Here is a 56321-nt window from a genome sequence, read left to right as displayed (position 1 = left end):
GCGATGGCCCGGGTCGCCGAGGAGGTCAAGGAGCGGTTCGGCAAGGTCGACATCGTCGTCGCCAACGCCGGTGTGGCCAACGGCGGTCCGTTCGCCGACTCCGACCCCGTGGCCTGGCGCCGGGTGATCGAGGTCAACCTCATCGGCTCGGCGGTGACGGCCCGCGCCTTCCTGCCCGCCCTGACGGAGAGCCGCGGCTATCTGCTGCAGATCGCCTCGCTCGCCGCGATCACCCCGGCCCCCATGATGAGCGCGTACTGCGCCTCCAAGTCCGGGGTGGAGGCGTACGCGCACAGTCTGCGCGCCGAGGTCGCGCACCAGGGCGTGGGCGTGGGCGTCGGCTACCTGTCGTGGACCGACACCGACATGGTGCGCGGCGCCGACCAGGACGACGTCATGCGGGAGTTGCGCGCGCGGCTGCCGTGGCCGTCCAACAAGACCTATCCGCTGGGCCCGGCCGTCGACCGGCTGGTGACGGGCATCGAGCACCGGTCCGCCCACGTGTACGCGCAGTGGTGGCTGCGCGGCATGCAGGGCATCCGCGGCTACCTCCCCGGGGTCATCGCGACCGTCGGCAAGCGCGAGGTCAAGCGGTTCGAACCGCGGCTGCGGAGCGTCGCCAAGGGGCTCGTGGGAGCGGGCGGCGCGGCCGACGAACAGGAGCGCCGAGCGGCCCGTCACGGTGGGTAAGTGATCGACATGCGTGCGTAATCGGCCCGTGCGACTCTGGTCGAGGCCCGATCCCCTCACCCACAACGGGAGTGAACATCATGGGCATGAAGGACCAGTTCCAGGACAAGGCCGAGCGCATGCAGCAGCAGGCCAAGCGCAAGTCCGGACAGATGGGGGAGGAGCGCGAGCGCACCTCCCCGATGCGTGATCAGGAGCAGTCCCAGCGCGGCCGCCAGGGCCGCGAGCGCGGCAGGGAGGGCACCGAGCCCCTCCAGGACGAGCAGGACCGCATCGACCAGGACTACGACGTGTGACCACGCCACCTGAGCGACACCAGGGGCGCCCCCCGGCGGGGGGCGCCCCTGGTGCTTGTCGGTATCCAGCCCTCCGTCGACGTGCCTTCCAGCCCCTCCGGCGCTTGAGGAGCGGGGTCCGGGGCGGAGCCCCGGGGGCCCGTCAACCCCCCTGTCGGGGAGGCAGCTTCGGCCGCGTCCGGTCCGGCACGTCCGAGTGGTCCGGCGGCACCGCGGCCGGATGCGTCTCCAGCAGCTCCAGCGCCACCCGCACCGCGTCGTCCAGCTGCGCGTACCGTCCCTCCGCCCAGTCCAGCGGCGTCCGCAGCGCCTCCAGGTCGGGCGTGACCCCCCGGTTCTCCACGGACCATCCGTACGCGTCGAACCACGCCGCGTTCATCGGCACCGTGATCACGGTCCCGTCCCCGAGCCGGTGCCGGCCGGTCATCCCCACGACACCGCCCCACGTCCGCTGGCCGACCACCGGCCCCAGGCCGAGCAGCTTGAACGCCGCGGTGATCATGTCGCCGTCGGAGGCCGTCGCCTCGTCCGCGAGCGCGACCACCGGCCCGCGCGGGGCGTTCGAGGCGTACGAGACCGGCTGCGCGTCGCGTGTCAGGTCCCAGCCCAGGATCGTGCGGGTGAGCTTCTCCACGACCAGCTCGCTGATGTGGCCGCCCGCGTTGCCGCGCACGTCGACGATGAGCGCGGGCCGGGAGACCTCCATCCGCAGGTCGCGGTTGAACTGGGCCCAGCCCGAGCCGCCCATGTCCGGGATGTGCAGGTAGCCGCAGCGTCCGCCGCTCAGCTCCCGTACGACGTCCCGGCGTTTGGCCACCCAGTCCTGGTAGCGCAGCGGGCGTTCGTCGACCAGCGGGACCACCGCCACCCGCCGTGACCTGCCGCCGCCCTCCGCCCGGGTGAACGTCAGCTCCACCGTCGTACCGCCCGCGCCCGCCAGCAGCGGGAACGGACCGGTGACCGGGTCCACGGGCCGCCCGTCCACATGGGTGAGCACGGCGCCCTCGCGGATGCCGGTGCCGGCCAGTGGCGAACGCGCCTTGGAGTCGGAGGAGTCGCCGGGCAGGATCCGCGAGACCGCCCAGCCGGCGTCGCGCCGCACGAGGTTGGCGCCGAGCAGGCCCTGCCGGCGCTGGTAGTGCGGGGGTCCCTCGTTGCGGCGGGCCGGGGAGACGTAGGCGTGCGAGGTGCCGAGTTCGCCGAGGACCTCGCGGAGCAGGTCGGCGAAGTCGTCGGGGGAGGCGACGCGTTCGACGAGGGGGCGGTACTGGTCGAGCACCGCGTCCCAGTCGATGCCGCACATGTCCGGTTCCCAGAAGTAGGCGCGGATGATGCGGCCCGCCTCCGCGTACGCCTGCCGCCACTCGGCGCCCGGGTCCACATCGTGCAGGATGCGGCGCGCGTCGATCCAGACGGTGGTGTCACTGTCACCGGACTCGGTGGAGGGGACGGCGCGCAGGTCGCCCTCGTCGACCACGACCAGCCGGGTGCCGTCCCCGCTGGGCGCGAACCAGTCGAGGTGGGAGACCAGTTCGGACTTCTTGGCCTTGCCGAGGTTGAAGTACTCCAGCGTCGGCCGGCCGGACGTGTCGGCGGGGTTGGCGAAGGTCTCGCCGAGGGCCCCGGAGATCGGCCAGCGCAGCCAGACCAGTCCGCCGCCGGTGACCGGGCAGAGCGCCGAGTACTTGGAGGCCGTGACCGGGAACGGGGTCACGCGGTTCTCCAGCCCCTCGACCTCGACGGTCACCGGGCCGCTGCCGGGCTCGAAACCGTTCCCGGGACCGAACGCCATCCTCGACCCGCCGCCCGTGGGCACCTCCAGGTCCTCCTCGGCGGCCGGGTCGAGGCCGCCCGCGGCGGGGCGGCCCTCCGGGGTCAGCGCGAACGGTGACGGGGTCGCCGACGACAGCGGTACGAGGTAGGGGCGGCAGCCCAGCGGGAAGGACAGGTCGCCGGTGTGCACGTCGTACACCGGGTCGAAGCCGCGCCAGGACAGGAAGGCGAGGTACCGCCCGTCGCTGGTGAAGACGGGGTTCTCGTCCTCGAAGCGGCCGTTGGTGACGTCGACGACCAGGGGTGCGCCGGGACCCTGGATCCGGGCCATCTTGATCTGGCGCAGGGAGCGGCCGATGCCGGGGTGGGACCAGGTGAGCCAGCTGCCGTCGGGGGAGAAGGCGAGGTCGCGCACGGGCCCGTTGACGGACCGGATCAGTTCGCTGACCCGCTCGTCGCCGTCCCCGTCCCCGTCCCTGTCCCCATCCCCGGCCCTGTCCCTGTCCCCGCCCCCGTCCTGGCCGGAACCGGAGACCGCTCCGTCCTGCCTCGGCGTCCCGCCGTCGCCGCCCTCCGCTTCCTCCGCACCCTCCCGGCCCGGTGCGTCCTCCGCGCCCTCGGAGCCCTCCCCGCCCACCGCCGCCGCGAGGAGGTCCGCCTCCTGGGTCTCCTCCGCGACGTCGAGCAGCAGCAGGCGGCCGTCGTGGGACGCGATCGCCAGCCGTTCTCCCCGCGGGTCCGCCACCATCTCCTGTACGTGGCCCAGCTCGCCGGAGGCCAGCCGGCGCGGCGCCCGCTCCCCGCTGGCGCGCGGGAGGTAGGCGATCTCGACGGCGTCCGCCCCGTCCGCGTCGGTGACGTAGGCGACCTGCCCGCCGGAGCCGAGCATCTCGGGGAGGCGGACCCGTACGCCCCGGGTGTCGGCGATGGTGCGGGCGGGCCCGTCCCGGTGGGTGAGCCAGTGCAGGCTGCCCCGGACGACGACGGCGCTGGCCCGGCCCGTCTCGTCCACGGAGATGCCGTCGACGTGCAGGGAGGCCGGTACCTGGTAGACGCGGCGCCCGGCGCGCGGGCCGCCGAGCCGGACGTCGAGGCGGCGCGGCACCGAGTCCGGGGACAGGTCGTCGACGGCCCACAGGTCACCGGCGCACTGGTAGACGACTCGGGTCCCGTCGCTGGAGGCGTGCCGGGCGTAGAAGGCGTCGTGGTCGGTGTGCCTGCGCAGGCCGGAACCGTCGTAGGCGCACGAGTACAGGTTGCCGACGCCCTCGTGGTCGGAGAGGAAGGCGATCCGGCCGCCGACGAACATCGGTGTGGCGAGGTGGCCTTCGAGACCGTCGAGGAGCCGCTTCCCGTGCAGCCACAGGCGTCCCATCGCGCCGCCGCGGTAGCGCTTCCAGGCCGCGGGCTCGTGCGGCGGGGTGCCGGTGAGCAGCAGTGTCCGGTGCGCGCCGTCGATGTCGGCGACGGCGATCTCGGACACAGGGCCCCAGGGGAGCTTGCCGCCGGGGGAACCGTCGGTGGGCACGCTGTAGGCGAAGGTGAAGTACGAGAAGGGCTCGCCGTGCGAGGCGACGGCCAGGATGTCGCCGTCCGGGGACCAGCCGCACACCGCGGTGTCCGGGCTCGCCCAGTGGGTGAGCCGCCTGCCGGGACCGCCGTCGACCGGGACCAGATGGATCTCGGGGACGACGGCGCGCCAGCTGGTGTACGCGATCTGGCGGCCGTCGGGCGAGAAGCGGGGCCTGACCACCTTGGTGCGGTCCACGGTGAGGCGCCAGGCGCGGTCCCGTCCGTCGAGGGGGGCCACCCAGAGGTCGTCCTCGGCGACGAAGCAGAGCAGGTCGTCGTGGAGGTGCGGGAAGCGGAGGTAGCCGGGGGCAGCGGGTGCGTTCTCGTCCTTTTCGCTCACCTTTTCCATGCTTTGCCGCTGAACGGACCCCGGCAACTCGTGCGAAGCGGGGAGGCGTGACCCAGGCCACGTACGAAACGGTTTCGTTTCGACAACTCGCGGAGGTAGGGTGGAGGAGATACGAAACGGTGTCGTACACGTCGTCCTTCCGGCGGCGTCGTGCGACGGGCGGAAGGGAAGGTGAGCGGCATGGCCCAGGCGGCGACCGGAGCGGAGACCTCACCGGCGCGACGCAGCCGGCTCACGCCCGAGCGCGAGGCGGAGCTGTACGCGGCCGTGCTCGACCTGCTCCGCGAGGTCGGTTACGACGCGCTGACCATGGACGCCGTGGCCGCCCGCACCAGATCCAGCAAGGCCACGCTCTACCGCCAGTGGGGCGGCAAGGCCGAACTGGTCGTACGGGCGATGCGGCACCACAAGCCGGTCGACGTCTCCGACATCGACACCGGATCCCTGCGCGGTGACATCCACGCCCTGGTGCTGCGCGAGGACGACTGCCACATGGAGCAGAACTCCGCACTGATGCGGGCGCTGGCCATGGCGGTGCACCAGGACCCCGATCTGCTGCGCGCGTTCCGCGAGCTGCTGATCGAACCCGAACTGGCGGAGCTGCGGCGGCTGCTGGCGCGCGCCGTGGACCGGGGTGAGATCCGCGAGGACAACCCCGCTCTGCGGTACGTGGTGCACATGTTGGTCGGCGGCTTCGCGGCCCGGACCATGATCGACGAGCTTCCGCCCACGCAGGAGTTCCTCACCTCGTACATCGACGCCGTGATCCTCCCCGCCCTCGGCGCCTGACCACCACCCCTCACCTCCCCTCAGCCCCGAAGTCCCCGAACGCGCAACCGCGCACCACGCGAACCGACGCGCGACCGCTCACGTCGTCGGGCTGATCACCCCTGCCCCCTTCCCCGTGGGGCGATCACCCCTGCCCTGTTCCTCCACGACCTGACCGGGAGTACGCCCTCGTGGCCACGTTCCTCTACAGACTCGGCCGGCTCGCCTTCCGGCGCCGGCACCTCGTCGCCCTCATATGGGTCGCCCTGCTGACGCTCGCGGGCGTCGGCGCGGCGACCGCCCCGACCGCGGGCGCCAGTTCCTTCTCCATCCCCGGCACGGAGGCGCAGAAGGCCTTCGACCTGCTGGAGGAGCGGTTCCCCGGCGCCAGCGCCGACGGGGCCACCGCCCGCGTCGTCTTCAAGGCCCCCGCCGGCGAGAAGATGGCCGACGCAGAGAACAAGGCGGTCGTCGAGGACGCCGTCAAGGAACTCGGCGACGGCTCCGAGGTCTCCTCCGTCACCGACCCCTTCAAGGCGAAGGCCGTCTCCGAGGACGGGACGATCGCCTACGCGAAGGTGGCCTACGAGGTCTCCGGCATGGAGCTGGAGGACTCCTCGAAGGACGCCCTGGAGAAGGCCGCACAGGACGCGCGGGACGAGGGGCTGACCGTCGAGATCGGCGGTGACGCCCTCCAGGCGGTGCCCGAGACCGGGTCCACCGAGGTCATCGGCATCGCGATCGCCGCGGTCGTCCTCGTCATCACGTTCGGTTCGCTGATCGCGGCCGGGCTGCCCCTGCTGACCGCGCTGGTCGGCGTCGGCATCGGCGTCTCGACGATCACGGCCCTGGCCAGTGTGCTGGACCTCGGCTCCACCACCTCCACGCTCGCCATGATGATCGGCCTCGCGGTCGGCATCGACTACGCCCTGTTCATCGTCTCCCGCTTCCGGGCCGAGCTCGCCGAGGGCCGGGAGCGCGAGGAGGCGGCCGGACGGGCCGTGGGCACGGCCGGCTCCGCCGTCGTCTTCGCCGGCCTCACGGTCGTGATCGCCCTGGTCGGCCTCGCCGTCGTCAACATCCCGATGCTCACCAAGATGGGCGTCGCGGCCGCCGGCACGGTCGCCATCGCCGTCCTCATCGCGCTCACCATGATCCCGGCGCTCCTCGGATACGCGGGCCGCAAGGTGCGCCCCGCCGGCGAGAAGAGCAGGCTGCTGGGCGGCAACCGGAAGAAGACCGCCGCCCAGGGGGCCGGGACCGGCGCCGAGCCCAAGCCCAACATGGGCACCCGCTGGGCCCGCTTCGTCGTCCGCAGGCCGCTCGCCGTCCTGCTCCTGGGAGTCGTCGGCCTCGGCGCGGCCGCCCTGCCGGCCACCTCGCTGGAGCTCGGCCTGCCCGACGACGGTTCGCAGCCGACGTCGACCACGCAGCGCCGCGCCTACGACCTGCTGTCCGACGGCTTCGGCCCCGGGTTCAACGGCCCGCTGATGATCGTCGTGGACGCCAAGTCCAGCGACGCCCCGAAGGCCGCCGTCACCCAGGTCTCCGACACCATCAAGGACCTGAAGAACGTCGCCACGGTCACCCCGGCCACGTACAACAAGCCGGGCGACACCGCGATGATCACGGTCGTCCCCGACTCGAAGCCCAGCGGCACCGAGACCGAGGACCTGGTGCACGCCATCCGTGACGCGGGCGGCGACATCAAGGCGGACACCGACGCGAGCGTGCTGGTCACCGGCTCGACCGCGATGAACATCGACGTCTCGCAGAAGCTGAACGACGCGCTGCTCCCGTACCTGGCGCTCGTCGTGGGCCTCGCCTTCCTGCTGCTGATCGTCGTCTTCCGCTCGGTCCTCGTCCCCCTCAAGGCGGCCCTGGGCTTCCTGCTCTCCGTCATGGCCGCGCTCGGCGCCGTCGTCGCGGTCTTCCAGTGGGGCTGGCTGTCGGGCCTGCTGGGCGTGGAGGAGACCGGACCCGTCATGTCGATGATGCCGATCTTCATGGTCGGCGTGGTCTTCGGCCTCGCGATGGACTACGAGGTGTTCCTCGTGACCCGGATGCGGGAGGCCCACGTCCACGGTGAACGCCCAGGCCAGGCGATCGTGACCGGCTTCCGGCACGGCGCCCGCGTCGTCACCGCGGCCGCGGTCATCATGATCGCCGTGTTCTCCGGCTTCATCGGCTCCAGCGAGTCGATGATCAAGATGATCGGCTTCGGCCTCGCGATCGCCGTCTTCTTCGACGCGTTCGTGGTCCGCATGGCCATCGTCCCGGCCGTCCTCGCCCTCCTCGGCAAGCACGCCTGGTGGCTCCCGAAGTGGCTGGACCGACTCCTCCCGAACGTCGACGTCGAGGGCGAGGCCCTGACCCGCCTCGACAAGACCGGAGACGACCGCGACGAGAACCGCGAACTCGCCCACGTCTGACCCCGTCCCGCCCCGCCGCCCCGGGCGTCCCGGCACACCGCCGGGGCGCCCGGGGCGCTCTCAGTGAGGCACCGGCGTGCTGACCGCCATGTACGTGCGGCGCAGGAAGCGGACCAGGGGCTTGGTCTCGAACTGGACGACGGCGACGCCGGTCGGGGAGTGGAACTCCAGGACCGTCTGGACGCGGCCGCACGGCCAGACGCGGACGTCGCCCCGGGTGGCCGGGATGCGCAGGCCCTCTTCCATGAGGTCGCGGTCGAGGACCCACTCGTGCGGGCCGGGCAGGACGATGTGGACGCGGCGGGGATCCGCCTCGGGGTCGTAGCGGAGCGCCACCGGGACGGACCGGCGTTCGTCGTCGGCCGAGTCCGCGGTGTCGGTGACGATGTGGGCGCGTGCGTACTGTTCGACGGCTGGCATGAACCGACTCCTCACGCTCCGTAACCGGTGCGGAATCGAGAATTCCGCGCCACCTCTCCAATGTGCCACATCTCACGGAAACCGCTTCCGGGCTATTCAGGCCGACGCGCTCTTGCAACTCGTTCGCAACAAGGCACTATCATCGAACGGTGCATGTGCCTGACGGATTCATCAACGCCCCCGTCTCCGCCGTCACCGGAGTGGTCGCCGCCGGTGCCGTCGCCGTGAGCCTGAAGGGAGCCCGCAGAGAACTGGACGAGCGGACTGCGCCGCTCGCCGGCCTGGTCGCCGCGTTCATCTTCGCCGTACAGATGCTGAACTTCCCGGTCGCGGCCGGGACCAGCGGACATCTGCTCGGAGGCGCGCTCGCCGCGATCCTCGTCGGCCCCTTCACCGGGGTCCTCTGCGTGTCCGTGGTGCTGCTGATGCAGGGCATCCTCTTCGCCGACGGCGGGCTCACCGCGCTCGGCGTCAACATCACCGACATGGCGATCGTCACGACCGTCGTGGCGTACGCGGTCTTCCGCGGCCTGGTGAAGGTGCTGCCGAGGACACGGCGCTCCGTCACCGTCGCCTCGTTCCTCGCCGCCCTGCTCTCCGTGCCCGCCGCGGCCGTCGCCTTCACCCTCCTCTACGCGGCCGGCGGCACCACCGACGTCTCGATCGGCAAGGTCGCCACCGCCATGGTCGGCGTGCACGTCCTGATCGGCATCGGCGAGGCCGTGATCACCGCGCTCACCGTCGGCGCCGTCATCGCCGTGCGGCCCGACCTCGTGTACGGGGCGCGCGGGCTCACCCAGAAGCTCAGGCTGCGGGTGGGCGGCGAACTCGTCGACGTGCCCGGGGCCGCGCCGGTCCCGGCCGCGGCCCGCTCCCACCGCACGGTGTGGGCCGCCGGCCTCCTCACCTCGCTCGTCCTCGCCGGATTCGTCAGCTTCTACGCCTCCGCCGACCCCGACGGCCTGGAGAAGGTCGCCACCGACCAGGGCATCGACAAGAAGGCCGAGGAGCACGCCGCCGCGGACTCCCCGCTCGCGGACTACGGCGTCGAGGACGTCTCCGACGCCCGGATCTCCGGCGGCCTCGCGGGCGCCATCGGCGTCGGCGTGACCGTCGTCGCGGGCTCCAGCGTGTTCTGGGTGGTCCGCAGGCGCCGTACGGACGACGACACCTCGCCGACGTCCACGACCACGTCGCTCACCGAGGGGGTCTGAGGGGTGGGGGCGGATGGGGGTACCTCCCGCTCGAGCGCAGCCGAGAGCGGGGGAGCGCACAAGCTGTACCGGCACGGGCACTCGCCCGTGCACGCCCTGCCGCCGCACACCAAGCTCGCCGCCGTCTTCGCCTTCGTCGTCGTGGTGGTCTCCACGCCCCGCGAGGCGATGTGGGCGTTCGCGCTGTACGCGGTCCTGCTCGGCGCGGTCGCGTACGCGGCCCGGGTCCCCGCGGGCTTCCTGCTCAAGCGGCTGCTGATCGAGGTCCCCTTCGTGGCGTTCGCGGTGCTCATGCCGTTCGTCGCGGAGGGCGAGCGGGTCGGCGTCCTCGGCCTCTCCCTCAGCGTGAACGGCCTCTGGGGCGCCTGGAACGTGCTCGCCAAGGGCACCCTCGGCGTCGCCGCCTCCGTCCTGCTCGCCTCCACCACGGAACTGCGCGAACTGCTCCTGGGCCTCCAGCGGCTGAGGCTCCCCCCGCTGCTCGTGCAGATCGCGTCCTTCATGATCCGCTACGGGGACGTCATCACCGGCGAGATGCGGCGGATGCGGATCGCCCGGGAGTCGCGCGGCTTCGAGGCGAGCGGCGTCCGGCACTGGGGCGTCCTCGCCAAGTCGGCGGGCGCGCTGTTCATCCGCTCCTACGAACGCGGCGAGCGGGTGCACCTCGCCATGGTCAGCCGGGGCTACGCCGGTTCCATGCCGGTCATCGACGACGTGACCGCGTCCCGGGCGCAGTGGTCGTCCGCCCTGGCCCTCCCGTGCGCCGCCCTCGTCGTATGTCTGCTGGGATGGACTCTGTGACAGCTTCCCTCGAGGTCTCCGGCCTCGCCTTCGCCTACCCCGACGGACACCAGGCCCTCTTCGGCGTCGACTTCCGTGTCGACCGGGGCGAACGCGTCGCGCTGCTCGGCCCGAACGGCGCCGGCAAGACCACCCTCGTCCTCCACCTCAACGGCATCCTCGGCGGCGGCGCCGGCACCGTGGCGGTCGCCGGACTGCCGGTCGGCAAGCGGCACATGGCGGAGATCCGGCGCAAGGTCGGCATCGTCTTCCAGGACCCCGACGACCAGCTCTTCATGCCGACCGTGCGCGAGGACGTCGCGTTCGGGCCGGCCGCCGCGGGCGTCAGGGGGCCGGAGCTGGAGGCCCGGGTCGACAAGGCCCTCGCCCAGGTCGGCATGGCCGAGTTCAGGGACCGGCCCCCGCACCACCTCTCCTTCGGGCAGCGGCGCCGGGTCGCGGTCGCCACCGTCCTCGCCATGGAGCCGGAGATCCTCGTCCTCGACGAGCCGTCCTCCAACCTCGACCCCGCCTCCCGCCGGGAACTCGCCGACATCCTGCGCGCCCTGGACGTCACCGTGCTGATGGTCACGCACGACCTGCCGTACGCCCTCGAACTCTGCCCGCGCGCCCTGATCCTCAGCGACGGCGTGATCGCCGCCGACGGCAGGACGGGCGAGCTGCTCTCCGACGACGACCTCATGCGTACCCATCGCCTCGAACTGCCCTTCGGCTTCGACCCGCGCTCGGTGACGACGGGGGCCTGAGCTCCTTCGGGTCCCGGACGGGCCCGCCCAGGAATCGACGGCCGTACGGGTGCGTTGCACCCACTGTCGAAGGCGAGTCGTCCTTCGTTGGTCAGTCGTGCGCCGAGGAGTGCGCCGTCAGGAACGTCGGGGAAGAGGAGTGCGGGCGTGGGTGTGGTCGTGAACGGCACAGTGGCCGAGGGCTTCGAGCCGGTCAGGGACGCGTTCCTACGCAACTTCACGGCGCTCGGCGACCGGGGCGCCGCCGTGTCCGTCTACCGCCACGGGCGCGAGGTCGTCGGCCTCTGGGGCGGCACCCGCGACGTGGACGGCGGCGGCGAGCCGTGGCAGCGGGACACCGCGCAGATCGTGCGCTCCGCGACCAAGGGCGTCGCCGCCTCCGTACCGCTGCTGCTCGCCCAGCGCGGGCAGCTGGACCTGGACGCCCCCGTCGGCGCGTACTGGCCCGAGTTCAAGGCGCGCGGCAAGGAGCGGGCGACGGTCCGCGACCTGCTCGCCCACCGGGCCGGGGTGCCCGCCCTCGACCGTCCGCTGACCCCGGCCGAGGCGGCGGACCCGGAGCTTGGCGCGGCGGCGGTCGCGGCGCAGCCGCCCGCCTGGGAGCCCGGTACCGATCACGGATACCACGCGCAGACGTACAGCTGGCTCACCGGCGAACTCGTCCGCCGCGTCACGGGGCGTTCGATCGGCACCTGGATCGCGGACGAGATAGCCGGGCCGCTGGGACTCGACCTGTGGGTCGGACTGCCCGGCGCGCGGGCGCACCGGGTGGGGCGGGTCGGCGGGATCGAGGCCCCCGAGGCGGGCGGCGCGCTGCGGGCCCGCCCGAAGCGGTCGGTCACGGAGGCATACGCCGACCCGGCCTCCCTCACCCGCCGCGCGTTCGCCGCGATCACCCCGCTCCCCGACGAGAACGACGCCGCGTACCGGGCCGCCGAGCTGCCCGCGTCCAACGGCATCGCCACGGCCGAGGGGCTGGCCCGCTTCTACGCCGCCCTCACCGGCGAGGTGGACGGCGTACGGCTCTTCGGCCCGGCGACCCTGGAGTCGGCCCGGACGGAACACTCGGCCGGCCCGGACCGCGTCCTGGTCGTGAACACCCGCTTCGGCCTCGGCTACATGCTGCACGGCTCCACCTCGCCGCTGCTCTCCCCGGGCTCCTTCGGCCACCCCGGCCGCGGCGGCGCCCTCGGCTTCGCCGACCCCGAGTCCGGCATCGCCTTCGGCTACGTCACCAACGGCTTCCGTACGAGTGTGACGGCGGACGCCCGCGCCCAGGCACTGATCCGGGCGGTACGGGCGAGCCTCGGCGGCTGAGCGGGCGGTGCGGGCGTCCCCGCGCGGCCGGACGTGAGGGCCGCGGGCCCTGGAACCGGCTGCCCGGCACGGCCGGCGGGCGCCCGCGTGCGCCGGGGAGACGGAGCTCGGGAGCCGCGGGGAGAGCGGCGGTCGGCTGCCCGTCCGCAGCGCCGCCGCGCGGGAAGCGTCGGTCAGCCGCCCGCCCGCAGCAGCGCCGCGACGATCGGGCCCGCCGTGTCGCCGCCGTGCCCGCCCTGCTGGACGACGCCCGCGGCGGCGAGGTCGCCCTTCCAGGCGGTGAACCAGCCGTTGGGCTTCTTCTGGTTGTCGACCTCCGCCGAACCCGTCTTGGCGCCGAAGTCGGGGCCGAGCCCGGACATCGCCTCGGCGGCGGTGCCGGCGGCGGCCGTGTAGCGCAGGAGCTCGCGCAGCTGCGCGCGGGTGTCCGGGGACAGCGGGCGGCCGGCCTTGGCGAGCGTGCGGTGGTCGACGGACGGGGGGACCAGGTAGGGCTGCCGGAAGGTGCCGGTCTTCGCGGTGGCCACGACCGACGCCATGTTCAGCGGGTTCATCCGGACCCCGCCCTGGCCGATCAGAGACGCCGCCATCGACGCGTCGCTCTGCACGGGCACCGCCCCGTCGAAGGACGGGACGCCGATCGACCAGTTGTCGCGGCCGAGTCCGAAGACCTGCTGGGCCTGCCGGGTCAGGTCGTCGTCGTCCAGTTTCTTCGCCTGGCTGATGAAGGCCGTGTTGCAGGAGCGGGCGAAGCTCGCCTTGAACGTGCCGTTCTCGATCTTGAACTTGTCGTCGTTCTGGAACTTCCAGCCCCCGTACGTCACGTACTTCGGGCACGGGTGCCGCTTCTCCGCGGACGCCAGGCCCTTGTCGATGAGCAGCGACGACGTGATGATCTTCATGGTGGAACCCGGGGCGAGGGAGCCCTGGAAGGCGGTGTTGAAGCCGTGCCCGGAGTTGGCGACGGCGAGGATCTCGCCGGTGGACGGGCGCAGCACCACGACGGACGCCTTGTCGCGCGTGGCCACCTGCCGCTCGGCCGCCGCCTGGAGGCCGGGGCTGAGCGTCGTCCGCAGCGTCCCGGGGGTGCCCTTGCTCAGCGCCACCAGCGTCTTGTCCGGAACGTCGTCGGCCTTGTCCTCGCCCTTCCCGGCGGTCTTGCGCACCACGCGCAGCTCGATGCCCGCCGTGCCGCCGGCCGTCTTGCCGTACTTCTCGCGCAGCCCGTCCAGCACCGTGCCCAGGGACGGGTACGCGGCGGTCGTCAGCTCGCCGCCGTCCCGGTCCAGCGCCTTGACCGGGGGGTCGCCGGCCGCACCGGTGACCAGCCGGTCGCCGTCCCGCAGGTCCGGGTGGACGACGGAGGGCTTCCAGCCGACCAGCGGCGAACCGTCCTCGGCCCCGCGGACGACGGTCAGATCCGACGCGTACGAGAGCGGTTCGCTCTTCCCCTTGTAGGCGACCGTGCCCTTGACGGAGAAGGCCACCTTGTCGCCGGTGCGCCTGCCCCGGGTGAGCGTCACGTCGGTGATGTGGGCGTCCTTGGTGTAGCCGGTCAGGGCGGCCTTCGCCGCGGCCGCGTCGTCGGTGGCGGCGGCCGCCTTCGTGACGTGGCCGCCCTGCCAGGCGGTGAGGAAGCGGGTGGCCGCGGTGCGGACCTCGGTGGCCGACAGGGGACCGGTCTTCACGTTCTCGTGCTCGGCGGCGGTCGCCGTCCGGTCGTTCGCCGCGAGGAGGGCGTAGGCGCCGAACGCGCCGCCGCCCACGACGAGGGTGATCAGCCCGCCGATGACGGCGGGCCTGGTTCTGCCGCGGTCGGCGGCACGCCTTCTCTTGCCCACTGCTCAGTTCCTCCGCTGTGACCTGGACGTCCGGCGAGCGCGGCCCCCGGATACCGGCACCACCCCAGGGCAGCCTAGATTCCTGCCGGGGCGGTGGCGACCCCGGAAGCCGCCCGACAGCCTCTCGGCCGCCTGCCCGACAGCCTCTCGGCCGCCTGCCCGACAGCCTCTCGGCCGCCTGCCCGGCAGCCTCTCAGCCGCCGGCCCGCAGTACGGCCGCGACGATCGGCCCGGCGACGTCTCCGCCGTGGCCGCCCTCCTCGGACATGGCCGCCGCCGCCATGTCGTTGCGGTAGCCGGTGAACCAGCTGTTCGACTTCTCCTGGCCGCCGACCTCCGCGGAGCCGGTCTTCGCGCCGATGTTCCCGCTGAGCGAGCCCATGGCGGGCCGGCCCGTGCCGGTCCTCGCGGTCCGGTTCATCATCCCGCGCAGCTGGGCGACGGTGCCCGGGCGCAGGCCCTCGGCGGTGGCCAGGGTGCGGCCGTCGAGCTTCGGCGGCACCAGGACCGGCTGCCGGAACGTGCCGGTCATGGCGGTCGCGGTGACCGACGCCATGTTCAGCGGGTTCATCTGGACCTGGCCCTGGCCGATCATGTTGGCGGCCGTGTCCGGGCCGCCAGAGGCGGGGACCGAGCCGTCGAAGGAGGAGATGCCGGTCTTCCAGTTGCCCTGCCCGAGGCCGAAGTGCCGTTCGGCCTCGTTGGTGAGGGAGTCGACCTTCACCTCGTCCGCGTACTTCACGAACGCGGTGTTGCAGGAGCGGGAGAAGCTGTCGGAGAGCGTGGCGTTCTCCTGCGGGGCCATGCCGGTGAGGTTGTGGAACGTCTGGCTCTGCCAGGTCGCCGTGGGCGGGCAGGGGGCGGGGCCGCTCGCGGTGGTGATGCCGTTGTCGATGAGCGTCGCCGCGGAGATGATCTTCATGGTGGAGCCGGGGGCGAGCTTGCCGAGGAACGCCGCGTTGAAGCCGTCGGTCCGGTGGTTGGCGACCGCCAGCACCTCACCGGTGCTCGGCTTCACCGCGACCACCGACGACTCGGCGTACTGCTTCACCGCCTTCTCCGCGGCCGCCTGGGCGCTCGCGCTGAGGGTGGTGGGGAGCTTGCCCGCCTTGCCCTTCGTGAGGGTCACCAGGGTCTTGTCGCCCGCGTTCTCGTCGGCGCGGCGGACCGCCAGTTCGACACCGGGCGTGCCGCCGGCCTTGTCGCCGTACTTGGTGCGCAGCGTGTCCAGGATGGGGCCGAGGGAGGGGTACTTCGCCTTGGTCAGTACGGCCCCGTCGCGGTCCACCGCCTCGATCGGCGGGGTCGCCGCCTCGCCGGTGACCAGCGAGTCGCCCTTCTCCAGGTCGGGGTGGACGACGGACGGCTTCCAGTCGACGAGCGCCTTGCCGGTGGTCCGGCCGCGGACGACGGTCAGCTCGGAGTCGTACGTGAGGGGCTTGCTCTTCCCGTCGTACGACACGGTGGCGCTGACGGAGAACGGTACGGTCGCGCCCTTCGCGGTGCCCGGGGTGATCTTCACCTTGGTGATGTGGGCGTCGGCGCGGTAACCGGCGAGCAGCGTCCGGGCGTCCCCGCTGTTGTCGGTGAGGGCCGCGGCGCCCGACGCCGACCCCTTCTCCCAGGCCGCGAAGAACTTCTCGCTGGTCTCCCGGATCTCGTCGTCGGAGGGCGGCCCGGTCTTCACCGCGGCGCCTCCCGACCCGGAGCCGCCGTCCCCGCTGATCGCGGTCACCACGTTGTACGCGCCGTACCCGGCGCCTGAGACCATCACCGCGAACACCCCGCCGACGATGGCGGTCTTCGCCCCCTTGCGCATCGCGCGCTTCCCTTCCCCGTAAGCCCTCCCGCGCCCTTTCTGAACGCGTTCAGAAAGAAGCCGATGTCCTGCACTGTAAGCACCACGGATCACAGATGTGCACACCATCCCCCGGAACTTGTCCGAACGGAGACCCACCCACCCCACATCCAGCCGCCCACCCCACACATCCGGCCACCGGGCCCCCACCCACATCCATGAACACCCGGTCCGTTGGCCCCCTACCCTCTAACCAGGCACGAGTGGGAACGGGTGGCACGCATGGGCATGCAGGAGCGGTGGCAGCGGAGACAGGGCGAGATCGTCGCGGTCGCCGACAGCAGGGAAGCCGAGCGAGTGCGCCGGCACAACGACCGCGTCGAGGAACGGCACGGCGAGGTGGTGCGAGCGGCGCGCCAGGCCTTCGAGCGGGGCGACGGCTGGTTCGAGGCCGAGATCGAGGGCCGCAGCACGGGCAGCATGACCCCCGGCGCCTTCCCGTCGGACTTCGGCACACCCCCGCTCCACACGACGAAGCTGGACCACCCCGCCGTACAGCAGCCCCCGAGAGCCGACCTCCTCTCCCGCATCGAGGACGAGGGCTGGTCCCTGCACACCGCCCAATACCTCCACATCCAACTCGGCGAGAACTCCCGCGAGAAGTGGACGTCGTCGGGCGAGCAGGTGGCGATCAAGGGCAAGATCGTCGGCATGTATCTGTTCCGCAGGGCGGGACCCGGCGGGCGGGCCGAGGGACACCCGGCGCGGGCGGGCCTCGGGCACGGTCCGCGGTGTCAGCGGGTCCTGCTAGAACACTCGCATGACGTACAGGTTCACAGCCCAAGTCGCTTGTGGGCTCGACGATCCGGACCAAGATGACTGTGTGATGGCGGGGGTGGCCGAGTCGGACGACGAGGGGGTGCCCTCGTTGTTGTTCATGTGCGCCTTCGACGAGCCCGATGCCCAGGCCGTACGTCTCGGCATGGACACCCACTGCCTGGTCGCATCCGGCGAGGGGACCGCCTACGGCTGCGTACGTGAAGTGGAACTGGACGGTGACGTACTGCGGGTGACACTGGACCCCTCGTCACTGGACGACCTCGGCCTGCCCGACCCAGTGCTGGAGGTCTTGCTCCAGGCGCCGGCGCCAAGCGTGACCCGGATGCGCGAGGTGCTGCCGCGCGTCCTGACATACGGGCGATCAACCGCCCGCCCACGACTGATTAGGCTCTAGCCTCCACGACCGCCGACGATCCCGAAACGCGGACCGGAGATTCTTCGCCTCTTCGCCCGAGCCCTTCGAGCGGCCACCGTGTACGAGTACGCCGGCGGCCTCCGGCTGCCGCGCCAGAAGATTGAGTCCGCTCTCCAACTGTGGGCGTCCGTTGCCTGGGCGCGGTTGACGTGTGGCCGCCCATCACGTGCGTGCGACGGCCGCCATCACTCGCTAGCGCAAGGGCTCGGTGGTCAGCATGTCGGCGAACTGCCAGGAGTAGTTCGTGACTTCTTTCTCCTGCAACTCGACCGCATCAGTGGTGGTCCGCAGCAGGAACCGGAAGTCGAAGTGCAGGTGTTCCGGCTCGCCTTTGGCCGCGCTCGTCGGGATCGAGTGGACGTCGATGTGCAGGGGGACATCCCCGGCCGGCTCGACCTGAGCGCGGATGATTCCGGTTTCCTCGGTCAACTCGCGTGTGGCGGCGTCCAGCAGGGTGGTGTCACCGTCCTCGATGTGTCCGCCGGGCAACAGCCACTTGCGGAGTGCCCGGTGCTCGATGGTGAGGAGGCGACCGTCAGGGCGGACCAGGGCGGCGCCGGCGGTGACGTGTCCGCGGAACTCCTTGCGCGAGGCGATCGCGTCGCCGGCCTGCTCGATGACGTCGCCCAGTACCGAGAGGGCGTCCTTCTCTCCCGGGTGGTCGGCCAGGTAGGCAGCGAGGGTGTCGCTCACGTGCTGCGCGGTGATCGGCATGGGATGGCTTCTCCTAGCGGTTGAAGTAGTTCAGCCACGTTCCGGCGATGGTCGCCCGGTCTGCGGCGTCGACCTCGTGCATACCGGGCCCGAGGCCGCCGCGGGCGAGATTCCGGACGCCCGCGAGGATCTCCGCCTGGCGGAGTCGTCGAGGCCCACGGACTGAGGAAGATCCGCACCGACCAGGCATGGTTCTGGACGGAGCGGTGGCAGGCCGGTGAGCGTGAGGCCAGCAAGGGCATCGCGGCTGGGCGCACGACCCGCCACGAGGGCGCGGACGCCATGTTCGCGCACCTCGACAAGGAGAGCTGACCCCGACAGCCCCGGAGACCCTTTGTCGACTTTCGCTACGACTGCCCGTTTCGACCACGACTTCAGGAGGCTTCTCCCGCAAGAGCGTCAGCGTTCGAGGACACCATCCGGAATGGCTTTGTGCCGGATCGTGCGATCGGGCAGCCTGCCCGACGTGTACCAGCGGGCGCCGAACGGGGAGCACGTCACCCGCTACCAGACGACTGGGCACTACTTCTATCTGCTCAACGGCGGCAACGCCGTCAACTTCCTGCACGGCGCCAGCGTAGGCCCGTTCATCTACCTCGTTCAGACTCTCCCACCTTCTAAACGATGCACCGCCATCGACGGTAGCTCGGAGGGGCAAGCCAGGCCCTCCGGAGCCAGGAGACGGTCGCCGGAACGGCCTACTCGTACGCCCAGGCCCTGCCGCTCTGCCGGTACTCCTCCACGGGGATCGGCTTGACCCCGGTGCGCATGCGGGCGGTGTAGAGCAGGCCGTCGAGGTGGTCGATCTCGTGGTGGATGAGGCGGGCGAGGCCGCGTTCGTACACGGTGGTGACGGTCTCGCCGGTCACGGCCGTGGTCTCGACGGTGATCCTCAGGGGGCGGGGGACGAGGCCGCGGACGTCGAAGAAGCTCAGGCAGCCCTCGTACTGCTCGTCCAGCTCGTCGGAGCGTTCGGTGATCTTCGGGTTGAGCAGGATGACGGCGGGCGCGTCGCCGGGCGGCTGGACGACGGCTGCGGTGCGGCCGATGCCGATCTGCGGGGCGGCGATGCCCATGCCCTTGGCGAAGGGGTGGACCTGACCGATCCGTTCCATCGCGGCGAACAACTCGTCGGTGATGCGCTCGGCCTCGTCGCGCTCGGCGGGCAAGGAGAAGGCGCGGGCCGGTTCGGCCAGGATGCCGACACCGTGCTGGACGACTCCGAGGTCGCGCATCTGCTGGCTGGGCCGCACCTCAATCACCTGAAGTCCCCTTGCTCCGTGTTGTGTTCGGGTCGCGCCCGGAACCTCCACTCAAGACGGTACCGAGCGTGGAGGGCAGGCGTGGTCGTGATCCAGGTGAATTGCCTCAGTTCACCGTCGTCGCTGCGGACAGGCGGGGTCCGCAGGGGCGAGGCTTCGGCGGTCATGGAGGTCTCGGTGCCCCACACGACGGGGTCGAGGGCGGCGGGGAAGGCGAGCTGGACTTCGAGTTGTTCGGTGGGCAGGCGGACGGCCCGCTGGAACCAGTTACCCCATTTGTCTTCGCCGACGGCGTAGGCGTACTCGATCCACACGGACTCTTCGGGGTAGAGCGGGAAGCGGCCGTGTTCGTTGTCGAACAGCAGCCAGACCTCCTTGAAGGCGTCCCGGTCGTGCTTGGCCTGCCAGCGCATTGCCTCGCCGCGGCAGGTGGCGGTGAGGTCGAGTTCGTCCCAGGTCAGTGGGTGGACTCGGTAGTGGGCGTTGGACCGCTCGGGGTCGCCCGGGTAACGGTCGACGGAGATGCGGATCAGGTAGCGGGTCACCGGTTCCTCGCCGGTGTTCCGCAGCAGCCGCCTCATGGTGAGCCGGTAGGAGTGGCCGTCGAACTGGAGGCGGGCGGCGTCGTGTTCGACCACAAGGGCGGACCCGGTGGCGTAAGGCTGCTCGTGCCTGCGCTGAGTCGGCGGGGCGGTGGGCCCGCGCCGGGTCCTGGTGCGGGCCTGCTCGTAGTCGCACCAGCGCCGCCAGATCGCCTTCGCGGCGTTCAGGTGCTCGTCGGCGAGCCGGGCGAACTCCTCGGTGGGCTTGTGGCGTCCGGACTCGACGTGACTGACGTACGACGGGTCGAAGCCCATGGCCAGCGCCAATGCCCGCTTGGACATGCCGCGTACTTCCCGCCATCTGGCTACCTCGGCCGCGAAGTCCTCGGCCGCCTGCTCGGCGGTGATCTCCTCGCTGTGCGCGTCCATCGAAGCCCCGCTCCGCGTCACTTGGTGAGCATGAATGAACCGTGAGTGATCCAAGTTCATCATCCCGTCACGGTGCGCGTCGCCGTTTTCCTTCCCTCAGCGGCCCGGATCGACCCCCGGGCGGATGAGGGAGGCGACGCAACCATGCGCGTGCTGTACCTGCTCAACATCTCCAACCCCGACCGGTTGTCAGCGGATTCGGGGTGGATCTTCGCGGATCTGCTGGCCCCGCCCCTGGCCGACGCCGGGGCGGAAGTAACCGTTGCGGCCCCAGCTGCGGCCGGGGATGCCCGCTGCGGATTCCACCGGACGAAGGTGCCCGGGACGAAGTACCGGGCCCGCTTCTCGGCGGACATCGACGAGTTGGTGGCCCTGATCGGTTCGGAGAAGCCGGATGTGGTGGTGGCCAACCAGATCGAGGAGGCCCCAGCTGTCCGCACGGCTCTGCTGGAGGCCGGCTCGGATGCGCTGCTGGCCGGGTACTGCCACTACCTGCCGTTCTCGTTCGCCGGCGGCGGGCAGATGCTGCCCGACCCGTCGCTGGACGACGCGGGGCTCGGGCGGCCGGTGCTACTGGCGTTCGCCGCGGGCCTGGCTGCGTGCGACCGGGTGATGGTCCACTCCTCCACGGCCGCCGCCTGGGTGTCTGCCGCCGCTGCCCGGATGACGGTGGACCTGGGCGACCGGATGCGGGTGGTGCCCGCACCGCGTGACGAGCGTCTGGTCCGTGACCCTGCCACGCTCCGGGCCGCCTCCGGCACGGCGATCGGTGTCTACAACCACCGGCTGTACGCGCACTACGGCACCGAGCAGTTCGTGGACCTGGCCCGCCGGCTCAGCGACTCCGCCGCCGTGCGGCTTCGGGTCATGGACCTGTTCGGCCAGCGCCGGGCCGAGCGCAAGGGCCTGGACGACAGCCCCGAGAAGATGCGCGAGAAGCTCGCCGCGCTGCCGCACGTGCAGGTCGTCTCCGATCGTGGCGACCGTGTTCGCTACAAGAACCTGCTGGCAGGCGCCCGCTTCGGCATCGCCCCGTTCCGGCCCGGCTGCCCCTGGTCGATGAGCGTCATCGATTGCCAGGGCATGGGCCTGCCGGTCATCTCGCCCCGCCTGGGTTGGCTCGCCGAACACATCGACCCCGAGCTGTGCTTCACCACCCCGGCCGAAGCCGTCGCCCTGGCCGAACGCCTCGCCACAGACGACGAGTTCCACGCCGTCCAAGCCAAGCGGGCACACGCCTCCACCGCCGACTTCGCTCCCGCCCTGGTCGCCGCCCGCTACCTGGAGGCGATCTCGTGACCAGCTTCGACGCTGTCCTCCTCTCCTACGACGAGCCGATGGCCAACTCCCTGCACTCCCGCCTCCAGCGGACGCTGGGCGGCACGGTCAAGCGCCTGCACGGGGTTCACGGGATGCGCAGGGCCTACCGGCTGTGTGCCGAGGTCGTCGAGCGCGAGCAGTTCTTCCTCGTCGACGGCGACTTCGCCATCGACACCGACTTCGATCCAGCTGCCGTCGAGCCACTGGAGGAAGGTGTTTCTATGCGGGTGTGGCGGGCGGTCAACCCGGTCAACGGCCTGACCTACGGCTACGGCGGTCTGAAACTGATCCGACGCAGTGCTCTGCGGGAGATGGGCGACGCCGTGGACGTGTTCGCCGCCCTGCCCGGCCGGATCGAATTTGCCCAGCACACCGCCGGGATCACACGGTTCAACCAGAGCCCCTTCCACGCGTGGAAGGCCGGTTTCCGCGAGTGCGCGATGCTCGCCCGCGGCAGCGAGTACGGCATGGCCGACGACGACGCCCACCAGCGCGTCGATGCATGGATGCTCAGCCGAAGCGGCGAGTTCGCCACCTACGCCGCCGCCGGGGCCACAGAGGGTGTCTCCTTCGCTCGCCGGGCCGCGCGTGAACCGCAGCAGTTCGACCACCTCAACGACCCCACCTGGCTGCGGGAGAGGTTCACCGCCACCCACGGGGACCAAGCGGTGTCCGGATGAGAGGCCCGCTCGTACTCATCGAGCCGTACGCGAACCGCCTGGGCGGGCACCACCAGCGCACTCTGGTAGCCCTCGCCCAGGCTCGGCCCGGCAGCCTCGTCATCGCCCCGCACGGGATTGCCACCGAGGCAGTACGTGCCCTGCGCGAGGCGGACGCCCGGCTGGCGACCGCACCGGCCGGGCTCTCCGCGGCTGGTCAGCGTGTGTTCCGCTCGCACCGCTGGCCCCGCCGTCTGCGGAGGGCGTCGCACCAGATCACCCTGATCGCCCGCTGCCTGGCCGAGGCGTCTGCTCTGCGGTCCGGCCGCCGGTTGGAGCCCGGTGCCGACGCGGTGGTGATCCTGACCGCGAGCGAGGCCCTGCACGGGGCCGCCGCCCTCCTCGGCGGGCAGCCGCACCTGCGGTTCGTCCACGAGGCGGTCACGGCCGAGGACGCAGTCTTGCGGCTGCTGGGCCGGCTTGCCCGCCGGGGCGAGCAACGGGTGATCGCCGTGTACCCGACCCAGGCCGTCGGGGATCAGCTCGCCACGGTCTTCGCCGACGTGCCCGCGGTGGTGGGCGCCTTCGCGGTCGACGACGGCCACCGCCTTGGTGACACCGAACGGGACGGGGGCCGGGCCGCGTTCGGTATCCCCGCCGCCGAGGCGGTGGTCTGCCTGGTCGGCGGCTGGTGGCCCTACAAGGACATCACCGTCATCGACGCCGCCCTGGACCGGCTCAAGGAGCCCCTGCACCTGGTAGTCACCGGCTCCCCGCTCGACGAGGCCGTGCTTCAGCGGTGGCAGTCCCTGCCCAATCTGCGGGTGCACACCCTGCCCGGCCCGGTCGGCGACTCCGTGCTGCGGCTCGTGTACGCCGCCGCGGATGCCGCCCTGGTCACCCGCCGCCCCGGGACCGGCAAGGAATCCGGACTCGTCATGGACGCAGCCCGCCTCGGCGTCCCCCTGATCGTCTCCGAACACGACGACGCCCTCACCGCCCGCCTGCACGGCCAGTCCTGGGCTCTGACGTTCCCGGCCGGCGACCCGGACGCCCTCGTAGACGCCCTGCACACCGTCATCCGCCAGCCGCTCGATCACCCCGGGCCCCAGGCCCCGGGGCTGCTCGGGATGCAGACGGCCGTCGAGCAGGCCGACTTCCTCACCCGCACCTTCGCCCCCTTGCACACGAAGGAGTCCTGAATGCTGAGCACGCCTCCCGCGCTGATCGCCGTCGTCGGCCCCGTCGAGCCGCCGCTGCTGGCCGCCTGGGCCCGCCACTACCGGTGGCTGGGCGTCGAGCGGTTCCTGATCGCCTTCCACTTCCCCGACCACGTCCCCGACGTCCAACGGCACGAACTCCAGGCCGCCTGCCGGGAGCTGGGCATCATTCCCACCGGCACCAGCACCGGCCCGTGGCACGAGCAGACCAACACCCGGCTCCGCGACGCCCTGCGGCACCGGGCTGGTCCCGGCTGGCACCTGCTGGCCGACGCTGATGAGTTCCAGCAGTACCCCGCCCCGCTCAGCGAGGTGATCGCCCAGGCCGAGAAGTCCGGAAACCGTGTGGTGGGCGGCCTGATGCTCGACCGCGTCGCCGCGAGCGGGCGCCTGAGCGGCTGGCGGCCCGAAGGCGGACTCGACCTCGCCTATCCCCTCGGTGGTCACCTCACCCACCGGCTCCTGCACGGCGACCCGAGGAAGATCGTCCTTGCCCGCCACGACGTCACCGTCTCCTCCGGCAACCACCGCTCTCCGGGCCACCGGCCCGACGTGGACCGCATCTGTGCGGTTCACCATTTCAAGTGGCGCTCGGGTGTCCTGGACGACCTGCGGAGACGGGTCCAGCACTTCACCACCGGCACCTGGCAGGAACACACCCCGGCCGTCCGCGACGAGGCCGGACGCCTGCTGACTCACGTCGGCCAGCACGGCGGCGTGATCAACACCAGCGATCTCCGGTTCGCCTTTCGCCGGGTGGGCCTGGGCCAGATGCCGTTCAGCTGGCCCGCCGAGGCCCGCAACATCTTCACCACCTGGCGTCCGTACGCCCACAGCGGCCAGGATTGACAGACGACGCTCTCACGCGCGGACAGCACGTCGCGAAAGGATGACCACGTGCCCCTCGCCGTACTCCTGGCCGGCCTCACCGGCTCCGGAAAGACCACCGTCGCCCAGGCCCTGGCCGGCCGCGGCTACCTCCGGCTGTCCGTGGACGAGGAGGTCCACCGCCTCCACGGCCGGTACGGCGTGGACTACCCCGAGCACACCTACTTCGAGCGTGAACAGCCCGTGGTCGAAGCGACCCGGGACCGGTTCATCAAGGAGATCGAAGCCGGCAACGACGTCGTCCTGGACCACGGCCTGTGGCGCCGGGCCGAGCGTGACGCCTGGCGGCAGGACGCCCGCGAAGCAGGCGGCCTGCCCGTTGTGGTCTACCTCTCCGCCGACCGCGACGAGCTACTGCGGCGCCTGGCCAAGCGCAACGTACGCGAGGACGCCAACGCGCTGACCGTCACTCCCGAGGCCCTGAACGACTTCTTCGCCCGCTTCGACCCCCCGTCCGACGACGAGGAAGTGATCATCTACACCGGAAACCTGGACATGCTGGCGACAGCACTGATCGAGGCTCGGGACCGGTAAAGCGGGGTCTCGGTTCTGGCGGGTGCTGCCGCTGTCGGCAGCTGCTCAGTTCCATAGGAAAAGGACGCCTGCGGCCGGCCCGCCGGTAGGCTGCAGCGCATGACCATGTCGCCCGACCAGGTCGGCAGCAGAGAAGACCTGGCCTCCTTCGTCCGGCTTCTGCACCGGGACTGTGCCGAGGACGGCGACGCATGGGAGAACGGGGACCTCGCCGGGTTCCTGGAGGCGCTGGCCGCGTGGATCGACGACGCGGGCGGCTGGTACCGCAACGCCTGCCGGGAGCTGCCCGCCGACGCGGACTGGAGTTTCTTCGCCCGAGCCCTTCGAGCGGCCACCGTGTACGAGTAGGCCGGCGGCCTCCGGATGTCGCGCGTCGGCTTCGGTCCTGATTCTCGCTGTCAGGCGTCGAAGCGGTGGCGGGCTGTCTCGATGTGGCTGAAGTAGCGGTGGGTCCAGTCGCACATTCCGTCGACGGTTGCGCGTAGGCCCTGGCCCGGTTCGGTGAGGGTGTATTCGACGCGGGGTGGGACGGTGGGGTGCACGTTTCTGTCGACCAGGCCGTTGCGCTCCAGCATGCGCAGGTTCTGGGTGAGCATCTTGTGGCTGATGCCCTCGATCTCGTTGCGCAGTTCGCTGAAGCGCAGGGTGCGTTCACCGAGGGTCTCGATGATCAGGAACGCCCACTTGTTGGCGACGTCGGAGAAGATCTCCCGCGCCAGCGAGTCCGCGCGCCTGAGGTCCGCTTCGTCGGACGGTCCCTTGATCTGTTCGGTCACCATCTGGTTCCTCAGTCACTGGAAAGTGCGTTCTTCCATGTCAGAGCACACTCTCCTACGGTTCCTGAGTAACCACAAGAAACCGAAGTCAGGGAACGGAGGCAGGTGGCATGGCCATCAAACTGGTGGACCCGAGTGGACTGCCCGAGATCGATGTCTATCGGCAGGTGTCGATCGCAACGGGGTCGAAGCTGGTCTTCGTCGCCGGCCAGGTCGCCTGGGACGGCGAGGGGGTCACGGTCGGCGAAGGCGACCTCGCCGCGCAGGTCGAGCAGTGCTACCTCAACATCGGCACCGCTCTGGCCGGGGCCGGCGGATCCTTCGACGACGTGGCGAAACTGACCTTCTACGTCGTCGACTGGACCCCCGACAAGATGCCCCCGCTCCTGGAGGGCATCTCCCGGGCGTCCGCGAAACTGGGCGTCACCCCGGTCCCGCCGGCCACGCTGCTGGGTGTCGCGGCCCTGGACGTCCCCGAGCATCTCGTTGAGATCGAGGCCACCGCGGTCCTCGACTGAACGGATGCCCGTCGCCCCCCCTGAGCACGGATGCGCCCCCGGGTGCACGGGCGGATACGCCGACGAGCCCACGGCTGCGCCGACGAGCCCGCAGGTGCGCCGACGACCGGCCTCAGGGGCGGCCGACCAGCCTCCCCGGCTAAACCCACGTATCCAGCCACATCCGCGCCCGCCACCCGTCGATCGGGATCGCCGTGCCGGTGTAGATGGGCCAGAAGTAGATGAAGTTCCAGATGATCAGGAGGATCAGGACGCCTGCCGTGGCGGCGCCGATGACTCGGCGGCGTTCCGTGGAGCCGGGGGGGCCGAGGAGGGCGCCGGTGAGCATGGAGACGGCGAGGCAGAGGAAGGGGAGGAAGACGATCGCGTAGAAGAAGAAGATCGTCCGCTCCTGGTACTTGAACCAGGGGAGGTAGCCCGCGGCGACGGCGCAGGCGATCGCTCCGGCCCGCCAGTCCCGGCGGAAGAACCAGCGCCACAGGACGTACAGGACGGCCGCACAGGCCGCCCACCACAGCAGCGGGGTGCCGAGGGCGAGGACCTCGCGGGCGCACTTCTGGCCGGCGCCGGCGGGGCAGCCGTCCCTGCCCGGGAGCGGGGACTCGTAGAAGAACGAGACCGGGCGGCCGTCGACGAGCCAGCTCCACGGGTTCGACTGGTAGGGGTGCGGCGAGGAGAGCCCGATGTGGAAGTCGTAGACCTCGTGCTCGTAGTGCCACAGGCTGCGCAGCCAGTCCGGCAGCAGGGTCCAGTGGCCGCCCTTGCCCGCCGTCGCCGCCCAGTCGCGGTAGTAGCCGCCGGAGCCGTCGGCCGGGGAGAGGATCCAGCCGGTCCAGGAGACGACGTACGTGACGAGCGCGACCGGCACGGTGGCCAGGAAGGCGAGGCCCGTGTCGCGGAGCAGGACGGCCCGGTACGGGTGGCGGGCGCCCGCCACCCGGCGGGAGCCGACGTCCCACAGCACCGCCATCACGCAGAACGCGGCGAGCACGTACAGGCCGTTCCACTTGGTGCCGATCGCCAGGCCCAGCATCAGGCCGGCGCCCCAGCGCCACGGGCGCCATCCGAGCCGGGTCGTCTCGGCGACGTACGCGTCGGGGCGCGCCACCCCGTCCGCGTCGACGGGCAGCGCCGCCGCGAGGCGGGCGCGCGCGTGGTCACGGTCGACGACCAGGCAGCCGAACGCGGCGAGCACGAAGAACATCAGCACCCCGTCGAGCAGCGAGGTGCGGCTCATCACGAAGTGCAGCCCGTCCACGGCCATCAGCGCGCCGGCCAGGCAGCCGAGGAACGTCGAGCGGAACAGCCGGCGCCCGATCCGGCACAGCATCAGCACCGACAGCGTGCCGAGCACCGCCGTCATGAAGCGCCAGCCGAAGGGGTTGAACCCGAACATCCACTCGCCGAGCCCGATGACGTACTTGCCGACCGGCGGATGCACCACGTACGCGGCGTCCGTCGGGATCCGCACGTTGCCGTTGCCCTGGAGGATCAGGTCGTTGGCGTCCTTCGCCCAGTTCGCCTCGTAACCGTTGTGGATGAGGGCCCAGGCGTCCTTGGCGTAGTACGTCTCGTCGAATATCACCGCCCTGGGACTGCCGAGGTTCCAGAACCGCATGATCCCGGCGACCAGCGTGACGAGCAGCGGGCCGAGCCACGCCGACCAGCGCGTCACCGCGTACACGACCTCGTCGCGCAGCCCTAGCGCGGCGGCGATGCGCGGGCTCGGTTCGGCGTACGGCGGCACCAGCCTCCCGCGCACGTCGCCGCTCGGCCGCGCCGTGTATCCGAATCGGCGCAGCCGCTGCTGCCACGCCGGCCGCTGCGCCTCGGTGGCCTGGTCCTGCCGGGTGTCCATGGAGGACGCGGTACTGGTCACCGCGCCATCGTAGGGAACACGTCTGTGGGAGTCCCGCGCTTGCCCCCTGCGAGGATGTAACCGTGACAGGAACCAGCCTCACCAGCGGCCCCACGGGAAGCCCCACCGGAACCCTCGTGCTCGCCGGCACACCGATCGGCGACGTGAGCGACGCGCCGCCCCGGCTCGTCGGCGAACTCGCGCGCGCCGACGTGATCGCCGCCGAGGACACCCGCCGGCTGCGGCGGCTCACCCAGGCCCTCGACGTGCAGCCCACGGGACGCGTGGTGTCGTACTTCGAGGGTAACGAGTCGGCCCGTACGCCCGAGCTGGTCGAGGCGCTGGAGGGCGGGGCGCGGGTGCTGCTGGTGACGGACGCCGGGATGCCGTCCGTCTCCGACCCCGGCTACCGGCTGGTCGCCGCCGCCGTGGAGAAGGACATCCGGGTCACCGCCGTGCCGGGTCCGTCCGCCGTGCTGACCGCGCTCGCCCTGTCCGGGCTGCCCGTCGACCGGTTCTGCTTCGAGGGGTTCCTGCCCCGGAAGGCGGGCGAGCGGCGCTCCCGGCTCGCCGAGGTCGCGGACGAGCGCCGCACCCTCGTCTACTTCGAGGCCCCGCACCGCGTCGACGACACCCTCGCAGCGATGGCCGAGGTCTTCGGTGCCGAGCGCCGCGCCGCCGTCTGCCGCGAGCTGACCAAGACGTACGAGGAGGTCAGGCGCGGCCCGCTGGGCGAGCTGGCCGCCTGGGCCGCGGAGGGCGTACGCGGTGAGATCACCGTCGTCGTCGAGGGCGCTCCCGAGAAGGGTGCCGGGGAACTGGACGCCGGGGAGCTGGTGCGCAGGGTGCGGGTGCGCGAGGAGGCGGGGGAGCGGCGCAAGGAGGCGATCGCCGCCGTCGCCGCCGACGCGGGCCTGCCCAAACGGAAGGTGTTCGACGCCGTCGTCGCGGCAAAGAACGCGGAGCGCGGCGCACCATGAGCGGGCAAAGGGCCGCCGCCGAAAGCAAAGCCCAGGCCGCGTAGCGGGACCCTTCCGACAAGGAAAGGCCAAAACGGGTCCAATAGTCGACAGACCTGATGCGTTCCGGTCCTCGGAGGCGTCCACTGGTTGAAGGGACGTACCCGTCCCTCGCCCTTGGCACGGCACCGCCCGAGGGGACGTGGGCCCGTGGCACCAGACCGCCCCGGGCCTCCCGGCCGTCCGGGAAGTCCCCCGGTCCGGGCCAGGTCAGCGGCGCTTGTCCGGCGGACAAGAGGAGCGGCATGAGCGAGATCGCAGGTCCAACCGGCCGGCCCACCGGCCAGGCCACCGTCGGCGCCGACACGGGCACCGGCCACGACGGCGTGGCGACCGCCGTCGTCCACGAGTCGTACTCCTTCGCCTGCATGCGGTGCGGGCATGGCTGGGAGCAGTCGTACGCGATAGAACACCACCTCGACGCCGAGGGCACCGAGTTCGTGCGGTACGTGGCGGACGGGCGGATCGTGCCCTCGCCGCTGAGCCGGCCCACCTGCCAGAACTGCGACGGCCACCTCGTCCGCATCATGCGGCCGGGCCGGGTGTCCTCGGCGCGGGGCTCCATGTCGCGGACGGCGGCGGCACGCGCGGCGGGGGGAGCCTCGTCGTCGCCGCGGCGACCGGCGTCCGGTGCGCCCGACGCGTCCGGTGAGACCGGGGCGTCCGGTGAGACCGGGGGGGCGTCCGACGCGTCCGGTGAGGCCGGTGACAGCCACCACTGGCACCTCTCCGACCTCCTGCACCCCTTCCAGCACCGCAAGGCGGTCTGAGACCCGGCCGCCCGCGAGGTGAGGCCGCCCGCGTCCCCTTCGTAGGATCGGGTCATGCCTTCCCACGCCTCCGACAGCGCCTCCGAGACCCCCGGCACGTCCCGCGACACCTCCGGCAAGAACGCCGCACCGCCGCTGCCCGCACCCCTCGCGGTGCCGGTCGCCGACTCGCACACCCACCTGGACATGCAGTCCGGCACGGTCGAGGAGGCGCTCGCCAAGGCCGCGTCGGTGGGTGTCACGACGGTCGTGCAGGTCGGCTGCGACGTGAACGGCTCACGCTGGGCGGCACGGACGGCGGCCGCGTACGACGCCGTCCACGCGGCCGTCGCCCTGCACCCGAACGAGGCGCCGCGGATCGTGCTCGGGGACCCCGGGACAGGCTCGTCCCGGCAGGGCGCTCGCGCACCCGGCGGCGACGCTGCGCTCGACGACGCGCTCGCCGAGATCGACCGGCTCGCGGCGCTGCCCGAGGTCAAGGGCGTCGGCGAGACCGGACTCGACCACTTCCGCACCGGTCCCGAGGGCAAGGACGCGCAGGAGCGGTCCTTCCGGGCCCACATCGAGATCGCCAAACGGCACGGCAAGGCCCTGGTCATCCACGACCGCGAGGCCCACGCCGACGTACTGCGCGTCCTGAAGGAGGAGGGCGCCCCGGAGCGGACCGTCTTCCACTGCTACTCGGGCGACGCCGCCATGGCCGAGGTGTGCGGCCGCGCCGGATACTTCATGTCCTTCGCCGGCAACATGACCTTCAAGAACGCCCAGCCGCTGCGCGACGCCCTCGCCGTGGCCCCGCTGGAGCTGGTGCTGGTGGAGACCGACGCCCCGTTCCTGACGCCGGCGCCGTACCGCGGACGGCCCAACGCCCCGTACCTCGTTCCCGTCACGGTACGGGCGATGGCGGCGGTCCGGGGCATCGACGAGGACGCCCTCGCCACGGCACTCGCCGCGAACACCGCGCGCGCGTTCGGGTACTGAGAGGCACTCCGAGCGGTCACGGCACTCTCCGTGTCTGGCCGACTTTGGAGAGTGACCGCCGCTCCGCTAGGTTCTGGTCGCCCGTCCCGGAGCCGTCCCTGGAGCGCCGCCGTGAGGAACCCGCAGGACCAGCAGGACCAGCAGCAGGACCAGCGGGACCGGCGGAGTCCGTCGCCCTCCGCGTACGCGGCGTACGCGTACGGACCGCACGGGACGCTCGTGGCCCAGGAGACGGGCGCCGCTGCCGATCCCCACGGGCGGCCGCCGGACGGTGCGCCCGCGCGGGCCGGGCTGCCGGGTGGCTTCCGCGCGTACACCCGTGCCGCGGTCCACCCGGACCGCGGCACCCCCGCCGCCCCCGCCGCTCCCCCCGCCCCCGGCACGCACGACGCGCCGACCCTGCCCTACGGCGTGCGGCAGGGCCCCGGGCGGCAGGCGTACGCCGACACCTACCGGCCCGCCTATGAGCAGCGCCCGCGTCCCCGGCCCCGGCCTCGGACGCGGCCCGAGGACCAAGGCCGGGAACAGCCCTCGCCCTTGCCCTCGCCCTCGCCCGGGCCCCGCCCGGTCCCGGAGGCCGTCGTGCCGCGGCCCGCCCCGCGCGCCGCCGGGGCCCGCCGTGCCGCCGCGCACCGCCGCGCGGCCCCCGTACGCGCCGACCCGCTGCGGAAGCTGCTCCCGCAGGCGCTGGTCGTGGTGTTCCTCGCCGGTGGCACCACGGCGTTCGTCGCCAAGGACAAGGCCGTCGAGCTGAGCGTCGACGGACGGCCGCGGACGCTGCACACCTTCGCCGACGACGTGACCGGGCTGCTCGCCGAGGAGGGTGTCGCCGTGGGCGCCCACGACCATGTCGTACCCGCGCCGGGCACCCGGCTGACCAGCGGGGACGAGATCTCCGTACGCCACGGCAGGCCGCTGGTCCTCACCCTCGACGGACGCGGCGCCGAGGTGTGGACGACCGCGCGGACCGTCGAGGGGGCGCTCGCCGGGCTCGGGGTGCGCGCGGAGGGCGCGTACGTGTCGGTGCCGCGCTCCCGGCGGATCGGCCGGGCCGGAATGACGCTCGACGTCCGCACCGAGCGCACGGTGACGGTCATGGCGGACGGCCGGGCCCGCACCGTCCGCACCAACGCGGCGACGGTCCGCGAGGCGGTCGGCGAGGCCGGCGTCACCCTGCGCGGCGACGACACCACGTCGGTCCGGCCGGGGAGCTTCCCGCGCGACGGGCAGACCGTCACCGTCCTGAGGATCACCGGGAACAGGGAGGTCCGGGAGGAACCGGTCCCGTTCGACGTGCGGCGCACCGACGACCCGGAGCTGTTCGAGGGCACGGAGGTCGTCGAACGCCCGGGGCGGCCGGGCGCCCGCCGGGTCACGTACTTCCTGCGGAGCGTCAACGGGGTCCGGCAGCGGCCGCGCCGCCTGGGCGCCGAGGTGGTGCGCGAGCCCCGCACGCAGATCGTGCGGGTCGGCACCCGTCCGCGGCCCACCTCGGTCGCGGACGTCGGCCGGCTCGACTGGGACGGCCTCGCGCAGTGCGAGTCCGGCGGCGACCCGGCCCTCGTGGACCCCTCCGGCACCTACGGGGGCCTCTACCAGTTCGACACCGGCACCTGGCACGACCTCGGCGGCCGCGGCCGCCCCGAGAAGGCCCCGGCCGCCGAACAGACGTACCGGGCGAAGAAGCTCTACGTACGCCGGGGCGCGAGCCCCTGGCCCCACTGCGGCGACCGCCTGCACGGCTGACCCGGACCCCGCACCCCCACCGCCCCCGCACTCCCGGCGTCCCCGCAACACCGACGTCCCGCACCGCGACCCCAACCGTCCCGCACCCCACCGTCCGGCACCGTCACCCCAACCGTCCCGCACCCCACCGTCCTGACGCCCGCCACCCGCCCCGCACCACCGATCCCGCCCGCAGGGACCCCACCCGGGCGAACGCCCCCCGTCGCGCCCGTACCCTTGGTGGGTGAGCAGCCCCGCCCCCGACGCCCTCCTGGGCCCCGCCGACGTCCGCGAACTCGCGGGCGCCCTCGGCGTACGGCCCACCAAGCAGCGCGGACAGAACTTCGTCATCGACGCGAACACGGTGCGCCGCATCGTGCGGACCGCGCAGGTGCGCCCCGACGACACGGTCGTGGAGGTGGGCCCCGGCCTCGGCTCGCTGACGCTGGCGCTGCTGGAGGCCGCCGACCGGGTCACCGCCGTCGAGATCGACGACGTGCTGGCGTCCGCGCTGCCCGCGACGATCGCCGCGCGGATGCCGGGGCGGGCGGACCGGTTCGCGCTGGTGCACTCCGACGCGATGCACGTCACCGAGCTGCCGGGCCCGCCGCCCACCGCGCTCGTCGCGAACCTCCCCTACAACGTCGCCGTGCCCGTGCTGCTGCACATGCTCGGCACCTTCCCGACCATCGAGCGCACTCTCGTGATGGTGCAGGCGGAGGTCGCCGACCGGCTCGCGGCGGCGCCCGGCTCGAAGGTGTACGGGGTGCCGTCGGTGAAGGCCAACTGGTACGCGGAGGTGAAGCGGGCCGGTTCCATCGGGCGGAACGTCTTCTGGCCCGCGCCGAACGTCGACAGCGGCCTCGTCGCCCTGGTCCGGCGGACCGATCCGGTCGCGACGACGGCCTCCCGGCGCGAGGTGTTCGCCGTGGTCGACGCGGCGTTCGCGCAGCGCCGCAAGACGCTGCGCGCGGCCCTCGCCGGCTGGGCGGGCTCGGCCGCCGCCGCGGAGGCCGCCCTGGTCGCCGCCGGAGTGTCCCCGCAGGCGCGCGGCGAGTCCCTCACCGTCGAGGAGTTCGCCCGGATCGCCGAGCACAAGGTCCCCGGCGGGAGCGCCGGCGCCCCCGCCGCACACAAGGAGCCCGGGTCGTCGTGATGGAGACAGTCCGCGTCCGTGTCCCCGCCAAGGTCAACGTGCAGCTCGCGGTGGGCGGCGTCCGCCCCGACGGCTTCCACGACCTGGCCAACGTCTTCCTCGCGGTCGGCCTGTACGACGAGGTCACGGCCACCCCGGCCGACACGCTCCGGGTGACCTGCGCGGGCCCGGACGCCGCCGCGGTCCCCCTGGACCGGACGAACCTGGCGGCCCGCGCCGCGCTCGCGCTCGCCGGACGGTACGGGATCGAACCGGACGTGCACCTGCACATCGACAAGGACATCCCGGTGGCCGGCGGCATGGCGGGCGGCAGCGCGGACGCGGCCGGCGCGCTGGTGGCCTGCGACGCGCTGTGGGGCACGGACGCCCCGCGCGACGAACTCCTCGCGATCTGCGCCGAGCTGGGCAGCGACGTGCCCTTCAGCCTGGTCGGCGGTGCGGCGCTCGGCACCGGCCGGGGCGAGCGGCTGCGGCCCCTCGACGTCGGCGGCACCTTCCACTGGGTGTTCGCGGTGGCGGACGGCGGGCTGTCCACCCCGGCCGTGTACGGGGAGTTCGACCGGCTCACCGCCGGGCTCCGGGTCCCCGGTCCCGCCGCCTCGCGGGACCTCCTCGACGCGCTGGCAAAGGGCGACGCCACCGCTCTCGCCGCCACCGTCTCCAACGACCTGCAGCCCGCGGCGCTCTCCCTCTTCCCGCCGCTCACCGGCACCCTCGCCACCGGCCGCGACGCCGGCGCCCTCGCGGCCCTCGTCTCCGGCTCGGGCCCGACCACGGCGTTCCTCGCGGCGGACGCGGACGCGGCGGCGGAGATCGCCCGGGCGCTCATGGCCTCCGGGACCTGCCGCACGGCACGCGCGACGACGGCACCGGCGCCGGGAGCGACGGTGGTGTGAGGGGCGCCCGGTCCCGATCACCGCTCACGAAGAGTGACGATCACCGTGTGCCCCGGTGGGTCACCCGGAGGGCCTACGCTTGAAGGCTGATCGACCCCCGCGTCAGGAGTGAAATGGCCGTCAACCTGGTCAATGTCGAGTCCGTCAGCAAGGTGTACGGCACCCGTGCCCTGCTCGACGGCGTGTCGCTCGGCGTCTCCGAGGGGGACAGGATCGGGGTGGTCGGGCGCAACGGCGACGGGAAGACGACCCTGATCCGGATGCTGGCCAAGCTGGAGGAGGCCGACACCGGGCGGGTCACCCACTCCGGCGGCCTGCACCTCGGCGTCCTCACCCAGCACGACTCGCTCGACCCCGCCGCCACCGTCCGGCACGAGGTCATCCGGGACATGGCCGACCACGAGTGGGCCGGCAACGCCAAGATTCGCGACGTCCTCACCGGACTGTTCGGCGGCCTCGACCTGCCCGGGTTCCCGCAGGGCCTGGACACCGTCATCGGCCCGCTCTCCGGCGGCGAGCGGCGCCGGATCGCGCTGGCCAAGCTGCTCATCGAGGAGCAGGACCTCATCGTCCTCGACGAGCCGACCAACCACCTCGACGTCGAGGGCATCGCCTGGCTCGCCCAGCACCTCGGCGCGCGGCGCTCCGCGCTCGTCTGCGTCACCCACGACCGCTGGTTCCTCGACCAGGTCGCCACCCGCATGTGGGACGTCCAGAAGGGCACGGTCTACGAGTACGAGGGCGGCTACACCGACTACGTCTTCGCGCGCGCCGAGCGCGAGCGCATCGCCGCCACCGAGGAGGTCAAGCGGCAGAACCTGGTCCGCAAGGAGCTGGCCTGGCTGCGCCGGGGTGCCCCCGCCCGCACGTCCAAGCCCCGCTTCCGCGTCGAGGCCGCCAACGAGCTGATCGCCGACGTGCCGCCGCCGCGCGACACCAGCGAGCTGATGAAGTTCGCCTCCACCCGCCTGGGCAAGACCGTCTTCGACCTGGAGGACGTCACCGTCCAGGCCGGACCCAAGGTCCTCCTCAAGCACCTGACCTGGCAGCTCGGCCCCGGCGACCGCATCGGCCTGGTCGGGGTGAACGGCGCGGGCAAGACCTCCCTGCTGCGCGCCATGGCCGACGCCGCCCGCAGCGAGGGCGAGAAGCAGCCCGCGGCAGGGCGGATCGCCACCGGCAGGACCGTCAGGCTCGCCTACCTCTCCCAGGAGGTCGGCGAACTCGACCCGGCGCTGCGGGTGCTGCAGGCCGTCCAGCAGGTGCGCGACCGCGTCGACCTCGGCAAGGGGCGCGAGATGACCGCGGGCCAGCTGTGCGAGACGTTCGGCTTCAACAAGGAGAAGCAGTGGACGCCCGTCGGCGACCTGTCGGGCGGTGAGCGCCGCAGGCTCCAGCTGCTGAGGCTGCTGATGGACGAGCCGAACGTCCTGTTCCTCGACGAGCCCACCAACGACCTCGACATCGAGACCCTCACCCAGCTCGAGGACGTACTCGACGGCTGGCCCGGCTCGATGGTCGTCATCTCCCACGACCGGTTCTTCATCGAGCGCACCACCGACAAGGTGTTCGCGCTCCTCGGCGACGCCACGCTGCGGATGCTGCCGCGCGGCATCGACGAGTACCTGGAGCGGCGCCACCGGATGGAGGAGGCCGCGGCGGCCTCCGCGCCCGCGCCCGCCCGGGCCGAGCAGAAGACCGGCGTCTCGGCCGCCGACGCCCGCGCCGCGAAGAAGGAACTGCAGCGGATCGAGCGGCAGTTGGACAAGATCTCCGAGAAGGAGACGAAGCTCCACGCCCTGATGGCCGACAACTCCACCGACTTCGCGAAGGTGGCCGAGTGGGACAGCGAGCTGCGGACGCTCGCGGGGGAGCGCGACGAACTGGAGCTGCGCTGGCTGGAGCTCGCCGACGACGCCTGAGCACGGCGGTACCGGGCGCGCGTCGGTCGCGGGCCGCGGGCACGCGTCCGTGAAGGGGGCGTGAAGGCGCGTAACGAGGGCATCACGGGCCGGTCCTCCCTTGGGAACAGGGGCGGGACCGGCCCCTTGTTCGAGGGTGGCCCAGTGATAGAAAGAGCCGTCTGAGAACGTCTGAAAACCGTCTGAGAACCACTCCGAGCACGACCGGGCGTGGCGAAAAGTCAGTGAAGAGGGGGGAAGCGCTGATGACTCAGCCGCCCAACCAGCCGCCGCAGGGCGGCTTCGGAGCTCCGCAGGACCCACCGCCCCAAGGGGGAGGCTTCGGCGCCCCGCAGACCCCGCCGCCCGCGGGCCCGCCCGGGACCCCGCCCCCGGCGGGCCCCCCGCAGCCCGGTTACGGCTACCCGCAGCAGCCCGGCCCGTACAGCACCCCCGGCCCGTACGCTCCGCCGCGGCAGCCCGGCCCGTACAACACGGCGGGCCCGTACGCGCAGCCCGGCCCCTACAACCCGCAGCCCGGGTACGGGAGTCCGGCGCAGCCGCAGGGTCCGGGCTCACCCGGCACCCCGCCCCCCGGCGGGGGTTCGAAAAACCCCTTCAGGGGGAAGCCGGCGATGATCATCGGCGCCGCCGTCGCCGCGCTGCTCGTCATCTGCGGCACGGTGTGGGCCGTCGGCTCCGGCGGCGACGACGACAAGAAGCCGGTCACTAAGCCTTCCCAGGACGCCAAGCCGTCCACGTCCGCGCCGGCCCCGGTGAACGAGGGCGACGGCAGCGGTGACGGCGGCGACACCGACGAGGACCTCAACAAGGGCCGCAAGCCCGGCGAGGCGAAGGTGCTCTGGTACAAGGAGGCGCCCGACGCCCCCGGTTCCGGCGCGGACGCCCCCGGCATGTGGATCACCGGCGAGAGTGCGGTGAAGGCGGCGTACAAGCAGCTCTTCGCCTACGGCGTCGAGGACGGCAGGCCGAGCTGGGACCCGATCACCTTCCCGCAGAAGATCTGCGCGACCACCCGGCAGACGACGTCCGACGACCGGATCGTCATCGCGTACATGAGCGGTGTCAGCGACCACGCCAAGTGCGACCGGCTGGTGGCCGTGGACCTCGCCACCGGTGAGCGCGCCTGGACCGGCAAGGTCACCGAGAGCGGCCTGTTCGACAGCGCCATATCGATCGGCCTGACCATCACCGGCGACACCCTGATGGTCGCCCGCTCGCAGTCCGCCACGGCGTACGACATGAAGACCGGCAAGAAGCGCTACGACCTCAAGAAGTACGGCCAGGACTGCTACCCGTCGGCCTTCGCGGGCGGCGAGAAGCTGATCGCCGTCGCGTCCTGCGCCATCAGCACCAAGAACGAGCACGACGAGGTACGGGAGCTGGACCCGGCCACCGGCAAGGCCAAGTGGACCAAGAAGTTCCCCAAGGACTGGAAGATCAACCGCGTCTACTCCGTGGCCCCGCTCGTCCTCTACCTCACCGACGAGGACGGGGCGCAGAAGGGCTGGAACATCACCACCCTGAAGAACGACGGCACGGTCCGCTCCCAGGCCGACATCAAGGGCAAGTTCGCGGTCGAATGCGGCTGGGGCGCCGGTCTCGTCCCCGACCTGCAGACCTGCTCGGGCGTCGTGGCCGACGCCAACACCCTCTACCTGCCCACCCTGGTGGACAGCGGGCCCAACGAGGTCGTCGCCGTCAGCCTCGAGAGCGGCAAGGAGCGGTGGCGGGTCAAGTCCCCCGCGGACGCGGCGATGACGCCGCTGCGGAGGGACGGCACGAACCTCGTCGCCTACGTGCACCCCCCGTCGGGCGCCGGCGGCCGGGTCGTCGCCCTGCCCACGACCGGGAGCAGCCACAAGACGACGAAACTGCTGCAGAACCCCGAGGGCACCAGCGACATCGAGAGCACCTTCATGCAGCAGGACATCGACTACGTGGACGGGCGCTTCTACATCTCCGCGAGTTCGCTGTCGGGCAACGACGAGTCGAAGGAGAAGCTGATGATGGCCTTCGGCAAGTGACCGAGTACCTCACCGCCGGCACCGACGACGCCGTTCCAGCAGGCGCCCCGGGGCCCCGCCGACCGGTCCTCCCGGCCCGTCCCACCCGCCCGACCACTCCACCCCGACCGAGGTACACGCCATGAGTCAGCCGCCGCCCCCGCCGCCGCCCAACCAGCCCCCGTCCTCGGGAGGGTTCGGCGCGCCCCAGGACCCGCCGCCGGGTGGTTTCGGCGCCCCGCAGGACCCGCCGCCCGGAGGCTTCGGCCCGCCGCAGACCCCGCCCCCGGCCGGTCCGCCGCAGACGCCGCCCCCGGCCGGTCCGCCGCAGCCCGCCTACGGCTACCCGAACGCCCCGCAGACGCCCCCGCCCGGCCCGGCCCAGCAGCCGCAGCAGCCGTACGGGTACCCGCAGACGCCCCCGCCGGCGCAGCCCGGCTACGGCTACCCGGGCCAGCAGTCCCCGTACGGCTACCCGCAGCCGCCGACCGTGCCCGCGCAGCCGCAGGTGCCGCAGAACGGGGGCGGCGGCCGCAAGTTCAGCTCCCAGACGGTGATCATCATCGCGGCGGTCGTGGCCATCGCGCTGATCGTCGGCGGCGGCGTCTGGTACGCGTCCTCGTCCGGCAAGGACGACGACAAGCACAGCGCGTCGGGCTCGACGGGCGGCACCGGCGGCAAGGACGGCAAGGACGGCAAGGGCGGTGACGCTCCCCTCCCCAAGCACGACAAGGCGCTGGAGAAGGCACCGTCGAACCCGAGCGCCGAGGTCAGCTTCCAGGTGCCCGCACCGGAGGTGAAGGGCGACCAGATCGACAGCGTGGCCGGCTCCTGGCTCACCGACTCGGTCTACGTCAAGAGCAGCGTCTACGAGATCAAGGGCTACGACCCCGACTCCGGTGCGCAGAAGTGGACCCTCGACCTTCCCGGCCAGCCCTGCGCGGGCTCGCCGGAGATCACCGAGGACGGCATCGCCGCGGTGGTCGCCGAGTCCGCCAAGCGCAACAGCAAGGGCAACCACCAGTCCTGCACCGAGATCATCGCGTTCAACGTGAACACCGGTGAAGAGGTGTGGACCGAGCACGTCGAGAGCAGCGGCGGCAAGCTGGCGTTCGGCGAGGTCGCCATCAGCGGCTCGACCGTCGCGGTCGGCGGCGGCTTCTACGGCGGGGCCGCCTTCGACGTGAAGACCGGCAAGTCCCTGTGGAAGCCGAAGGTCGGCAAGTGCGAGGACGTCGGCTACGCGGGCGGCGACCAGCTCGTCGCGGTCCGCAAGTGCGGTGGCTACAACGACGCCAAGTACGAGGTCCAGCTCCTCGACCCGAAGTCGGGCAGCGTGAAGTGGTCGTACAAGCTGGCCGCCGGTGTGGACAACGCCAAGGTGCTCTCCACCAACCCGGTCGTCTTCGGCTCGAACATCGGTGAGATCACGGCCTCCGGCATGACGGACGTCTTCTCGCTGGACGAGCACGGCGAGCTGCGCACCAAGATCAGCCTGGAGGACGGCAAGTACGAGCACGACTGCGGCGTCGGCAAGGTGCACGACTGCAAGGCGATCACGGTCGGCAACGACAAGCTCTACGTGCCGACCAAGGAGCACGACGGCACCGGCGAGTACAGCCAGACCAACGAGATCATCGCCTTCTCCCTGGCCACCGGGAAGACCACCGGCGACCGGATCGACGCGGGCGACGAGTACGAGATCTTCCCGATGCGCATGGACGGACCGAACATCATCGCGTACAAGGACGGTCCGTACGACAAGGGCGCCCAGGTCGTCTCGATCGACGGCAAGACGCTCAAGGAGACGAAGCTGCTGGAGACCCCGGCCTCCGAGTCCGTCCTCGACGCGATCAGCAGCATGGTCCCCAAGAGCAGTGAACTGCTCTACACCGACGGCCGGCTGTTCATGGGCAAGGACCTCGTGAGCAAGCCGTACAGCAAGGACGACAAGGAGTACGCGGCGCTCGGCTTCGGCGCGAAGTAGGCACGCAGGCAGGCGCACGCCGACGGCCCCGGCTGATCCCACAAGATCAGCCGGGGCCGTTCTCTGTCCCGAACTCCGCCCCGAACACGCCTCAATGAGAGCAGTTTCGGTTATCCGCTGCACTTTCGCCGGTAGGGGAAGCGCAACGTCGAACAAGCGTGTAGCTTCCGGGGAACGGAGGGCCGGGGGGCTCTTCTCACCGGGCGGGCGGGCGGAAGTCCGGCGCCGGGCCGGTGGGGATCCATGGGGGGCCATGGGGGGAACAGGGGGTTCGATGGGAGTGCGGCTCATGGTGGTCGACGACCACCGTCTGCTCGCCGAGGCGCTGGCCTCCGCGCTGAAGCTGCGCGGGCACCGGGTGCTGGCCGCCGCCGCGCCGGCCGCCGGGGCGGCGGAGCTGGTGATCACCCGTGCGCCCGAGGTGTGCCTGCTGGGCACGGCGACGCCCGCCGAACCGGGCATGTTCGACCCGGTGGTACGGATCAAGAAGGAGCGCCCGCAGGTGGCGGTCCTGGTGCTCGGCCCGGTGCCCAGCCCCCGGGGGATCGCGGCGGCCTTCGCGGCCGGCGCGTCGGGCTATGTGCGGCACGACGAGCGCATCGAGGGTGTCGAGCGGGCCATCATGAAGGCGCGGGCGGGAGAGGCGGCGGTGGCGCCCCAGCTGCTGCAGGGGGCGTTCGGCGACCTGCTCAACCCGGTGGCCCAGCCCGACGACGAGGGCCAGCGGCTGCTGCGGATGCTCACCCCGCGCGAGGTGGAGGTGCTGGTGCGGGCGGCCGACGGACAGGACACCCGCCTGATCGCCGCCGGCATGGGCATCGCCCCCTCCACGGCGCGCACCCACGTGCAGCGCGTCCTGATGAAACTGGGTGTCGGCTCCCGCCTCGAAGCGGCGGCACTGGCCGCCCGCACCGGCCTGCTGGAGCGCGCGGGCCCGCTGGGCGAGGGCACACCGGAGAGCTGACCGGGGCGCGGGGGACGGCGGCCGTGCGGGGCCGGGCAGGCGTACGGAGCGGGGCAGGCGTACGGGGCCGGGCAGGCGTACGGAGTCGGAGCCGTACGGGGCCGGGCCGGTGTGCGCGGCTCCGGCCCCGTACGGGAGGCCCTACTTCGGCGCCTGGGCCTGCTCGACGTCCTCCGGGGCCGGGGGGACGGCCGGGCGGAGCTTGAGCCAGACCAGGAAGAAGAGACCGAGGGCGAGCATCGCGAGGCCCGTCCACAGGTTGATGTCTATGCCCTCGGCCTTGTCGAGGTCGGCGTCGGACGGGCTGATGCCGGCGATCGTGACGATGATCCCGTACAGGACGAACAGGCCGCCGATGATGCGCCGGATGTCGAAGAGACGGGCGGCGGTCGCGGACTTGCGCTCGAGATCGGTGACGTCGTGTTGCGGTTCGGACATGGGGTGCAGCCTCCGATCGGTCAGAAGGAGTAGGGGACGTAGCAGAGCGCGGCGATGACGATCGCGCTCCAGCCGAGCAGCGCGGGCTTGCGGTACCAGGCGTCGTCGCCAGCGGCGGGCGACTCCTCCGGACCCGGCACGGGGGGCCCCTCCGCACCGGAGCCTGTCGCGGGTGCCTCGGGGAGCGTTCCGTAGACCAGTCCGACGAGTTCGGCCTGCGGCTTCGGCGCGGTGAAGAGGGTGACGACGACCATGACGACCGCGCCGGCGACGAAACCGACGATCGCGGAGACGAAGTTGGCGCCCTGGTCGCTGGGGATGGGGATGACGCCCTGCTTGTAGATCCAGAAGTAGTTGACCATCGCGGCCGTCGTGCCCGCGACCAGGCCCCACACGCCGGACTTCATCGAGGCACGCTTCCAGAACATGCCGATGATGAACACGACGAACATCGGCACGTTGAAGAAGGAGAACAGCGTCTGGAGGTACGTCATGATGTTGGAGAAGCTGGACGCGATGAACGCGGTGCCGATCGACGCGAGCACCCCGATCGCGGTGATCAGCCGGCCGAACCTGAGGTAGTAGCCGTCCTCACGGTCCTTGACGAGGTACCGCTGCCAGATGTCCGTGGTGAAGACGGTGTTGAAGGACGAGATGTTGGCCGCCATGCCCGCCATGAACGCGGCGAGCAGACCGGTCACCGCGATGCCGAGCACGCCGTTGGGCAGCAGCTCCTGCATCAGATAGGGGATCGCGTCGTTGTACTGGAGGCCCGAACCACCGGCGCCCTGGCCGATCTTCGGGACGAGGACGGCGGCGACCAGGCCGGGGATCATCACCAGGAAGACGATGAACATCTTCGGGAACGCGGCGATCAGCGGGGTGCGCCGGGCGGCGCTCAGGTTCTTCGCGGACAGCGCGCGCTGCACCTCGGCGAAGTTCGTCGTCCAGTAGCCGAAGGACAGCACGAAGCCGAGGCCGAGGACGATCGTCAGCCAGTTCGCGCCGAGCGGGTTGGCGTCACCGATGCCGGTCCCGCCCCACGCCGACAGGAAGTTGTCGCCGTGGCTCTTGGTGAGCGAGTCCGTCAGACCGTCCCAGCCGCCGACCTTCTTCAGGCCTATGACCGAGATCGGTATGAGCGCGGCGAGGATGACGAAGAACTGGAGCACCTCGTTGTAGATCGCCGAGGAGAGGCCGCCGACCGTGATGTACGCGAGCACGAAGAAGCCCGCGACGACGATCGCCACCCACTGCGGCCAGCCCAGCAGCGCCTCGACGACGATCGACAGCGCGTAGAGGTTGACGCCCGCGATCAGAACCGCCGCGAAGGCGAACAGGACCGAGCTCAGCAGGTGTGCGGACTTGTCGAATCTCTGGAGCAGGAACTCGGGTACGGACCGGACCTTGGAGCCGTAGTAGAACGGCATCATCACCAGGCCGAGGAAGACCATCGCCGGGATGGCGCCGATCCAGTACCAGTGGACGACCGCGACGCCGTACTGCGCGCCGGTGGCCGCCATGCCCAGGATCTCGGTGGCACCGAGGTTCGCCGCGACGAAGGCGAGTCCGGTGACCCAGGCGGGCAGGGAGCGGCCCGAGAGGAAGAAGTCGAGGCTGGTGCGCACCGAACGGCGGGCGGCGAACCCGATGCCCAGGACGACGGCGAAGTAGATCCCGAGGATCGCGTAGTCGAGCCCGTTGGTGGGGAGCCGGAGCCCTTCGGCCAGATATGTGGGGGACTGCATGGGGAACTCGCTTCGTTGCGTGAACGTATCCGGGCGGAATCTACGCCTCCATCTCTAAGAAGTGAACACGCCTCTTGATGTTCTTTGTTTGATTGTGATGTTGACTCGCGGGGGAGTCCATGGTTTGTTATGTTCGGTTCTGTTTGAAGAACGATGATGGATGCGTGCGACCGGCGCGTGGGCGTGGATGAGGGAGTGTCGGCAGTGAAGAAGACCTCGACCCGGCTGGCCGACGGTCGCGAGCTCGTCTACTACGACTCGCGTGACGACGTGGTCCGCGACGCGGCCGACCGCCGGCCGCTCGACCCGACCGTCACCACCTCGCAGGTGCGCCGCGACCCGCTGCTCGGCGACTCGGTCGCCATCGCCTCGCACCGCCAGGGCCGCACCTACCACCCGCCGGCCGACGAGTGCCCGCTGTGCCCCTCCGAGGGCGACCGGCTGAGCGAGATCCCCGAGTCCTCCTACGACGTCGCCGTCTTCGAGAACCGCTTCCCCTCGCTGGCCGGGGACTCGGGCCGGTGCGAGGTCGTGTGCTTCACCTCCGACCACGACGCGTCCTTCGCCGACCTCTCCGAGGAGCAGGCCGGGCTCGTCCTGGAGGCGTGGACCGACCGGACCGCCGAGCTCTCCCAACTCCCCTCCGTGCGGCAGGTCTTCTGCTTCGAGAACCGGGGCGCGGAGATCGGCGTGACGCTCGGCCACCCGCACGGCCAGATCTACGCCTACCCCTTCACCACCCCCCGCACCGCCCTGATGCTGCGCTCGCTCGCCGCGCACAAGGAGGCATCCGGCGGAGAGAACCTCTTCGACGAGGTGATCGCCCGCGAGACGCGCGAGGGCGACCGGATCGTCCTGGACGCGGCGCACTGGGTCGCCTTCGTGCCGTACGCGGCGCACTGGCCTTACGAGGTGCACCTGTACCCCAGGCGCCGGGTCCCCGACCTGCTCGCGCTCGACGAGGCGGCGCGCACAGAGTTTCCCCAGGTCTATCTGGAACTGTTGAGGCGCTTCGACCGGATCTTCGGTGAAGGGGAGCCTCCGACGCCCTACATCTCCGCCTGGCACCAGGCGCCGTTCGGCGCGCTGGAGGAGTTCGACGGCGTCAGCCGCGAGGACTTCGCCCTGCACCTCGAGCTTTTCACCATCCGCCGCACGTCCGGCAAGCTGAAGTTTCTCGCGGGTTCCGAATCCGGCATGAACGTGTTCATCAACGACGTGCCGCCGGAGACCGCGGCCGAGCGACTGCGAGAGGTAGCGAGTTCATGAGTGGGAAGTACCTGGTCACCGGCGGTGCGGGCTATGTCGGCAGTGTGGTCGCGCAGCACCTGGTCGAGGCCGGCCACGACGTCACGGTCCTCGACAACCTCTCCACCGGCTTCCGCGAGGGCGTCCCCGCCGGGGCCGTGTTCGTCGAGGGCGACATCCGCGATGCCGCCAAATGGCTGGACTCCTCGTACGACGCCGTCCTGCACTTCGCCGCCTTCTCCCAGGTCGGCGAGTCCGTCGTGAAGCCCGAGAAGTACTGGGACAACAACGTCGGCGGCACGATGGCGCTGCTCGCTGCGATGCGCTCCGCGGACGTCCGCACGCTGGTCTTCTCCTCCACCGCCGCCACGTACGGGGAGCCGGAGCGGACCCCGATCGTGGAGAGCGCCCCCACGAAGCCCACCAACCCCTACGGCGCGACCAAACTCGCCGTCGACCACATGATCAGCGGCGAGGCCGCGGCCCACGGGCTGGGCGCGGTGTCCCTGCGCTACTTCAACGTGGCGGGCGCGTACGGCGACTTCGGCGAGCGGCACGACCCCGAGTCGCACCTCATCCCGCTGGTCCTCCAGGTCGCCCGGGGACGCCGCGACGCGATCTCCGTCTACGGCGACGACTACCCGACGCCGGACGGCACCTGCGTCCGCGACTACCTCCACGTCGCGGACCTGGCCGACGCGCACCTGCTCGCACTGGCCGCCGCGCGCCCCGGCGAGCACCTGATCTGCAACCTCGGCAACGGCAACGGCTTCTCGGTCCGGGAGGTCGTCGAGACCGTCCGCCGGGTCACCGGCCACCCGGTCCCCGAGGTCGTGGCGCCGCGCCGGGCCGGCGACCCGGCCATCCTGGTCGCCTCCGCCGGCACCGCCCGCGAGCGGCTCGGCTGGAACCCGTCCCGGGCGGACCTCGCGGACATCGTCGCGGACGCGTGGGCGTTCGCACAGAACAGGGACTGAGGGGGAACACGTGGCCATGCACGTGGAGGTGGGCGCGGGCTTCGAGAAGCTGTACGGGGCCGCGCCCGAGGGAGTCTGGGCGGCGCCCGGCCGGGTCAACCTGATCGGCGAGTACACGGACTTCAACGAGGGCTTCGTGATGCCGCTCGCCCTGCCGCACACAGCCCTCGCCGCGGTCTCGCGCCGCACCGACGGCGTCCTCAGGCTGAACTCGGCCGACATCGACGGCCCGCTCGTCGAGCTGAGGGTGGACGGCCTGGTCCCGCTCGGCGACACCGGCTGGGCCGCGTACCCGGCGGGTGTGGTGTGGGCGCTGCGCGAGGCCGGGCACGCCGTCACCGGCGCGGACATCCACCTCGCCTCCACGGTCCCGACCGGCGCGGGCCTGTCGTCCTCCGCCGCGCTGGAGGTCGTCACCGCCCTCGCCCTGAACGAGCTGTACGGCCTCGGGCTGACCCGGCCGGAACTGGCCCGCCTCGCCCAGCGCGCCGAGAACGACTTCGTCGGCGTCCCCTGCGGAGTCATGGACCAGACCGCGTCCGCCTGCTGCACCGAGGGCCACGCCCTGCACCTGGACTGCCGCGACCTGTCCGTCCGCCAGGTCCCCTTCGACCTGAGCGCCCACGGCCTCGGCCTCCTGGTCGTCGACACCCGCGTCAAGCACGCCCTCGGCGACGGCGCCTACGCGGAGCGCCGCGAGGGATGCGAGGAGGGCGCGCGGCGACTGGGCGTCTCCCACCTGCGCGACGTCCCGTACGCGGAGCTGGACGCGGCCCTGGCCCGGCTCGGCGACGACCGGCTCCGCCGCTACGTGCGCCACGTCGTCTCCGACGACCACCGCGTCGAGCGGGTCATCACCCTCCTCGACGCCGGTGACGTCCGGGCCATCGGCCCCGTCCTCACCGAGGGCCACGCCTCCCTCCGGGACGACCTGCGCATCTCCTGCCCGGAACTCGACCTGGCCGTCGCCGCCGCCAACGGCGCCGGAGCCCTCGGCGCCCGGATGACCGGCGGCGGCTTCGGCGGCTCGGCGGTCGTCCTGGCCGAGTCGGCGGACGTGGACACGATCACGAAGGCGATCACGGAGGCGTTCGCGACGGCGGGCTTCACGGCCCCGCGCGTCTTCCCGGCGGTGCCGTCGGCGGGGGCGCGCCGGCTGGCCTGACCGTCCGCCCGGGGCGGCCGACTCCCCGGCCGCGCGGGCCGGTTCAGGCCAGGCGCTTGGTCAGCGTGTACTCCGTGACGCCCGGCGGGTAGTCACGGATCACGCAGACCACGTCGTAGCCGTGCCCGCGGTAGAAGTCCGGGGCCTGGAAGTCCCAGGTTTCCACACGGGAACCGCGGCACCCGCGGGCGGACCGCGCGGTGCGCTCCGCCTCGGCGAGGAGGGCGGAGCCGAGTCCCGCTCCCCGGTGGCGGCCGTCGACCCACAGATACGTCACGTGCAGCCAGGTCGCCCAGGTGTGCCCGACGAATCCTCCCGCGAGGCCGTCCGCCTCGTCCAACGCCCAGACGTGCAACGGGACTTCGCGTTCGCCGGGGGTTCCGCGCAGAGAACGCAGCACGGGAGAGGCCGCCGTGTTCGTCTCCCGCAGCCTGCGGCGGAGAAGATCGCGCCGATCCTTGTCGACTCCTGTCTCCATACGAAACATACGGCTCACCATAAACGCGTCGGCCAATCAGTTCTGCAAATCACCTTCCGCTCCGTGCGCCCGGTCGTACTCTGATGGGCAGCACCGGTGGGGGCCGGTGTCGATCAGGGGGCGAAACAGTCGGGTACGACGCCCGGTGTGGGGGTAGCAGTTCCAGCACGGCGGCGGCCGTGCGGCTGCGGCACCCCGTCTTCCGGGCCATCCGGGCTCGGGATCATTCCGGGCGCCGTACCTGCGTCGGCCGTCCCCCGACCCGTGGGGGTTTCTGTGGTTCGTATCCGAGTCCTGGTGGTCGACGACCATCGCATCTTCGCCGAGTCGCTCGCCGCGGCCCTCGCCGCGGAACCGGACGTCGACGTCTCGGCCGCCGGCAGCGGTCCTGCCGCGCTGCGCTGCATGGAGCGGGCGGTGACCGAGGGGCGCAGGTACGACGTGCTCCTCGTCGACGCCGACCTCGGCGGCGACATGCCGGGGGCGCGGCCCGCCGTGCCGGTGCGCGAGAGCAACGAGGACGGTCTCGTCGACGGCATCTCGCTGGTCGCGGGCGTCCGTTCGAACCAGCCCGCCGTCCGGACGGTCGTCCTCGCCGAGAAGGACGACCCGCGCCGCGCGGCCCTCGCCCTCCAGGCCGGGGCGTCCGGCTGGGTCGCCAAGGACTGCTCGCTGTCCCGGCTGCTGACCGTCATCCGGGGCGTGCTGCGCGACGAGACCCATCTGCCGCCGGGCCTGCTCACCGGCGTCCTCAGGGAGCTGACCGCCGCCCGCAAGCACCGCACCGAGTCCGAGCGGCTCGTCGAGTCACTGACCCCGCGCGAGCGCGAGGTGCTCCGGTGCATGGTGGCGGGCCTGGGGCGCAAGGCCGTCGCCGAGCGCCTCTTCCTGTCCCCGCACACCGTCCGTACGCACATGCAGAACGTGCTCGGGAAACTGGGCGTGCACTCGACGCTCGCCGCCGTCGCCCTGGCCCGGCGGGCCGGTGTGGGGCCGGCCGACCTCGGGCAGGTCCTGGGGCAGGCCCTAGCCGGGGATGTTGTCGAACGGGGCGGTCAGCTGGCGTAGGAGGCGGGCCAGTTCGGCGCGCTGCGCGGGGGACAGCTCGCCGAGGATGGCGCGCTCCTGGTCGAGCAGGCCCGCGAGCGACTGGTCGGCCCGGTCGCGGCCCTCCGGTGTCAGGCGGACCAGGACCCCGCGCCGGTCGCTCGGGTCGGGCAGCCGCTCCACCAGGCCCTTCTTGGCCAGGCGGTCGATCCGGTTGGTCATCGTGCCCGACGTCACCAGCGTCTGGGTGAGCAGCTGGCCGGGGGAGAGCTGGTACGGGTCGCCGGCCCGCCTGAGCGAGGTCAGGACGTCGAACTCCCAGGGCTCCAGGCTGTGCTCGGAGAACGCCAGCCGGCGCGCGCGGTCCAGATGCCGGGCCAGCCTGCTCACGCGGCTGAGCACTTCGAGTGGTTCCACGTCGAGATCGGGGCGCTCCCGGCGCCACGCTGCGACCAGCCGATCGACCTCGTCCTCCATATGGATCAGTGTAGTGGTTGTGTCGACGTGAAGTCTCTTGATGTCAAGTATCTTGACGTCAAGCTACTGATCGGGGCAGAGTGGAGCCACGGATCCGATGAGGACGACGACACGGAGGAGACGCCCACCATGACCGCCGCCGCGCCCACCTGGGACCCCGAGCAGTACCTGCGCCACTCCGGCCACCGCGCCCGCCCCTTCACCGACCTGCTGGCCCGCGTCCCCGAACCGCCGGCACCCCGCGGCCGCCCGCCGCGCGTCGCCGACCTCGGCTGCGGGCCCGGCACCATGACCCGGCTGCTCGCCGACCGCTGGCCCACCGCCCACCTCACCGGCTACGACAACTCGCCTCAGATGCTGGAGCGGGCCGCCCCGCTCGCCGGACCCCTGCCGGGCGGCGGCCGCCTCGACTTCGCCCACGCGGACGTACGGACCTGGACGCCCCCGGAGACGTACGACGTGATCCTCGGCAACGCCACCCTGCAGTGGGTCCCCGGACACACCGCTGCCTTCCCCGCCTGGGTGGACGCGCTCGCCCCGGGCGGCACCCTCGCCTTCCAGGTCCCGGGCAACTTCGACGCCCCCAGCCACCGGCTGATGCGCGAACTGGCCCACTCGCCCCGCTGGAAGGACCGCCTCACCGGTGTGCTGCGCCACGACGACGCGGTGCTCACCCCGGCCGCCTACCTGGACCACCTCGCCGCCCTCGGCTGCGAGGTGGACGCCTGGGAGACCACGTACCTCCACCTGCTCCAGGGTGAGGACCCCGTGCTGGACTGGGTGAAGGGGACCGGGCTGCGGCCCGTCCTGACCGAGCTGGGGGACGAGGCGGACGCCTTCGTCGACGCGTACCGCGCGGCGCTGCGGGAGGCGTACCCGGCGACCGCGCACGGCACGGTGTTCCCCTTCCGCCGCGTCTTCGCCGTCGCCACGAAGGGCGCCTGATGCTGATCGCGATCGACCACGTCCAGCTCGCCGCCCCGCCCGGCTCCGAGGGCGTCCTGCGCGCCTACTACGCCGGTGTCCTCGGCATGACCGAGATCCCGAAGCCGCCCGCGCTCGCCGCCCGGGGCGGCTGCTGGTTCGAGGCCGGCGCCGTCCAGCTCCACCTCGGCATCGAGAACGCCGCCTCCGGAGGTGGAGAAGGCGGCTTCAGACCGGCGAAGAAGGCCCACCCGGGACTGCGGGTCACCGGCATCGACGCCTTCGCGGCCCGCCTCGCCGCACACGGAGCGGCGGTCACCTGGGACGACGACCTCCCCGGCCACCGCCGCTTCTACTCCGAGGACCCGGCCGGCAACCGCCTCGAGTTCCTGGAACCCGTACCGGACAGGTCATGAGCGCCTAGGCCTTCCGGTGGCCGATCAAACGGGGCTTGGCCTCCAGGCCGTCCAGGCCGTGCCAGGCGAGGTTGACCAGGTGGGCGGCCACCTCCGCCTTCTTCGGCTTGCGCACGTCCAGCCACCACTGGCCGGTCAGGGCGACCATCCCCACCAGCGCCTGCGCGTACAGAGGAGCCAGCTTCGAGTCGAAGCCCCGGCTCTTGAACTCGCGGCCCAGGATGTCCTCCACCTGGGTGGCGATGTCGGAGATCAGGGACGCGAAGGACCCCGTGGACTGGGGGATCGGGGAGTCGCGGACCAGGATGCGGAATCCGTCCGTGTACTCCTCGATGTAGTCCAGGAGGGCGAACGCGGCCTGCTCGCACAGTTCCCGGGGGTGGCCGGCGGTCAGCGACGACGTCACCATGTCCAGCAGGCGGCGCATCTCGCGGTCCACCACCACCGCGTACAGACCCTCCTTGCCGCCGAAGTGCTCGTACACCACCGGCTTGGACACCCCGGCCTTCGCCGCGATCTCCTCCACCGACGTGCCCTCGAAGCCCTTCGCCGCGAAGAGGGTGCGACCGATCTCCAGAAGCTGCTGCCGCCGCTCCGCACCGGTCATACGGGTGCGACGCGCTCGCCGCGGCTTGTCGTTACTGGGAGTGCTCGAGTCGGTCGCCACGCCTTCAATCATGCCGCTTCGGCGGTTCCGGCCTCGCGGCGGGCGTCCTTACCGTCCGTGTTGCGCCGCGAATCGATACGCGAGCGTGACGGCCAGCGCACGTCGTACGCCCAGCCGAGCCGCTCGCACCAGCGGATGATCCGCGCCGAGGAGTCCAACTGGCCGCGCTCCACGCCGTGCCGGGCGGAGGTCGGGTCGGCGTGGTGCAGGTTGTGCCAGGACTCGCCGCAGGACAGGACCGCCAGCCACCACACGTTGCCCGAGCGGTCCCGCGACTTGAACGGCCGCTTGCCGACCGCGTGACAGATCGAGTTGATCGACCAGGTCACATGGTGCAGCAGGGCCACCCGGACGAGTGAGCCCCAGAAGAACCCGGTGAAGGCGCCCCACCAGGACATCGTCACCAGACCGCCGATGATCGGCGGCAGCGCGAGCGACAGCACGGTCCACAGCACGAACGTCCGGGAGATCGCCCGGATCGCCCCGTCCTTGACCAGATCGGGCGCGTACTTCTCCTGCGGCGTCTGCTCCTCGTCGAACATCCAGGCGATGTGCGCCCACCACAGGCCCTTCATCAGGGCCGGAACCGTCTCCCCGAACCGCCACGGCGAATGCGGGTCGCCCTCGGCGTCCGAGAACTTGTGATGCCTGCGGTGGTCGGCCACCCAGCGGACCAGCGGACCCTCGACCGCCATGGAACCGGCGATGGCCAGCGCGATCCGCAGCGGCCGCTTCGCCTTGAACGAACCGTGCGTGAAGTAGCGGTGGAAGCCGATCGTGATGCCGTGGCAGCCCAGGTAGTAGAAGAACACCAGCAGCCCGACGTCGAGCCAGCTGAGCCCCCATCCCCAGGCCAGCGGCACCGCCGCCAGCAGCGCCAGGAACGGGACGATGATGAACAGCAGCAGCGTGATCTGCTCCAGCGAGCGCTTGCGCTCGCCACCCAGCGTGGCCGACGGCGACGACGTCCCGTCGGCGGTCTGCGGGGTCTTTCCGATCACATCGGAGCTTGGGGTCATGGGCGTCCCCTGTGGGATCGAGGGTTTCTGGGTCCGGTACCGAACGCGCGGTTCCGGGGGTGGGCGGAACCCGTGCTTACGGTTCCGTAACCTACGGCGACGTAAGTATGGCAGCGCGTGGCCCGGCGGCAAGAGCCCGACAGACCGCGCGTCCGCATCGGCACCTATCCTTGAAGTCGGTCGGACAGCGCGGTCCGCTCTGATTTCTCCCGGATGCACGGCCGCCGAGCGGTGCCAGCCGCCAGGCCCCGCACTCGGGTTCCCTCCAGACGAGCTTCAACACTGCAAGGAGCCGCACCTGTGAGCAGTGCCGACGTCCAGACCACCACGACCAGCAGCGAACTGCGCGCCGACATCCGGCGCCTGGGTGACCTCCTCGGTGAGACCCTCGTCCGCCAGGAGGGCCCCGAGCTCCTGGAGCTGGTGGAGAAGGTCCGCCGCCTCACCCGCGAGGACGGCGAAGCCGCCGCCGAACTGCTGCGGGGCACCGAACTCGAGACCGCGGCCAAGCTGGTCCGCGCCTTCTCCACCTACTTCCACCTCGCCAACGTCACCGAACAGGTGCACCGCGGCCGAGAGCTGCGCGCCCGGCGCGCCGCCGAGGGCGGACTCCTCGCCCGCACCGCGGACCGTCTCAAGGACGCCGACCCCGAGCACGTGCGCCACAGCGTGCGCAACCTCAACGTCCGCCCCGTGTTCACCGCCCATCCCACCGAGGCCGCCCGCCGCTCCGTCCTCAACAAGCTCCGGCGCGTCGCCGCCCTCCTCGAGACCCCCGTCATCGAGTCCGACCGCCGCCGCTACGACACCCGGCTCGCCGAGAACATCGACCTCGTCTGGCAGACCGACGAACTGCGCGTCGTCCGCCCCGAGCCCGCCGACGAGGCCCGCAACGCCATCTACTACCTCGACGAACTCCACGCCGGCGCCGTCGGCGACGTGCTCGAGGACCTCACCGCCGAGCTGGAACGCGTCGGCTTCACCGTCCCCGAGGACACCAGGCCGCTCACCTTCGGCACCTGGATCGGCGGCGACCGCGACGGCAACCCCAACGTCACCCCCGCCGTGACCTGGGACGTCCTCATCCTCCAGCACGAACACGGCATCAACGACGCCCTCGAGGTCATCGACGAGCTGCGCGGATTCCTCTCCAACTCGATCCGCTACACCGGCGCCACCGAGGAACTCCTCGCCTCCCTCCAGACCGACCTGGAGCTGCTGCCCGAGATCAGCCCCCGCTACAAGCGCCTCAACGCCGAGGAGCCCTACCGGCTCAAGGCCACCTGCATCCGGCAGAAGCTGGAGAACACCAAGCAGCGCCTCGCCAAGGGCACCCCGCACGAGCCCGGCCGCGACTACCTCGGCACCGGCGAACTCCTCGGCGACCTGACCCTCATCCAGACCTCGCTGCGCGAGCACCGCGGCGCGCTCTTCGCCGACGGCCGGATGAACCGCACCATCCGCACCCTCGCCGCCTTCGGCCTCCAGCTCGCCACCATGGACGTACGCGAACACGCCGACGCCCACCACCACGCCCTCGGCCAGCTGTTCGACCGGCTCGGCGAGGAATCCTGGCGCTACGCCGACATGCCCCGCGACTACCGGGCCAAGCTCCTCGCCAGGGAACTCCGCTCACGCCGCCCCCTCGCCCCCACCCCGGCGCCCGTCGACGCGGCCGGCGAGAAGACCCTCGGCGTCTTCCAGACCGTCCGCCGGGCCCTGGAGGTCTTCGGACCCGAGGTCGTCGAGTCGTACATCATCTCCATGTGCCAGGGCGCCGACGACGTCTTCGCCGCCGCCGTCCTCGCCCGCGAGGCCGGCCTCCTCGACCTGCACGGCGGCTGGGCCAAGATCGGCATCGTGCCGCTCCTGGAGACCACCGACGAACTCAAGGCGGCCGACACGATCCTGGAGGAGATGCTCTCCGACCCGTCGTACCGGCGGCTCGTCGCCCTGCGCGGCGACGTCCAGGAGGTCATGCTCGGCTACTCCGACTCCTCCAAGTTCGGCGGCATCACCACCTCGCAGTGGGAGATCCACCGCGCCCAGCGCCGGCTGCGCGACGTCGCCCACCGCTACGGCGTACGGCTGCGCCTCTTCCACGGCCGTGGCGGCACCGTCGGCCGCGGCGGCGGCCCCTCCCACGACGCGATCCTCGCCCAGCCCTGGGGCACCCTCGAAGGCGAGATCAAGGTCACCGAACAGGGCGAGGTCATCTCCGACAAGTACCTCATCCCGTCGCTGGCCAGGGAGAACCTGGAGCTGACCGTCGCGGCCACCCTGCAGGCGTCCGCCCTGCACACCGCGCCCCGCCAGTCCGACGAGGCGCTCGCCCGCTGGGACGCCGCCATGGACGTCGTCTCCGACGCCGCCCACGCCGCCTACCGCCGGCTCGTCGAGGACCCCGACCTGCCGACGTACTTCCTGGCCTCCACACCGGTCGACCAGCTCGCCGACCTGCACCTGGGCTCGCGGCCCTCCCGCCGCCCCGGCTCCGGCGTCTCGCTCGACGGACTGCGCGCCATCCCCTGGGTGTTCGGCTGGACCCAGTCACGGCAGATCGTCCCCGGCTGGTTCGGCGTCGGCTCCGGCCTCAGGGCACTGCGCGAGGCCGGCCTCGACACCGTCCTCGACGAGATGCACGAACAGTGGCACTTCTTCCGCAACTTCGTCTCCAACGTCGAGATGACCCTCGCCAAGACGGACCTGCGGATCGCCCAGCACTACGTCGACACCCTCGTCCCCGACGAGCTCAAGCACGTCTTCGACGCCATCAAGGCCGAGCACGAGCTGACGGTCGCCGAGGTCCTGCGCGTCACCGGCGGCGAGCGCCTCCTGGACTCCAACCCCGTGCTCCAGCAGACCTTCGCCATCCGCGACGCCTACCTCGACCCGATCTCCTACCTCCAGGTCGCGCTGCTCAAGCGCCAGCGCGACGAGGCGGCGGCGGACGCCACCCCGGACCCGCTGCTGTCCCGGGCACTGCTGCTCACCGTCAACGGCGTGGCGGCCGGCCTGCGCAACACCGGCTGATCCGTCCGGACGAAGGGGTGCCCCCGGGACCGTACGGCCCGGGGGCACCCCCACGCCGTACCGCTCACAGCACCAGGAACGTCGCCGTCAGCAACACCGCCCCGGCACCCCCCAGCACCCACGCCGCCCGCGTCGCCCGCAGCCCCCCGGCGACCACCACGGACGCCAGCAGCAGCGCGCCGCCCAGCGGAACCCACGCGAACATCACCCCGGCAGGACCCGAGCGGACCACCTCGGCGCCGCCCGGCTTCACCACCACCGTGTACGTGCGGCCCTCGCGCACCGCCACCGACCGCTCGATCCGCACCCGGTCCCGGGCCCGCGACCCCACGGACGAGGGCCGGTACGCCCCCGAACAGACGTCGCCGCCGCACTCCGACACCGTCACGGTGCCCCGCTCACGCCCCTTGGTGAGCATCACGTACTGTGCCGACCCCCACGAGCCCCACACGCCCGCGAAGAGGATCAGCGCCGCGAGGGCGCCCATCGCCGCGATCCGCCCGAAGCGCAACGCCGTGAACGCGGACCGGCGGGAGGAGACGGTGGCAGACATGGCCGGGATCATTGGCCATGGCCACGCACCCGGTCAACTCACGGGGCGGATGAGTCGCCTTATGCCTGTAAACATCGCCCATGAGTGCGAGCGGTCGGAAGCAATCGTGCTCACCCTTCCTGCTGTAGGCACAGGTGTGGGGGGACGACGCGTCCCACACGCGGGCGCCGCCCGGGACCTGCAGGGGCTCTGTGCCGCAGCGGGCCCCACCGCTGCCGAGTCCCCAAGCGGGTCAGTACGGCCTGAGAGCCAGTAACTTCGCCATCCACTCGTCGAAATGGGGACAGGCGCTCCGCAGAGCGGCCAGACCCAGGTCCATCACCGCCACCGGGCCGTCCTGCGTTTTCACGTATCTCGGATACAGCTTGAGGATCCGCTTGGAGGGAGCAGTTTCGGGCCGGTCGTTCACCAACTCAGGCCCGCCGGCTTGATCGGCCTGACGCTTGAGGGCATGGGCCAGAGCCGGGTCATCGACCCAGTCACCGAGCTGCTCCGCCGCGGCGAAGACCCAGGTTTCCGTCTCGTGCAGGACGACATGGGGAAGAAAGCGAGGGTGGCCGATGCGTTCCGCAAGGCGCCGCTCGACATGAGCCACTTTGTCCACGGGGGAGCCGGCCGGCCGATCCGACATCCCCGGACTGTCCTGTGGTAGGCCGTAATAATCGAGAAGGGTGGTGACCGCCGCCCAGTGGGTGCCGGCCAGCAGCTTGTGC

The 56321-nt window shown here is 71.8% G+C and carries 51 protein-coding genes and 1 pseudogene (2 of these 52 running past the window's edge); 35 read left to right on the top strand and 17 right to left on the bottom strand.

Annotation, left to right across the window (positions count from 1 at the left end; translation table 11 throughout):
* Positions 1-690 carry the 3' portion of a short-chain dehydrogenase/reductase gene (locus ACFY93_RS11965; RefSeq protein WP_391356572.1) on the top strand. It extends 201 nt beyond the left edge of the window, so 690 of the gene's 891 nt are visible here — the last part of the coding sequence; the start codon falls outside the window, past its left edge; it ends in the stop codon at positions 688-690.
* Positions 691-776: 86 nt separating this feature from the next.
* Positions 777-986, top strand: coding sequence for a hypothetical protein (locus ACFY93_RS11960; RefSeq protein ID WP_391356569.1), 210 nt, complete (start codon positions 777-779; stop codon positions 984-986).
* A 142-nt stretch (positions 987-1128) separates the two neighbouring features.
* On the opposite strand, the gene ACFY93_RS11955 is transcribed toward ACFY93_RS11960, so the two are convergent.
* On the bottom strand, positions 1129-4671 hold the full coding sequence (locus tag ACFY93_RS11955; RefSeq protein ID WP_391356566.1) for a S41 family peptidase: 3543 nt from the start codon (positions 4669-4671) through the stop codon (positions 1129-1131).
* A 189-nt stretch (positions 4672-4860) separates the two neighbouring features.
* On the opposite strand from ACFY93_RS11955, the gene ACFY93_RS11950 reads away from it, so the two are divergent.
* Entirely contained in the window at positions 4861-5469 is a 609-nt protein-coding gene (locus ACFY93_RS11950; protein ID WP_391356564.1) for a TetR/AcrR family transcriptional regulator C-terminal ligand-binding domain-containing protein, read from the top strand.
* A 170-nt stretch (positions 5470-5639) separates the two neighbouring features.
* On the top strand, positions 5640-7880 hold the full coding sequence (locus ACFY93_RS11945) for an MMPL family transporter (protein WP_391356560.1): 2241 nt from the start codon (positions 5640-5642) through the stop codon (positions 7878-7880).
* Positions 7881-7940: 60 nt separating this feature from the next.
* Here the strand turns inward: ACFY93_RS11945 and ACFY93_RS11940 are convergent, their stop codons facing one another.
* Positions 7941-8300 (bottom strand): SsgA family sporulation/cell division regulator, encoded by a 360-nt coding sequence (locus ACFY93_RS11940; RefSeq protein WP_391356557.1) that lies wholly within the window; start codon positions 8298-8300, stop codon positions 7941-7943.
* Positions 8301-8449: 149 nt separating this feature from the next.
* Here ACFY93_RS11940 and ACFY93_RS11935 point away from each other — a divergent pair, with 149 nt between their 5' ends.
* From ACFY93_RS11935 to ACFY93_RS11920, 4 genes are all read left to right on the top strand, one after another.
* Positions 8450-9514, top strand: coding sequence for an energy-coupling factor ABC transporter permease (locus ACFY93_RS11935; RefSeq protein ID WP_391356554.1), 1065 nt, complete (start codon positions 8450-8452; stop codon positions 9512-9514).
* A 3-nt stretch (positions 9515-9517) separates the two neighbouring features.
* Positions 9518-10315 carry a cobalt ECF transporter T component CbiQ gene (gene cbiQ, locus ACFY93_RS11930; protein WP_391356552.1) on the top strand — a complete coding sequence of 266 codons (798 nt, stop codon included), beginning with the start codon at positions 9518-9520 and terminating at the stop codon, positions 10313-10315.
* Complete coding sequence (locus tag ACFY93_RS11925) at positions 10303-11061, top strand: ATP-binding cassette domain-containing protein (protein WP_391356549.1); 759 nt, start codon at positions 10303-10305, stop codon at positions 11059-11061. Before cbiQ ends, ACFY93_RS11925 begins: the two co-directional genes overlap by 13 nt.
* Before the next feature lie 153 nt (positions 11062-11214).
* On the top strand, positions 11215-12378 hold the full coding sequence (locus tag ACFY93_RS11920) for a serine hydrolase (RefSeq protein WP_391356828.1): 1164 nt from the start codon (positions 11215-11217) through the stop codon (positions 12376-12378).
* Positions 12379-12551: 173 nt separating this feature from the next.
* Here the strand turns inward: ACFY93_RS11920 and ACFY93_RS11915 are convergent, their stop codons facing one another.
* Together ACFY93_RS11915 and ACFY93_RS11910 are read right to left on the bottom strand one after the other, a co-directional pair.
* Positions 12552-14219 (bottom strand): penicillin-binding transpeptidase domain-containing protein, encoded by a 1668-nt coding sequence (locus tag ACFY93_RS11915; RefSeq protein ID WP_391356547.1) that lies wholly within the window; start codon positions 14217-14219, stop codon positions 12552-12554.
* Between the two features lie 193 nt (positions 14220-14412).
* A complete protein-coding gene (locus ACFY93_RS11910) occupies positions 14413-16038 on the bottom strand; it encodes a penicillin-binding transpeptidase domain-containing protein (protein WP_391356544.1) in 1626 nt (541 codons plus the stop codon).
* A 261-nt stretch (positions 16039-16299) separates the two neighbouring features.
* Between ACFY93_RS11910 and ACFY93_RS11905 the strand changes: the two genes are divergently transcribed.
* Positions 16300-16896: a hypothetical protein gene (locus tag ACFY93_RS11905; protein WP_391356541.1), complete on the top strand. Its 597-nt coding sequence runs from the start codon at positions 16300-16302 to the stop codon at positions 16894-16896.
* A complete protein-coding gene (locus ACFY93_RS11900) occupies positions 16838-17251 on the top strand; it encodes an Imm10 family immunity protein (protein ID WP_391356539.1) in 414 nt (137 codons plus the stop codon). The genes ACFY93_RS11905 and ACFY93_RS11900 overlap by 59 nt, the downstream gene beginning before the upstream one ends.
* 213 nt (positions 17252-17464) lie before the next feature.
* Here the strand turns inward: ACFY93_RS11900 and ACFY93_RS11895 are convergent, their stop codons facing one another.
* Positions 17465-17986: an NUDIX domain-containing protein gene (locus ACFY93_RS11895; protein WP_391356536.1), complete on the bottom strand. Its 522-nt coding sequence runs from the start codon at positions 17984-17986 to the stop codon at positions 17465-17467.
* A 457-nt stretch (positions 17987-18443) separates the two neighbouring features.
* Here ACFY93_RS11895 and ACFY93_RS11890 point away from each other — a divergent pair.
* Positions 18444-18590: pseudogene (locus ACFY93_RS11890) on the top strand (adenosylhomocysteinase); the annotation flags it as partial.
* 94 nt (positions 18591-18684) lie between these two features.
* Here the strand turns inward: ACFY93_RS11890 and ACFY93_RS11885 are convergent.
* Both ACFY93_RS11885 and ACFY93_RS11880 read right to left on the bottom strand, forming a co-directional pair.
* Entirely contained in the window at positions 18685-19248 is a 564-nt protein-coding gene (locus ACFY93_RS11885) for a peptide deformylase (protein ID WP_391356534.1), read from the bottom strand.
* A complete protein-coding gene (locus ACFY93_RS11880; RefSeq protein WP_391356531.1) occupies positions 19245-20219 on the bottom strand; it encodes a helix-turn-helix domain-containing protein in 975 nt (324 codons plus the stop codon). Before ACFY93_RS11880 ends, ACFY93_RS11885 begins: the two co-directional genes overlap by 4 nt.
* 144 nt (positions 20220-20363) lie before the next feature.
* On the opposite strand from ACFY93_RS11880, the gene ACFY93_RS11875 reads away from it, so the two are divergent.
* The 6 genes from ACFY93_RS11875 (at position 20364) to ACFY93_RS11850 (ending at position 25188) form a co-directional block, all read left to right on the top strand.
* Entirely contained in the window at positions 20364-21518 is a 1155-nt protein-coding gene (locus tag ACFY93_RS11875; RefSeq protein ID WP_391356528.1) for a glycosyltransferase family 1 protein, read from the top strand.
* Positions 21515-22219, top strand: a complete 705-nt coding sequence (locus ACFY93_RS11870) for a hypothetical protein (RefSeq protein ID WP_391356525.1) — start codon at positions 21515-21517, stop codon at positions 22217-22219. Before ACFY93_RS11875 ends, ACFY93_RS11870 begins: the two co-directional genes overlap by 4 nt.
* On the top strand, positions 22216-23400 hold the full coding sequence (locus tag ACFY93_RS11865) for a glycosyltransferase (RefSeq protein WP_391356522.1): 1185 nt from the start codon (positions 22216-22218) through the stop codon (positions 23398-23400). The genes ACFY93_RS11870 and ACFY93_RS11865 overlap by 4 nt, the downstream gene beginning before the upstream one ends.
* Positions 23401-24267: a glycosyltransferase family 2 protein gene (locus ACFY93_RS11860; RefSeq protein ID WP_391356519.1), complete on the top strand. Its 867-nt coding sequence runs from the start codon at positions 23401-23403 to the stop codon at positions 24265-24267.
* Between the two features lie 48 nt (positions 24268-24315).
* The gene (locus tag ACFY93_RS11855) at positions 24316-24840 is read left to right on the top strand and encodes an AAA family ATPase (RefSeq protein ID WP_391356517.1); all 525 of its coding nucleotides are present in this window, start codon (positions 24316-24318) and stop codon (positions 24838-24840) included.
* A gap of 99 nt (positions 24841-24939) precedes the next feature.
* The gene (locus tag ACFY93_RS11850; RefSeq protein ID WP_391356515.1) at positions 24940-25188 is read left to right on the top strand and encodes a hypothetical protein; all 249 of its coding nucleotides are present in this window, start codon (positions 24940-24942) and stop codon (positions 25186-25188) included.
* Positions 25189-25238: 50 nt separating this feature from the next.
* Here the strand turns inward: ACFY93_RS11850 and ACFY93_RS11845 are convergent, their stop codons facing one another.
* Positions 25239-25619, bottom strand: coding sequence for a winged helix-turn-helix transcriptional regulator (locus tag ACFY93_RS11845; protein WP_391356512.1), 381 nt, complete (start codon positions 25617-25619; stop codon positions 25239-25241).
* 107 nt (positions 25620-25726) lie between these two features.
* Here ACFY93_RS11845 and ACFY93_RS11840 point away from each other — a divergent pair, with 107 nt between their 5' ends.
* Complete coding sequence (locus tag ACFY93_RS11840; RefSeq protein WP_391356510.1) at positions 25727-26134, top strand: Rid family hydrolase; 408 nt, start codon at positions 25727-25729, stop codon at positions 26132-26134.
* A gap of 139 nt (positions 26135-26273) precedes the next feature.
* Here ACFY93_RS11840 and ACFY93_RS11835 read toward each other — a convergent pair whose 3' ends face one another.
* Positions 26274-28013: a phospholipid carrier-dependent glycosyltransferase gene (locus ACFY93_RS11835; RefSeq protein WP_391356508.1), complete on the bottom strand. Its 1740-nt coding sequence runs from the start codon at positions 28011-28013 to the stop codon at positions 26274-26276.
* Between the two features lie 62 nt (positions 28014-28075).
* Here ACFY93_RS11835 and rsmI point away from each other — a divergent pair, with 62 nt between their 5' ends.
* From rsmI to ACFY93_RS11785, 10 genes are all read left to right on the top strand, one after another.
* Positions 28076-28972, top strand: a complete 897-nt coding sequence (rsmI, locus tag ACFY93_RS11830) for a 16S rRNA (cytidine(1402)-2'-O)-methyltransferase (RefSeq protein ID WP_391356506.1) — start codon at positions 28076-28078, stop codon at positions 28970-28972.
* Between the two features lie 284 nt (positions 28973-29256).
* Positions 29257-29781, top strand: coding sequence for a hypothetical protein (locus ACFY93_RS11825; RefSeq protein ID WP_391356504.1), 525 nt, complete (start codon positions 29257-29259; stop codon positions 29779-29781).
* A 54-nt stretch (positions 29782-29835) separates the two neighbouring features.
* Positions 29836-30762, top strand: a complete 927-nt coding sequence (locus tag ACFY93_RS11820; protein WP_391356502.1) for a TatD family hydrolase — start codon at positions 29836-29838, stop codon at positions 30760-30762.
* A gap of 111 nt (positions 30763-30873) precedes the next feature.
* Entirely contained in the window at positions 30874-32508 is a 1635-nt protein-coding gene (locus tag ACFY93_RS11815; RefSeq protein ID WP_391356499.1) for a ubiquitin-like domain-containing protein, read from the top strand.
* Positions 32509-32731: 223 nt separating this feature from the next.
* Positions 32732-33643: a 16S rRNA (adenine(1518)-N(6)/adenine(1519)-N(6))-dimethyltransferase RsmA gene (rsmA, locus tag ACFY93_RS11810; RefSeq protein WP_391356497.1), complete on the top strand. Its 912-nt coding sequence runs from the start codon at positions 32732-32734 to the stop codon at positions 33641-33643.
* Positions 33643-34539 (top strand): 4-(cytidine 5'-diphospho)-2-C-methyl-D-erythritol kinase, encoded by an 897-nt coding sequence (locus tag ACFY93_RS11805; protein ID WP_391356825.1) that lies wholly within the window; start codon positions 33643-33645, stop codon positions 34537-34539. The genes rsmA and ACFY93_RS11805 overlap by 1 nt, the downstream gene beginning before the upstream one ends.
* Before the next feature lie 113 nt (positions 34540-34652).
* Positions 34653-36461, top strand: coding sequence for an ATP-binding cassette domain-containing protein (locus ACFY93_RS11800; RefSeq protein WP_391356495.1), 1809 nt, complete (start codon positions 34653-34655; stop codon positions 36459-36461).
* A gap of 245 nt (positions 36462-36706) precedes the next feature.
* Positions 36707-38488 (top strand): PQQ-binding-like beta-propeller repeat protein, encoded by a 1782-nt coding sequence (locus ACFY93_RS11795; protein WP_391356492.1) that lies wholly within the window; start codon positions 36707-36709, stop codon positions 38486-38488.
* Between the two features lie 121 nt (positions 38489-38609).
* The gene (locus ACFY93_RS11790; RefSeq protein ID WP_391356490.1) at positions 38610-40454 is read left to right on the top strand and encodes a PQQ-binding-like beta-propeller repeat protein; all 1845 of its coding nucleotides are present in this window, start codon (positions 38610-38612) and stop codon (positions 40452-40454) included.
* Between the two features lie 274 nt (positions 40455-40728).
* Positions 40729-41418 carry a LuxR C-terminal-related transcriptional regulator gene (locus tag ACFY93_RS11785; protein ID WP_391356488.1) on the top strand — a complete coding sequence of 230 codons (690 nt, stop codon included), beginning with the start codon at positions 40729-40731 and terminating at the stop codon, positions 41416-41418.
* A gap of 141 nt (positions 41419-41559) precedes the next feature.
* Here ACFY93_RS11785 and ACFY93_RS11780 read toward each other — a convergent pair whose 3' ends face one another.
* Together ACFY93_RS11780 and ACFY93_RS11775 are read right to left on the bottom strand one after the other, a co-directional pair.
* On the bottom strand, positions 41560-41856 hold the full coding sequence (locus ACFY93_RS11780) for a hypothetical protein (RefSeq protein ID WP_391356485.1): 297 nt from the start codon (positions 41854-41856) through the stop codon (positions 41560-41562).
* Positions 41857-41876: 20 nt separating this feature from the next.
* The gene (locus ACFY93_RS11775) at positions 41877-43604 is read right to left on the bottom strand and encodes a sodium/solute symporter (protein WP_391356482.1); all 1728 of its coding nucleotides are present in this window, start codon (positions 43602-43604) and stop codon (positions 41877-41879) included.
* A gap of 204 nt (positions 43605-43808) precedes the next feature.
* On the opposite strand from ACFY93_RS11775, the gene galT reads away from it, so the two are divergent.
* The 3 genes from galT to galK are packed head-to-tail and all read left to right on the top strand — an operon-like array spanning position 43809 to position 46994.
* Positions 43809-44873 (top strand): galactose-1-phosphate uridylyltransferase, encoded by a 1065-nt coding sequence (gene galT, locus ACFY93_RS11770; RefSeq protein WP_391356479.1) that lies wholly within the window; start codon positions 43809-43811, stop codon positions 44871-44873.
* Positions 44870-45829 (top strand): UDP-glucose 4-epimerase GalE, encoded by a 960-nt coding sequence (gene galE / locus ACFY93_RS11765; RefSeq protein ID WP_391356476.1) that lies wholly within the window; start codon positions 44870-44872, stop codon positions 45827-45829. Before galT ends, galE begins: the two co-directional genes overlap by 4 nt.
* 16 nt (positions 45830-45845) lie before the next feature.
* Positions 45846-46994: a galactokinase gene (galK, locus tag ACFY93_RS11760; RefSeq protein ID WP_391356822.1), complete on the top strand. Its 1149-nt coding sequence runs from the start codon at positions 45846-45848 to the stop codon at positions 46992-46994.
* Positions 46995-47037: 43 nt separating this feature from the next.
* On the opposite strand, the gene ACFY93_RS11755 is transcribed toward galK, so the two are convergent.
* Positions 47038-47493: a GNAT family N-acetyltransferase gene (locus ACFY93_RS11755; protein WP_391356819.1), complete on the bottom strand. Its 456-nt coding sequence runs from the start codon at positions 47491-47493 to the stop codon at positions 47038-47040.
* Positions 47494-47748: 255 nt separating this feature from the next.
* On the opposite strand from ACFY93_RS11755, the gene ACFY93_RS11750 reads away from it, so the two are divergent.
* Positions 47749-48540 carry a LuxR C-terminal-related transcriptional regulator gene (locus ACFY93_RS11750; protein WP_391356473.1) on the top strand — a complete coding sequence of 264 codons (792 nt, stop codon included), beginning with the start codon at positions 47749-47751 and terminating at the stop codon, positions 48538-48540.
* Here ACFY93_RS11750 and tamR read toward each other — a convergent pair.
* Positions 48499-48996, bottom strand: coding sequence for a MarR family transcriptional regulator TamR (tamR, locus tag ACFY93_RS11745; RefSeq protein ID WP_391356470.1), 498 nt, complete (start codon positions 48994-48996; stop codon positions 48499-48501). The genes ACFY93_RS11750 and tamR overlap by 42 nt on opposite strands.
* Before the next feature lie 129 nt (positions 48997-49125).
* Here tamR and ACFY93_RS11740 point away from each other — a divergent pair, with 129 nt between their 5' ends.
* Together ACFY93_RS11740 and ACFY93_RS11735 are read left to right on the top strand one after the other, a co-directional pair.
* Positions 49126-49941, top strand: a complete 816-nt coding sequence (locus tag ACFY93_RS11740) for a trans-aconitate 2-methyltransferase (protein WP_391356468.1) — start codon at positions 49126-49128, stop codon at positions 49939-49941.
* On the top strand, positions 49941-50336 hold the full coding sequence (locus ACFY93_RS11735) for a VOC family protein (RefSeq protein ID WP_391356465.1): 396 nt from the start codon (positions 49941-49943) through the stop codon (positions 50334-50336). Before ACFY93_RS11740 ends, ACFY93_RS11735 begins: the two co-directional genes overlap by 1 nt.
* A 4-nt stretch (positions 50337-50340) precedes the next feature.
* Here the strand turns inward: ACFY93_RS11735 and ACFY93_RS11730 are convergent, their stop codons facing one another.
* Together ACFY93_RS11730 and ACFY93_RS11725 are read right to left on the bottom strand one after the other, a co-directional pair.
* A complete protein-coding gene (locus tag ACFY93_RS11730; protein WP_391356463.1) occupies positions 50341-51015 on the bottom strand; it encodes a TetR family transcriptional regulator in 675 nt (224 codons plus the stop codon).
* Positions 51012-52022: a fatty acid desaturase gene (locus tag ACFY93_RS11725; RefSeq protein WP_391356461.1), complete on the bottom strand. Its 1011-nt coding sequence runs from the start codon at positions 52020-52022 to the stop codon at positions 51012-51014. Before ACFY93_RS11725 ends, ACFY93_RS11730 begins: the two co-directional genes overlap by 4 nt.
* Before the next feature lie 300 nt (positions 52023-52322).
* Here ACFY93_RS11725 and ppc point away from each other — a divergent pair, with 300 nt between their 5' ends.
* Positions 52323-55055: a phosphoenolpyruvate carboxylase gene (ppc, locus tag ACFY93_RS11720; protein WP_391356459.1), complete on the top strand. Its 2733-nt coding sequence runs from the start codon at positions 52323-52325 to the stop codon at positions 55053-55055.
* Between the two features lie 64 nt (positions 55056-55119).
* Here ppc and ACFY93_RS11715 read toward each other — a convergent pair whose 3' ends face one another.
* Positions 55120-55620 (bottom strand): hypothetical protein, encoded by a 501-nt coding sequence (locus ACFY93_RS11715; protein ID WP_391356457.1) that lies wholly within the window; start codon positions 55618-55620, stop codon positions 55120-55122.
* A gap of 220 nt (positions 55621-55840) precedes the next feature.
* A protein-coding gene (locus ACFY93_RS11710) for a DUF4276 family protein (protein ID WP_391356455.1) crosses the window boundary here: on the bottom strand, positions 55841-56321 show its 3' portion. It continues 185 nt past the right edge of the window; 481 of the gene's 666 nt are visible here — the last part of the coding sequence; the start codon falls outside the window, past its right edge; it ends in the stop codon at positions 55841-55843.

Origin of the sequence: Streptomyces sp. NPDC008313 (assembly GCF_042956125.1) — a bacterium.
Classification (GTDB): domain Bacteria; phylum Actinomycetota; class Actinomycetes; order Streptomycetales; family Streptomycetaceae; genus Streptomyces.
This window is presented reverse-complemented; position numbering and strand designations above follow the sequence as displayed.

Bases quoted from the DNA above. Each gene is read 5' to 3' on its own strand.
- ACFY93_RS11900 (WP_391356539.1), top strand. From the start codon at position 16,838: ATGACGTACAGGTTCACAGCCCAAGTCGCTTGTGGGCTCGACGATCCG.
- ACFY93_RS11785 (WP_391356488.1), top strand. From the start codon at position 40,729: ATGGGAGTGCGGCTCATGGTGGTCGACGACCACCGTCTGCTCGCCGAG.
- ACFY93_RS11730 (WP_391356463.1), bottom strand. From the start codon at position 51,015: ATGATTGAAGGCGTGGCGACCGACTCGAGCACTCCCAGTAACGACAAG.
- ACFY93_RS11895 (WP_391356536.1), bottom strand. From the start codon at position 17,986: ATGCCGATCACCGCGCAGCACGTGAGCGACACCCTCGCTGCCTACCTG.
- galK (WP_391356822.1), top strand. From the start codon at position 45,846: ATGCACGTGGAGGTGGGCGCGGGCTTCGAGAAGCTGTACGGGGCCGCG.
- ACFY93_RS11905 (WP_391356541.1), top strand. From the start codon at position 16,300: ATGGGCATGCAGGAGCGGTGGCAGCGGAGACAGGGCGAGATCGTCGCG.
- ACFY93_RS11755 (WP_391356819.1), bottom strand. From the start codon at position 47,493: ATGGTGAGCCGTATGTTTCGTATGGAGACAGGAGTCGACAAGGATCGG.
- ACFY93_RS11820 (WP_391356502.1), top strand. From the start codon at position 29,836: ATGCCTTCCCACGCCTCCGACAGCGCCTCCGAGACCCCCGGCACGTCC.
- ACFY93_RS11805 (WP_391356825.1), top strand. From the start codon at position 33,643: ATGGAGACAGTCCGCGTCCGTGTCCCCGCCAAGGTCAACGTGCAGCTC.
- ACFY93_RS11875 (WP_391356528.1), top strand. From the start codon at position 20,364: ATGCGCGTGCTGTACCTGCTCAACATCTCCAACCCCGACCGGTTGTCA.
- ACFY93_RS11825 (WP_391356504.1), top strand. From the start codon at position 29,257: ATGAGCGAGATCGCAGGTCCAACCGGCCGGCCCACCGGCCAGGCCACC.
- tamR (WP_391356470.1), bottom strand. From the start codon at position 48,996: ATGGAGGACGAGGTCGATCGGCTGGTCGCAGCGTGGCGCCGGGAGCGC.
- ACFY93_RS11840 (WP_391356510.1), top strand. From the start codon at position 25,727: ATGGCCATCAAACTGGTGGACCCGAGTGGACTGCCCGAGATCGATGTC.
- ACFY93_RS11960 (WP_391356569.1), top strand. From the start codon at position 777: ATGAAGGACCAGTTCCAGGACAAGGCCGAGCGCATGCAGCAGCAGGCC.
- ACFY93_RS11775 (WP_391356482.1), bottom strand. From the start codon at position 43,604: ATGCAGTCCCCCACATATCTGGCCGAAGGGCTCCGGCTCCCCACCAAC.
- ACFY93_RS11790 (WP_391356490.1), top strand. From the start codon at position 38,610: ATGAGTCAGCCGCCGCCCCCGCCGCCGCCCAACCAGCCCCCGTCCTCG.
- ACFY93_RS11865 (WP_391356522.1), top strand. From the start codon at position 22,216: ATGAGAGGCCCGCTCGTACTCATCGAGCCGTACGCGAACCGCCTGGGC.
- ACFY93_RS11950 (WP_391356564.1), top strand. From the start codon at position 4,861: ATGGCCCAGGCGGCGACCGGAGCGGAGACCTCACCGGCGCGACGCAGC.
- ACFY93_RS11795 (WP_391356492.1), top strand. From the start codon at position 36,707: ATGACTCAGCCGCCCAACCAGCCGCCGCAGGGCGGCTTCGGAGCTCCG.
- ACFY93_RS11850 (WP_391356515.1), top strand. From the start codon at position 24,940: ATGACCATGTCGCCCGACCAGGTCGGCAGCAGAGAAGACCTGGCCTCC.
- ACFY93_RS11860 (WP_391356519.1), top strand. From the start codon at position 23,401: ATGCTGAGCACGCCTCCCGCGCTGATCGCCGTCGTCGGCCCCGTCGAG.
- ACFY93_RS11880 (WP_391356531.1), bottom strand. From the start codon at position 20,219: ATGGACGCGCACAGCGAGGAGATCACCGCCGAGCAGGCGGCCGAGGAC.
- ACFY93_RS11910 (WP_391356544.1), bottom strand. From the start codon at position 16,038: ATGCGCAAGGGGGCGAAGACCGCCATCGTCGGCGGGGTGTTCGCGGTG.
- ACFY93_RS11715 (WP_391356457.1), bottom strand. From the start codon at position 55,620: ATGATCCCGGCCATGTCTGCCACCGTCTCCTCCCGCCGGTCCGCGTTC.
- ACFY93_RS11925 (WP_391356549.1), top strand. From the start codon at position 10,303: ATGGACTCTGTGACAGCTTCCCTCGAGGTCTCCGGCCTCGCCTTCGCC.
- ACFY93_RS11800 (WP_391356495.1), top strand. From the start codon at position 34,653: ATGGCCGTCAACCTGGTCAATGTCGAGTCCGTCAGCAAGGTGTACGGC.
- ACFY93_RS11740 (WP_391356468.1), top strand. From the start codon at position 49,126: ATGACCGCCGCCGCGCCCACCTGGGACCCCGAGCAGTACCTGCGCCAC.
- galE (WP_391356476.1), top strand. From the start codon at position 44,870: ATGAGTGGGAAGTACCTGGTCACCGGCGGTGCGGGCTATGTCGGCAGT.
- ACFY93_RS11940 (WP_391356557.1), bottom strand. From the start codon at position 8,300: ATGCCAGCCGTCGAACAGTACGCACGCGCCCACATCGTCACCGACACC.
- ACFY93_RS11735 (WP_391356465.1), top strand. From the start codon at position 49,941: ATGCTGATCGCGATCGACCACGTCCAGCTCGCCGCCCCGCCCGGCTCC.
- ACFY93_RS11725 (WP_391356461.1), bottom strand. From the start codon at position 52,022: ATGACCCCAAGCTCCGATGTGATCGGAAAGACCCCGCAGACCGCCGAC.
- ACFY93_RS11845 (WP_391356512.1), bottom strand. From the start codon at position 25,619: ATGGTGACCGAACAGATCAAGGGACCGTCCGACGAAGCGGACCTCAGG.
- ACFY93_RS11780 (WP_391356485.1), bottom strand. From the start codon at position 41,856: ATGTCCGAACCGCAACACGACGTCACCGATCTCGAGCGCAAGTCCGCG.